Annotated in this window: 38 protein-coding genes and 6 pseudogenes; 7 read left to right on the top strand and 37 right to left on the bottom strand. The window is 39.0% G+C overall.

The genetic code is table 11. The features are described 5' to 3' along the window. Nucleotides 1–749: 749 nt before the first annotated feature. A complete protein-coding gene (locus tag BHE89_RS11125; protein ID WP_069368031.1) occupies nt 750–1280 on the bottom strand; it encodes a hypothetical protein in 531 nt (176 codons plus the stop codon). Nucleotides 1281–1517: 237 nt separating this feature from the next. Here BHE89_RS11125 and cysK point away from each other — a divergent pair, with 237 nt between their 5' ends. The 4 genes from cysK to crr all read left to right on the top strand — a co-directional run bounded on the left by cysK (nt 1518) and on the right by crr (nt 5483). Continuing rightward, nucleotides 1518–2471, top strand: coding sequence for a cysteine synthase A (cysK, locus tag BHE89_RS11120; RefSeq protein WP_069367874.1), 954 nt, complete (start codon nt 1518–1520; stop codon nt 2469–2471). A 330-nt stretch (nt 2472–2801) separates the two neighbouring features. Further along, nucleotides 2802–3059 (top strand): phosphocarrier protein Hpr, encoded by a 258-nt coding sequence (gene ptsH, locus BHE89_RS11115; protein WP_069367873.1) that lies wholly within the window; start codon nt 2802–2804, stop codon nt 3057–3059. 137 nt (nt 3060–3196) lie between these two features. Further along, a complete protein-coding gene (gene ptsI, locus BHE89_RS11110) occupies nt 3197–4924 on the top strand; it encodes a phosphoenolpyruvate-protein phosphotransferase PtsI (RefSeq protein ID WP_069367872.1) in 1728 nt (575 codons plus the stop codon). A 49-nt stretch (nt 4925–4973) separates the two neighbouring features. Then, nucleotides 4974–5483, top strand: a complete 510-nt coding sequence (gene crr / locus BHE89_RS11105; RefSeq protein ID WP_036935451.1) for a PTS glucose transporter subunit IIA — start codon at nt 4974–4976, stop codon at nt 5481–5483. A 393-nt stretch (nt 5484–5876) separates the two neighbouring features. On the opposite strand, the gene cysM is transcribed toward crr, so the two are convergent. The 8 genes and pseudogenes from cysM to BHE89_RS11065 all read right to left on the bottom strand — a co-directional run bounded on the left by cysM (nt 5877) and on the right by BHE89_RS11065 (nt 13405). Then, nucleotides 5877–6761: a cysteine synthase CysM gene (gene cysM, locus BHE89_RS11100; protein WP_069367871.1), complete on the bottom strand. Its 885-nt coding sequence runs from the start codon at nt 6759–6761 to the stop codon at nt 5877–5879. 177 nt (nt 6762–6938) lie between these two features. Then, nucleotides 6939–8027, bottom strand: a complete 1089-nt coding sequence (gene cysA / locus BHE89_RS11095) for a sulfate/thiosulfate ABC transporter ATP-binding protein CysA (RefSeq protein WP_069367870.1) — start codon at nt 8025–8027, stop codon at nt 6939–6941. A gap of 32 nt (nt 8028–8059) precedes the next feature. Then, nucleotides 8060–8902: a sulfate/thiosulfate ABC transporter permease CysW gene (cysW, locus tag BHE89_RS11090; RefSeq protein ID WP_069367869.1), complete on the bottom strand. Its 843-nt coding sequence runs from the start codon at nt 8900–8902 to the stop codon at nt 8060–8062. Beyond that, a complete protein-coding gene (gene cysT, locus BHE89_RS11085; RefSeq protein ID WP_069367868.1) occupies nt 8902–9735 on the bottom strand; it encodes a sulfate/thiosulfate ABC transporter permease CysT in 834 nt (277 codons plus the stop codon). Before cysT ends, cysW begins: the two co-directional genes overlap by 1 nt. Next, nucleotides 9735–10757 (bottom strand): annotated as a pseudogene (cysP, locus tag BHE89_RS11080) (thiosulfate ABC transporter substrate-binding protein CysP). The gene cysT and the pseudogene cysP overlap by 1 nt, the downstream one beginning before the upstream one ends. A 236-nt stretch (nt 10758–10993) precedes the next feature. After that, entirely contained in the window at nt 10994–11890 is an 897-nt protein-coding gene (locus tag BHE89_RS11075; protein ID WP_069367866.1) for a Dyp-type peroxidase, read from the bottom strand. A 141-nt stretch (nt 11891–12031) separates the two neighbouring features. Next, nucleotides 12032–12628 (bottom strand): RpoE-regulated lipoprotein, encoded by a 597-nt coding sequence (locus BHE89_RS11070; protein ID WP_248620732.1) that lies wholly within the window; start codon nt 12626–12628, stop codon nt 12032–12034. A gap of 339 nt (nt 12629–12967) precedes the next feature. Further along, on the bottom strand, nt 12968–13405 hold the full coding sequence (locus tag BHE89_RS11065; RefSeq protein WP_069368029.1) for a GNAT family acetyltransferase: 438 nt from the start codon (nt 13403–13405) through the stop codon (nt 12968–12970). A gap of 149 nt (nt 13406–13554) precedes the next feature. On the opposite strand from BHE89_RS11065, the pseudogene hemF reads away from it, so the two are divergent. Next, nucleotides 13555–14449 (top strand): annotated as a pseudogene (hemF, locus tag BHE89_RS11060) (oxygen-dependent coproporphyrinogen oxidase). A gap of 89 nt (nt 14450–14538) precedes the next feature. On the opposite strand, the gene BHE89_RS11055 reads toward hemF, so the two are convergent. From BHE89_RS11055 to trmJ, 23 genes and pseudogenes are all read right to left on the bottom strand, one after another. Next, nucleotides 14539–14880: a hypothetical protein gene (locus BHE89_RS11055; RefSeq protein ID WP_069367864.1), complete on the bottom strand. Its 342-nt coding sequence runs from the start codon at nt 14878–14880 to the stop codon at nt 14539–14541. A 184-nt stretch (nt 14881–15064) separates the two neighbouring features. Beyond that, nucleotides 15065–16555, bottom strand: a complete 1491-nt coding sequence (gene der / locus BHE89_RS11050) for a ribosome biogenesis GTPase Der (protein WP_069367863.1) — start codon at nt 16553–16555, stop codon at nt 15065–15067. A gap of 119 nt (nt 16556–16674) precedes the next feature. After that, nucleotides 16675–17847, bottom strand: coding sequence for an outer membrane protein assembly factor BamB (bamB, locus tag BHE89_RS11045; protein WP_069367862.1), 1173 nt, complete (start codon nt 17845–17847; stop codon nt 16675–16677). Between the two features lie 14 nt (nt 17848–17861). Continuing rightward, a complete protein-coding gene (locus BHE89_RS11040; RefSeq protein ID WP_069367861.1) occupies nt 17862–18482 on the bottom strand; it encodes a YfgM family protein in 621 nt (206 codons plus the stop codon). A gap of 10 nt (nt 18483–18492) precedes the next feature. Beyond that, nucleotides 18493–19776, bottom strand: a complete 1284-nt coding sequence (hisS, locus tag BHE89_RS11035) for a histidine--tRNA ligase (RefSeq protein WP_069367860.1) — start codon at nt 19774–19776, stop codon at nt 18493–18495. A 121-nt stretch (nt 19777–19897) separates the two neighbouring features. Continuing rightward, nucleotides 19898–21019, bottom strand: a complete 1122-nt coding sequence (ispG, locus tag BHE89_RS11030) for a flavodoxin-dependent (E)-4-hydroxy-3-methylbut-2-enyl-diphosphate synthase (protein ID WP_069367859.1) — start codon at nt 21017–21019, stop codon at nt 19898–19900. Nucleotides 21020–21066: 47 nt separating this feature from the next. Next, nucleotides 21067–22035: a cytoskeleton protein RodZ gene (gene rodZ, locus BHE89_RS11025; RefSeq protein ID WP_069367858.1), complete on the bottom strand. Its 969-nt coding sequence runs from the start codon at nt 22033–22035 to the stop codon at nt 21067–21069. 74 nt (nt 22036–22109) lie between these two features. Next, nucleotides 22110–22544 carry a hypothetical protein gene (locus BHE89_RS11020; protein WP_069367857.1) on the bottom strand — a complete coding sequence of 145 codons (435 nt, stop codon included), beginning with the start codon at nt 22542–22544 and terminating at the stop codon, nt 22110–22112. A gap of 88 nt (nt 22545–22632) precedes the next feature. Continuing rightward, nucleotides 22633–23814, bottom strand: coding sequence for a bifunctional tRNA (adenosine(37)-C2)-methyltransferase TrmG/ribosomal RNA large subunit methyltransferase RlmN (locus BHE89_RS11015; protein WP_069367856.1), 1182 nt, complete (start codon nt 23812–23814; stop codon nt 22633–22635). Between the two features lie 157 nt (nt 23815–23971). Further along, nucleotides 23972–24398: pseudogene (gene ndk, locus BHE89_RS11010) on the bottom strand (nucleoside-diphosphate kinase). Between the two features lie 336 nt (nt 24399–24734). Next, complete coding sequence (gene pbpC / locus BHE89_RS11005; RefSeq protein WP_069367854.1) at nt 24735–27056, bottom strand: peptidoglycan glycosyltransferase PbpC; 2322 nt, start codon at nt 27054–27056, stop codon at nt 24735–24737. 48 nt (nt 27057–27104) lie between these two features. After that, nucleotides 27105–32193 (bottom strand): annotated as a pseudogene (locus BHE89_RS11000) (alpha-2-macroglobulin family protein). A gap of 294 nt (nt 32194–32487) precedes the next feature. After that, nucleotides 32488–32913, bottom strand: coding sequence for an enhanced serine sensitivity protein SseB C-terminal domain-containing protein (locus BHE89_RS10995; protein WP_069367852.1), 426 nt, complete (start codon nt 32911–32913; stop codon nt 32488–32490). A gap of 27 nt (nt 32914–32940) precedes the next feature. Next, nucleotides 32941–34236 (bottom strand): aminopeptidase PepB, encoded by a 1296-nt coding sequence (gene pepB, locus BHE89_RS10990; RefSeq protein ID WP_069367851.1) that lies wholly within the window; start codon nt 34234–34236, stop codon nt 32941–32943. 280 nt (nt 34237–34516) lie between these two features. Then, complete coding sequence (gene iscX, locus BHE89_RS10985; protein WP_023581625.1) at nt 34517–34711, bottom strand: Fe-S cluster assembly protein IscX; 195 nt, start codon at nt 34709–34711, stop codon at nt 34517–34519. A 15-nt stretch (nt 34712–34726) separates the two neighbouring features. Further along, nucleotides 34727–35062 (bottom strand): ISC system 2Fe-2S type ferredoxin, encoded by a 336-nt coding sequence (gene fdx, locus BHE89_RS10980; RefSeq protein ID WP_006533442.1) that lies wholly within the window; start codon nt 35060–35062, stop codon nt 34727–34729. Nucleotides 35063–35064: 2 nt separating this feature from the next. Further along, nucleotides 35065–36914 (bottom strand): annotated as a pseudogene (gene hscA, locus BHE89_RS10975) (Fe-S protein assembly chaperone HscA). A gap of 11 nt (nt 36915–36925) precedes the next feature. Further along, the gene (gene hscB, locus BHE89_RS10970) at nt 36926–37447 is read right to left on the bottom strand and encodes a co-chaperone HscB (protein ID WP_069367849.1); all 522 of its coding nucleotides are present in this window, start codon (nt 37445–37447) and stop codon (nt 36926–36928) included. A 48-nt stretch (nt 37448–37495) separates the two neighbouring features. Further along, complete coding sequence (iscA, locus tag BHE89_RS10965) at nt 37496–37819, bottom strand: iron-sulfur cluster assembly protein IscA (RefSeq protein ID WP_006533446.1); 324 nt, start codon at nt 37817–37819, stop codon at nt 37496–37498. Nucleotides 37820–37908: 89 nt separating this feature from the next. Further along, nucleotides 37909–38295: a Fe-S cluster assembly scaffold IscU gene (gene iscU, locus BHE89_RS10960; RefSeq protein WP_023581622.1), complete on the bottom strand. Its 387-nt coding sequence runs from the start codon at nt 38293–38295 to the stop codon at nt 37909–37911. Between the two features lie 24 nt (nt 38296–38319). Beyond that, nucleotides 38320–39534 (bottom strand): IscS subfamily cysteine desulfurase, encoded by a 1215-nt coding sequence (locus tag BHE89_RS10955; RefSeq protein ID WP_069367848.1) that lies wholly within the window; start codon nt 39532–39534, stop codon nt 38320–38322. A 68-nt stretch (nt 39535–39602) separates the two neighbouring features. Further along, a complete protein-coding gene (gene iscR / locus BHE89_RS10950) occupies nt 39603–40097 on the bottom strand; it encodes a Fe-S cluster assembly transcriptional regulator IscR (RefSeq protein ID WP_006533450.1) in 495 nt (164 codons plus the stop codon). A 131-nt stretch (nt 40098–40228) separates the two neighbouring features. Then, nucleotides 40229–40957, bottom strand: a complete 729-nt coding sequence (gene trmJ, locus BHE89_RS10945; protein WP_069367847.1) for a tRNA (cytosine(32)/uridine(32)-2'-O)-methyltransferase TrmJ — start codon at nt 40955–40957, stop codon at nt 40229–40231. A gap of 124 nt (nt 40958–41081) precedes the next feature. Here trmJ and suhB point away from each other — a divergent pair, with 124 nt between their 5' ends. After that, the gene (gene suhB, locus BHE89_RS10940) at nt 41082–41885 is read left to right on the top strand and encodes an inositol-1-monophosphatase (protein ID WP_069367846.1); all 804 of its coding nucleotides are present in this window, start codon (nt 41082–41084) and stop codon (nt 41883–41885) included. A gap of 65 nt (nt 41886–41950) precedes the next feature. Here the strand turns inward: suhB and BHE89_RS10935 are convergent, their stop codons facing one another. From BHE89_RS10935 to glyA, 4 genes are all read right to left on the bottom strand, one after another. Continuing rightward, nucleotides 41951–42622 (bottom strand): CerR family C-terminal domain-containing protein, encoded by a 672-nt coding sequence (locus BHE89_RS10935; RefSeq protein ID WP_069367845.1) that lies wholly within the window; start codon nt 42620–42622, stop codon nt 41951–41953. A gap of 26 nt (nt 42623–42648) precedes the next feature. Further along, entirely contained in the window at nt 42649–43917 is a 1269-nt protein-coding gene (locus BHE89_RS10930; protein WP_069368028.1) for a M24 family metallopeptidase, read from the bottom strand. A gap of 164 nt (nt 43918–44081) precedes the next feature. Then, a complete protein-coding gene (locus BHE89_RS10925) occupies nt 44082–45236 on the bottom strand; it encodes a 3-phenylpropionate MFS transporter (RefSeq protein ID WP_069367844.1) in 1155 nt (384 codons plus the stop codon). A 92-nt stretch (nt 45237–45328) separates the two neighbouring features. Continuing rightward, nucleotides 45329–46582 carry a serine hydroxymethyltransferase gene (gene glyA / locus BHE89_RS10920; RefSeq protein ID WP_069367843.1) on the bottom strand — a complete coding sequence of 418 codons (1254 nt, stop codon included), beginning with the start codon at nt 46580–46582 and terminating at the stop codon, nt 45329–45331. Between the two features lie 369 nt (nt 46583–46951). Between glyA and hmpA the strand changes: the two genes are divergently transcribed. Beyond that, nucleotides 46952–48151 (top strand): NO-inducible flavohemoprotein, encoded by a 1200-nt coding sequence (gene hmpA / locus BHE89_RS10915; RefSeq protein WP_069367842.1) that lies wholly within the window; start codon nt 46952–46954, stop codon nt 48149–48151. 112 nt (nt 48152–48263) lie between these two features. Here hmpA and BHE89_RS10910 read toward each other — a convergent pair. Continuing rightward, a pseudogene (locus tag BHE89_RS10910) lies at nt 48264–48881 on the bottom strand (hypothetical protein); the annotation flags it as partial. Between the last annotated feature and the right edge of the window lie 133 nt (nt 48882–49014).

Here is a 49014-nt window from a genome sequence, read left to right as displayed (position 1 = left end):
TTGATTAGCTAATGCATTAAATGAAAATACTGACATTAATAATAAGTATTTCATCACAATTCTTAAAATAAACACGTTGAACTTTACAAACCTCTTTTTAGCGCCACTTATCCCATCCGAACTGTTTCTAAATACTTCAATAATATCATTTTTTATGAGAAAGGGTTCTACGTTGACACTTATTATCAGGAGCTGAGTAAAAATAAACTCTTTCTGATGAAGTTATTATGGCTTTTTTATATGTGAATGAAGCTGATGCCCCGCTCATTGAAGAAATATCATTACATTCTTGATTAGCTAATGCATTAAATGAAAATACTGACATTAATAATAAGTATTTCATCACAATTCTTAAAATAAACACGTTGAACTTTACAAACCTCTTTTTTAGCGAGCAGTGCAGGAATAATTTCCATAAGTCATACTCTTTATAAAGAATAACCTGATTGGAGTATTTATTATGTCCGAAAAGGCTATAGAACCCCAAAAGTGTCATTTACATTGAGCTTCTACAATAAGAATCTGTCCAAAAAGAAAGAAATAGAATATATTTTGAACGTTTTCGAAATGCTTCACCCAATAAACATTGGTTGGCAATGATAATTTTTAAATCGCAACTCTATTTTGACATAAAAAGCCCCCAGTAATTAGTTGTCCAACTATTGGGGGGCACTTCATTTTTTACTTAAGCAGGGTTTTATTTTATACTTTTTCCAAAGTGGAATTTGGCTTATTTATTATTAACCAAACTACTCAATTAATGAACGAATATAATCTTTCGTTTCTTCCCTATCCATGGGCTCACGCTCATTAATCCCCATTTCAAAGATATTTAACGCACCATCTAGTTTTTCAATGATCTCTTCGTCATCCCGAATGCAGAGAATATATGCATTTTCAAACGGTGTGAGATCGACCAATCGTAATCCTTTTTCAGTCAAAAAGTGGTTAATATATTCCAAATAAGGGAGTTCATAAGGCAACATATAAGGATCTACACTCACCTCATCCCAATCAATATTTTCAACTTGAGATAAAATTAATGCACTCGGTGATTCAGGTAACGAAATGAGCTCTAATGATTTTAGATCAGGAATATCCCCAAAATATTCTGTCCACTCCACATAATCCATTAATCCTTGAGCTGAGAGTGATTCATATAGCCAATTAAGAACATCTTCTTGGGCATCTGACTCAGGTAAATTTTCACGCAAAGCTTGCGCATCTAATTCAGGTACAGCCAGTTCAAGCGCGCTAATCAACTCTTCAATGGTTTCCATTATGACCCCTGTATTTGCAGTAAGTGTGATTAAAAATAGATTATCAGCCATCAATATACTGTACATCTCTTGATTTATTAATTTGTGAATCGTCTCACTGACTCTCAATTAGAACCTTTTGGAATAAAAAAGGTAAAAAAAGTTATAAGTATATTCATAAAGCTTATTTCCATCTTTAGCTTGATGGCGTATGGTAATTTCATCTGACCTTATAAAAATCATGTACCGAGGATAAAAATGAGCAAAATTTTCGAAGACAACTCGCAAACTATTGGACATACTCCCTTAATTCGCTTAAAGCATTTCGGAAATGGTAACATTCTGGCTAAAGTGGAATCTCGTAACCCAAGCTTCAGTGTAAAATGCCGTATCGGTGCCAACATGATTTGGGATGCAGAAAAGAAAGGCATTCTTAAAGATGGTGTTGAGCTTGTAGAGCCTACTAGTGGTAATACTGGAATTGCGTTGGCTTATGTTGCAGCTGCTCGTGGCTACAAATTAACACTGACAATGCCAGATACCATGAGTGTAGAGCGTCGTAAATTACTCAAAGCATTAGGTGCTAATTTAGTGCTAACTGAAGGCGCAAAAGGCATGAAAGGTGCCATTGATAAAGCCAATGAAATTCGCGATAGCGATCCTAAGCGTTACCTTTTGCTACAACAATTTAGTAATCCAGCTAACCCTGAAATTCATGAAAAAACTACAGGTCCTGAGATCTGGAATGATACTGATGGTGAAGTCGGTGCTGTGATTGCTGGTGTCGGTACTGGTGGTACTATTACAGGTATTGGTCGCTACTTGAAAAAGACACAAGGTAAAGCGGTAACAATGGTTGCTGTTGAACCTACTGGCTCCCCTGTTATAACTCAAGCTTTAGCTGGCGAAGAAATTAAACCGGGTCCACATAAAATCCAAGGTATTGGAGCTGGCTTTATTCCTGAAAACCTAGATCTATCGTTGCTGGATCGCGTAATTCAAATTACTAACGAAGAAGCTTTTGATACTGCTCGTGAACTTATGACTAAAGAAGGTATTCTCGCAGGTATTTCTTCAGGTGCTGCTATTGCGGCAGCAGTAAAACTGGCAAAAGAACCAGAATTTGCAAATAAAGAAATTGTGGTTATTTTACCTTCTTCAGGTGAGCGTTATTTAAGCACCCCACTTTTTGCTGACATTTCTGACAGCTAAATCGCATCATCTCAATTGTAAAATATTTATTAAAAAAGCACCTCAATGGTGCTTTTTTTGTGGTAGAGATCAAAGTTTGTCATCCAGACAGGTGATTTATTTCTTCGAGTTTAGTATTTAATCAATTAATTATTTCGAAGGTCGAAATTAATCAGAAAATAACCGAGATGACAAAACGAACTCTTTTATCTTTCTGAGTACTCTTTTTATCAGATAACGCTTTACGACTTAATATTATCTGATATTGCTACGCAAAGCAGGACAAATTCATCTACACTTACTAAGTCCTGACTTAATGTGAACAATTGAGTTATAAAAGGAAAAAATCCTATGTACCAGCAAGAAGTTACTATTACAGCACCAAACGGCTTACATACTCGTCCTGCGGCACAATTTGTAAAAGAAGCCAAAACATTCTCTTCTGATATCACGCTTATCTCTAACGGTAAATCTGCTAGCGCGAAAAGCCTTTTCAAATTACAAACTTTAGGCTTAACCCAAGGTACTGTTGTGACTATCTCTGCTGAAGGTGAAGATGAAAAACAAGCTGTTGAAGCATTAGTAAAATTAATGGCGGAATTAGAGTAATTCGCAATTAAGTCATAACGTAACATTTATTCCCCTGAAACCATTCAGGGGAGTTAATTTCAATGATGATTTTAAAACAACAGTATTTTGCAATCCTATTCTTTTAAGATTATCACCAGCAAGTCGTAGGATAAATTATGATTTCAGGAATTTTAGCGTCACCCGGTATCGCATTTGGTCAAACCCTTCTCCTCAAAGAAGAGCCAATCATCATTAGTCAACGTAAGATCCAAAGTGATGAAATTGAGAATCAAATCGAACGCTTTAAAGACGGTCGTAACAAATCTGCACAACAACTAGAAATTATTAAAGAGCGTGCTGAAAAGAACCTTGGTGCGGATAAAGCCGAAATTTTTGAAGGCCATATTATGTTGCTAGAAGATGAAGAGTTAGAACAAGAAATTGTTACTCTCATCAAAAGTGACAAAAAAACCGCTGAAGCTGCTGTTCAATCTGTTATTGAGGATCAAGCAACTGCATTAGAAGCATTAGATGACGAATATTTAAAAGAACGTGCGGCTGATGTTCGTGATATTGGTAAACGCTTAATGCGTAATATCTTAGAGATGCCAATTATTGATTTAAGTGCTATATCAGAAAAAGTTATCCTCGTTGCAACTGACCTTACCCCCTCTGAAACTGCACAATTAAGCTTAGACAACGTTTTAGGTTTTATCACTGACTTAGGTGGCAGAACATCTCACACTTCAATCATGGCGCGTTCATTAGAAATTCCAGCTATCGTTGGAACATCTAATGCGACACAGACCATTAAAAAAGACGATTATCTTGTTCTTGATGCGATTAATAACAAAATCATTATTAATCCATCAGATGAGGAACTCGAAACATTAAAAGCGATCAAAGAAGAGTACCTGCACGAAAAAGAAGAATTAGCAAAACTCAAAGACTTACCCGCAATTACACTTGATGGGCATCAAGTCGAAGTTTGCGCTAATATTGGTACAGTTCGAGATGTTGCAGGTGCTGAACGTAACGGTGCTGAGGGTGTTGGCCTGTATCGTACTGAATTCTTATTTATGGATAGAGACTCTTTACCCACAGAGGAAGAGCAATTCCAAGCCTATAAAGCGGTAGCCGAAGCGGTCGGAAGCCCTGCGGTCATTATTCGTACTATGGATATTGGTGGTGATAAAGATTTACCTTACATGAATCTTCCAAAAGAAGAGAACCCATTCCTAGGCTGGCGTGCAATTCGTATTTGTCTTGACCGTAAAGAGATCCTTCATCCACAATTACGTGCTATCTTAAGAGCATCTGCTTTTGGTAAACTACGTATTATGTTTCCAATGATTATCTCTGTTGAAGAGATCCGTGCATTGAAAGCAGAACTTGAAATACTGAAAAGCCAGCTTCGTGAAGAAAAGAAAGCCTTTGATGAATCTATTGAAGTCGGTGTGATGGTAGAAACCCCAGCCGCAGCAGTGATGGCTCGTCATATGGCAAAAGAGGTTGACTTTTTTAGTATTGGGACTAACGATCTAACACAATATACTCTGGCTGTAGACCGTGGAAATGAGCTGATATCTCATCTATACAATCCAATGTCACCTGCAGTACTCAACCTGATAAAACAGGTGATTGATGCATCACATGCTGAAGGTAAATGGACTGGAATGTGTGGTGAACTTGCTGGAGATGAACGAGCAACATTGCTCCTTCTCGGCATGGGATTAGATGAGTTTAGTATGAGTGCGATTTCAATTCCTCGCATCAAAAAAGTGATCCGTAATGCGAATTACGATGATGCAAGAGCACTGGCAGAGCAAGCACTTGCTCAACCAACTGCAAAAGAATTGATGGACTTAGTAGAAACTTTTACTAAAGAGAAGACACTGTGCTAATCACATTAGCCAGAGCCCGGTCCCAACTACAATAATTAGGAGAAGATTCATGGGTCTGTTTGATAAATTAAAATCACTGGTTTCAGAGGAAAAGAAAGGCAGTGGCACGATTGATATTGTTGCACCACTTTCTGGTGAAATCGTCAATATCGAAGATGTTCCTGATGTTGTTTTCGCTGAAAAAATCGTAGGTGACGGTATTGCTATCAAACCTGCTGGCAACAAAATTGTTGCACCAGTCGATGGTACTATCGGTAAAATTTTCGAGACTAACCATGCTTTCTCTATTGAGTCTGACAACGGTATCGAGTTATTTGTCCACTTCGGTATTGACACTGTTGAACTGAAAGGTGAAGGATTTAAACGTATCGCTGAAGAAGGTCAGCAAGTAAAAGTAGGTGATACTATTTTAGAATTTGACTTAGCTGTATTAGAAGAAAAAGCAAAATCAGTTCTAACACCGGTTGTTATCTCTAATATGGATGAAATTCAAGGTTTAACCAAAATGACAGGCCCAGTTACTGTTGGTGAAACCGTTATTATTCAGATTAAAAAATAATCTCCTGTGATGCTTTCTATTTAAACCGCCACCGATAATGTGGCGGTTTTTTATTTATTCAAAAAAATACTCTAATTCATTCAACAATGTTCTTACTCTAAATAATTCAAGGTAAAGTGAATGAGTCACTAGGAGCCTGCAAGTAAAATACTCTAAATAATTCAAGGTGTAGCTAGGCGACAAGTGAATGAGTCGCTAGGAGCATACATAAGTATGTGACTAGTGCGAATGAACGCAGTCAACAACGCTACAACTTGAAGTATGACGAGTATTGTGACTAGTGCGAATGAGCACAGTCACAACAACGCTACAACTTGAAGTATGACGAGTATTGTAACTAGTGCGAATGAACGCCATCAACAACGCTACAACTTGAAGTATGACGAGTATTAATTATGACGAAAAAACGCCCGTTGATAAATAACGATCCCCTCTATCACAAACAATCGCAACAATCACTGCACCGGGATTCTCTTTTGCAACGCGCAGAGCGCCAGCAACAGCCCCTCCAGAACTTACGCCACAGAAGATACCCTCTTGACTCGCTAAAAGGCGCATCGTTGATTCTGCTTCTGTTTGTGACATATCTATCACACTATCCACCAGCTCTTTTTTAAAGATCCCCGGTAAATAAGCTGGTGACCAACGACGAATACCTGGAATTTGACTTTTTTCCTCAGGCTGAAGGCCAATTACTTGCACATGATCAGATTGTGTTTTTAAGTAACTTCCTACCCCTGTGATTGTGCCTGTTGTTCCCATACTCGACACAAAATGTGTAATACGCCCTTGTGTTTGTTGCCAAATTTCTGGGCCAGTAGAAATAAAATGCGCTCTTGGATTATCTGGGTTATTAAATTGGTCTAATACCTTACCTTTCCCCTGCTGTTCCATTTGTTGTGCGAGATCTCGCGCACCTTCCATGCCGACTTCACGACTGACTAAAATCAATTCTGCGCCATAGGCTTGCATTGATGCTTGACGCTCTTTACTCATATTCTCAGGCATTAACAACTTTAAACGGTAACCTTTTACCGCGGCAATCATCGCTAAGGCAATTCCGGTATTCCCACTCGTTGCTTCAATCAGCGTATCACCTGGCTTTATTTCGCCACGTAATTCCGCTTGTTCGATCATCGATAATGCCGCTCTATCTTTTACTGAACCAGCAGGATTATTGCCTTCAAGCTTAACCCAGATTTCAGCGTCCACCCCTTGTGTAAGTCTTTGTAGTTTTACTAATGGTGTATTACCAATAAATTGTTCTAACCCTGCCACAATAAGTTCCTGCTCATTTGTTTGTCTGTATTAATGAAGAAATCACATTTAACTTATTAACGCAATAATATTAACGTAATTCGATAAGTCTCTTCGCTGTCTTAGAAACTAAAACACCCATGCCAGAAATAAGCATGGGTGAAAAGAGTAAAATTAAGCGATAGATTAATAATTAAATTAGGCGGTATAGGCTAATGATACCGTATTTAAGGGAGTATCTGCCGTATATAAACGGGCTTGAGCACCGCCCATATAGTAAGTATTTCCTTTTATTGGTGCTGAAGAAATATCATTCCAAACAGCAGTAATAGGTGTTTCACTCCATCCTAATGGCTGTAAAATTAACTGCCAATAATGCCCTCTTGGTGATGCCTCAATAACCTTTACGGGTAATCGACAAACACTATTGGCATTTACACTTAATGCGATCTCCCAAGGACGTAAAAACACATCTACTGAACCTTGATAAAGCGGTGTCACCGATAATGGCAAGTGATATCCCCCAATCTGTAATTGAGCGCCATTAATTTCACCTTGTAGATGATTAACATCACCTAAAAACTCTAAAACAAAGCGACTTTTTGGTGATTGCCACACTTCTTGTGGTGTCCCCACTTGCTCTATTTTACCATTCCCCATAATCACAATGCGATCAGCCACTTCCATCGCTTCTTGTTGATCATGAGTAACAAAGACACTGGTAAATTTAAGCTCTTCATGCAATTCACGTAACCAACGACGTAATTCTGTTCTGACTTTGGCATCTAAAGCACCAAAAGGCTCATCAAGCAGTAAAATTTGAGGTTCAACAGCCAAAGCTCTTGCTAAAGCGACACGCTGTTTTTGCCCACCCGATAATTGTGCTGGATAACGTTGCGCTAAATGAGGCAATTGGATCATCTCTAACAACTGCTGCACTTTTTTATGTATCACTTCTTTATTAGGACGCTCTCGTCGAGGTAATACTGTTAAACCAAAAGCGATATTCTCAAATACGGTCATATGACGAAACAGCGCATAATGCTGAAAAACAAAACCGACTTTACGATCCCTCGCGTGTAATTGACTCACATCCTGCCCTTCGAAACGAATACTTCCTTGGGTTTGATGTTCAAGGCCGGCAATAATACGCAAGAGTGTTGTTTTCCCTGATCCTGAAGGCCCTAACAGTGCAACCATTTCACCTGAAGCCACATCAAGGGTGACATCATGCAACACCTCAGTGCGATCAAAATATTTTGTGACACTATTAATTTCAATACTCATATTTTGCCTCTACTTTGTGTAAGTCATGATGTTCATTGCTGACGGGCTAAATGCCATTGCAAAGCACTTTTAAACATTAAGGTGAAAATTGCCATCATCGCGAGTAATGCAGCCGCAGTAAATGCACCAACGGTATTGTAATCTTGATGCAGTAATTCAACTTGTAACGGTAGTGAATAAGTTTCGCCGCGAATCGCGCCAGATACCACAGAAACCGCACCAAACTCACCAATCGCTCTGGCGTTGGTTAATACCACTCCATATAACAATGCCCAGCGAATATTCGGTAATGTCACTCGCCAAAACATCTTCCAACCACTCGCGCCTAACAACACGGCGGCTTCATCTTCTTGGCTACCTTGGCTCATCATCACGGGTACCAGTTCTCTCACGACAAAAGGGCAAGTGACAAATACTGTCACTAATACCATACCCGGCCATGAAAACATAAGTTGGATATCAAATTGTGATAACCATTGCCCAGCCCAACCATTGCTACCGTAAAAAAGCAGATAGAGTAATCCAGCAACGACTGGGGACACGGCAAATGGAATATCAATCAATGTCATTAATAACTGACGCCCCGGAAAACGAAAGCGCGTAACCAGCCATGCCATGCTGACACCGAACAACATATTGATAGGTACAGTAATTACCGCGATGAGTACCGTTAACCAGACAGCATGTAACATATCGCTGTCTAATAAGTTCTCAGTAAATATTTCAACGCCTTTTGAAAACGCAGTCATAAAGATCCACGCAATAGGCACAACTAAAAATAAAATGGATAACACAACGCCTGTAAGGATTAATCCCCATTTGACCCAATCAATTTGGCGACGATATACCGAGCGTTGTTGCATAATATCTGACATCAATGCCCCCTCAAACGTTGACCAAATCGGCTTTGTAATCCATTAATTGAAAACAGTAAGACTAATGAAACAAGTAAAATCACAGACGCAACGGCACTTGCCGCAGGATAATCAAATTCTTGCAATCGAATAAAAATCATTAAAGAAACGACTTCGGTTTGCCATGCAATATTACCAGCAATAAAAATAACGGCGCCAAACTCACCTAAACTGCGCGTAAAAGAAAGTGCAGTTCCTGCTATGAGTGCTGGTGATAACTCTGGTAATACAACCTTACGAAAAGCCTGCCAACGACTCGCGCCTAACGTCTCAGCCGCTTCTTCATACTCTGGGCCTAACTCTTCAAGAACGGGCTGTACCGTTCTTACGACAAAAGGTAAGCTGGTAAAAGCCATAGCAACGGCAATACCAATCCATGTATTAATGACCTTGATATCAAATTTATCCAAGACAAAACCGTACCAGCCTTGTGTTGAAAAAAGAGTTGCAAGCGTCAAGCCAGCCACAGCCGTAGGTAAAGCGAAAGGCAGATCCATTAAGCCATCAAGTAGTTGTCTACCAGGAAAGCGGTACCGAGTCATGATCCACGCAAGCAACATACCAAAAATAGCATTAAAAATACTGGCAACGGCTGCGGCTAATAGTGTGACTTTATAAGCAGCCACAATTTGAGGATGCGTTATCACCGCCCAATATTGAGACCAACTCATATCAGAAAGTTGCACAACCAGCGCACTCATTGGTAACAGTAAGATCAAGCAGGTGTAAAACAGTGTTCCACCTAAACTTAATCCAAATCCTGGTAATACCCGTTTGCTGGTTGTGATAAACATTATTGACGTCCTTGCGCTAACAATTTATCTAGCATGCCATCTGTCGTGAAATGTGTTTTCATCACGTTATTCCAGTCACCAAATACCTCTTCAATCGTAAATAGTGACGTTGCTGGGAATTGTGCTGCTTTTTTACCCATAACAGATTTATCATTTACACGATAATTAAATTGCGTGATGATCTCTTGTGCTCTGGGACTGTATAAATAAGTTAGATAGGATTTTGCCAGTGTTTCGGTGTCATTACGCTGAACATTTTTATCAATCCAAGTAACCGGAAACTCAGCTAAGATATCAACAGGTGGTACAATCACTTGATATTCATCTTCTCCATATTGTTGACGAATATTATTAACTTCAGATTCAAAACTGATCAAAACATCCCCAAGTCCACGTTCAATAAAAGAGGTTGTTGCGCCACGGCCCCCTGTATCAAACACCTCAACATTCTTGAGAAATTTTTTTCATTGCTTCTTGTGTTTTTTTCATCATTACCATACGCTTTTTTCAAAAGCCCCCCACGCCGCTAAATAGGTATAACGACCATTACCCGATGTTTTAGGATTAGGGAAAACCACTTTGACATCTTCACGCGTTAAATCTTCCCATGAAGTAATGTTCTTTGGATTTCCTTTGCGTACTAAATATGCCATGGTGGAATAATAGGGAGAGCTATTATTGGGAAGTCGTTGTTGCCAATCAGCAGGAATTAATTTGCCTTTGTCATGTAGAATTTGCACATCTGTGACTTGGTTATAGGTCACTACATCTGCGGGTAAACCTTGCAATATTGCAAGTGCCTGCTTAGAAGATCCTGCATGCGATTGTTTTATGGTGACTTTGTCGTTAGGATGTTGAGCATCCCACTGTGTTTTAAAATCGCTATTTAGCTGTGTGAATAACTCTCTTGCGATATCGTAAGAGCTATTAAGTAATTGAGCCGCTCCTGCATAACTACTCACAACCAAAGACAATGCGGTGGTTGCTTGTAATGCAAACGTTCTGATTGTATTTTTCTTCATCAAAAGTATCCATCATTGTAAGTTTTATTCTAATGGTTACTCTATCGACTTTATTTATAACAGTGTAGTTAGCTTTTGTTATTTGATATGACTATAAGTTATTAAAAGTGAACAAAACTCAAACTAATTAATTAAATTTGCATCAATTATGCTTAATGTGAAAAAAATTCAGACAAAAATGCCCGCTTTTAAAGCAGGCATTTCATTAATAAACGGTATTTAGCACTAGATCATGATTACAGTGCTTTTAATACTTCATAAGAAGGTGCGAAGTAATAACTCCCTGTTACCGGTTTGCTCATACGTAATAGGTCGTCATGTTTGCCATCTAATTCACCAAACATGCTCAAAAGTTGCTGTTCGATGTTATATAAACGACCACAATAAGCTAAGAAATATAAACCATGTTTACCACTTGCAGTACCGTAAGGCAGGCTGTGACGTAAAATCGCTAACTCTTCACCCTCTTCTTCAATCACAACACGAGAAACGTGAGATGTCACATTACGCTCAGATTCATCAAGTTCAACACTGTCTTTTTTAGTGCGACCGATCATTTTCTCTTGGTCTGATTCACTAAAACGCGCCCATTTCTTCAGGTTGTGCTCATAACGTTGGACTAAAACATAACTACCACCAGCATCTACACCATCATTAATGAGTGCAACACCATAACGCTCATCATCTTGTGGATTTTCTGTACCATCAATAAAACCACTTAAATCGCGCTCTTCGATCCACCGGAAGCCATGAATTTCTTCTTCAACATTGATTGCACTACCAAAAGCAGCAATTGCGGCTTGTGCCAGTGAGAAATTCACATCATGACGCATAGATTGAATATGAATAAGAAGATCGCGCTGTGTTGCAGGCGCTAAACCTTTACCTAAAGGGCGAAAAGGTTTGAGCTCTGGTGCACTATTTTCATCGGAAAGTTTTTTCCAAAGATCGGAACCAAATGCAACAACTGCACCTAGTGATGCATCAGGAAATTGCTTTTGTAAATCAGATAATGATTGCATGAATTGCTGACATCCTTCACGCAGCGTTTCTAATTCGCCTACGACCATTGCTTCGATAAAAAGACCAAATTTACTATGTGCGACTAAAATGCCACTTTGTGCATGAGACATATTGCTTTCCTAATCAATAATCAAAACACCCAGAATAGTGTTGATTATATCGAATATTTTTTCCTGAAGATTTGCCTTTTAACAAAAATCGGACAGTCTAATTATAAAATATTCCTTGTTTTATAAGGAATAACGTGAAGATTATTTATTCTGCCAAATAATTTGTGTTAATGTCCAATTAGCTAAGACCTCATCAGGTGGCATTAATCCATCAGGACCATCCCATTGACCACTAAAGACATAACTTACTGATTTCGCTTCTGAAGATTGGCATAAAATCGTTCTCTGTTTTTCATCTTTAGGGCCTTTGCTACACGCACCAAATGCTTTCTTATAGATATCGTTAAATGGTGTACCTATCGTTGTCCCCCAATCCGTCCTTGCCTTGGCATCAAAAACGTTTATTTTCTCAACGGTACCTTTTTCTTTGCCATAGAAAGCCACTTTAACGTCATTATCTTCAAGCGCTTGGATTACAACAATAATATCACTACCTTGCATCTCCATACCGTCACGATAATTGAAGCTACCCCCTAGCTCATTTTTTATTTCACTTTCTGTTATTTTTGTTGAACTGGTGATATTTCCTAATCCATTGGCTGAAACAGTTAACGTATCATTTGAAAACCAATTCATTGGATTTAGTGCAGAAAAAGACATTCCTCCCATGGATGAACAGCCACTTAGTAGCAAAACGCTTGTGCTTAAACACAAGGGTAACCAAAATTTAGGCATCATTTGTTTCTCCGTTAAACTTTTTCGTCACACATTAAAATAAATACTGATGTTAATAAAGCACACCTTATCTTACTCTTTATATCGCCTCAATTATCAGGATAAAAACAGTCGCGATAAGCCAGCATAATAAAATATCTACTGATTTGATATTAGATAACCACATGAAAAGAAAGCCTAGTTACGACCATTAACATAACATTTCGTTCCACAAAAAAGGCAATATCGGATTTTACGCATAAAATAAGAAGCGCAAAGGGAAGAATAGAAACAAAGAAAAAGGAGATAAAAATAAAAGATAAGATAAATAACCCCTAAATATATCAGGGGTTTTAAACACAATTAAAGATCGAAATCCTGATCAACAATTAATCGCTTAGTATAAGTTGTGCTTTCTTGATTTTGATCTTCATACAATAATTTCTCAAACATGCAAATTGTTGCATCATTCTCTTCTGGTACAACCAATGTAATTTGAGGACATCCCTTCGCAATCAGCTTTTTTTCTAATCGAGAAATCAAGGCATTCGCAATGCCTCTTCCTCGAAAGTCTGGATGAACACCTAAATAATATAAAGAGCCACGATGACCATCGTATCCCCCCATGACACTTCCCACAATCTCACCAGCCACTTCTGCTATCAGAAATAAATCGGGAGAGTGATTTAGTTTTCTTTCAATATCAATTTCAGGATCGTTATCAGGCGATATCAAATCACAACGCTCCCAAAGTGTAACAATTGCCTCAAAATCGTCTTGGCGAAATACACGTATTTCCATGGTTTTGCCCATTATCGTTCACATAAATCTGAATTTATTATCGCTTGTTTGGTTTATGAATCAACTTGAAAATGAGAACATAGACAATATGAAGTTCTATTTTTAATAAATATGATAAAAATTGTAGGTTATTATGAGTTTTACCTGATATTCATCGCGTTAAAGAATTTTTTCTTATCACTACAAGATACGATCTGTCGCTCTCTTGAAAACATAGACCAAAAAGCAACTTTTCAGCAAGATAACTGGGAAAGAAAAGAAGGGGGAGGTGGCCGTACTCGTGTTTTAACCAATGGCGCCCTTTTTGAGCAAGCTGGCGTCAATTTCTCGCATGTTTATGGCGACACATTACCAAAATCAGCCACTGCACATCGTCCTGAATTAGCAGGACGGCGTTTTCAAGCTATGGGCGTTTCATTAGTTATTCACCCTCTTAATCCTTATATTCCAACTTCTCATGCTAATGTCCGTTTTTTTATTGCTGAGAAAGAAGGTGAAGATCCCGTTTGGTGGTTTGGTGGGGGCTTTGACTTAACACCTTATTATGGGTTTGAAGAAGACGTTATTCATTGGCACAAGGTTGCTAAATCAGTTTGCACGCCTTTTAGTGAAGATTATTACTCTCGTTATAAAAAATGGTGTGATGATTACTTTTATATTAAACACCGTAATGAACCTCGTGGTGTAGGTGGCCTTTTCTTTGATGATTTAAATACCCCAGATTTTGACCACTGTTTTGAGTTTGTCCAACACGTTGGACTTGGTTATCTTGATGCCTATTTACCTATTGTTGAAAAACGCAAATCAATGCCTTGGGGAGAGCGTGAACGCCAATTCCAACTCTATCGTCGTGGTCGTTATGTTGAATTCAATTTAGTTTGGGATAGAGGTACATTATTTGGTTTGCAAAGCGGTGGAAGGACTGAGTCAATTTTAATGTCTATGCCGCCTTTAGTTCGTTTTGAGTATGATTACTCTCCCGAACCAAATACTCCGGAAGCAAAATTATACAGTGACTTTTTGATCTCAAAAGAGTGGGTATAGAGTACTTAACTGATAAATGATAAAGCCATATTTCTAATGTGGCTTTATCATAATAGAACTAGATGATTAATAATAAATATTTTCTAAAATTAATTAAACAAAAAAGCCAGTAACCCTGTGACTTTATTCTTATTTTCCCACCCTTCAGCTCTCATACAAGTATTGAAATAATCTTTACGTTCCCATTCATTCACATCAGAAGGGAAAGAAGTACCGGCATTAGGAATATCTTTGCCATTGATACGCATTGGTGAAAATGGTGTCTGATTTGAAGTCACATATCTTGCGGGATATCGCGCTTTAGCTTCTTGCATACACACATTTTTAGCGATATCTAAAGGGGACGGATCGGTGGTTTTTGCTTGCCATTTTTCAGGAGTCGCACAGGCAGAAAGCGTAAAAATTAATGCAAGAATAAACAGTTTTTTCACAGTAATAACTCATTAAAGCAAATAGGAATCAATTGCATTTTAAATTATTATTTAAAATATTAAATTAATTTTTTATGAAATACGTAAAAGCAACTAGTCGTGGTGGCATTAAAATAACGAATTGGATCATAAATAAAAAAGCCACATCAAATGTGGCTTTTCACTAATAAGAATGTTAATTCTCTTATTTCGATTTCTTCAAGTGTGACATTAAACGCTTACGTTTACGCATTTGAGAAACGGTTAATTTATTTTTCTTATCCGCATAAGGGTTTTCACCCTCTTTAAATTGAATACGAATTGGCGTCCCCATCACTTGCAGAGTACGGCGAAAATAGTTCATTAAATAACGCTTATAGCTATCTGGTAAATCAGTTACCTGATTACCATGAATAACCACAACAGGTGGGTTATAACCACCGGCGTGAGCATATTTCATTTTTACACGGCGTCCACGAACAATCGGTGGCTGATGATCATCTTCTGCCATCTTCATGATACGAGTTAGCATAGAAGTCCCTACGCGACGCGTTGCACAGACATAAGCTTCTTGAATTGATTCAAAAAGATTACCCACGCCACTTCCATGTAATGCAGAAATAAAGTGAACACGTGCAAAGTCAACAAAGCCCAGTTTAAGATCAAGCATTGCTTTTACTTGCTCGCGATCATCTTGTGTCATACCATCCCATTTATTGACAGCAATGACTAATGAACGACCTGCATTCAGAATATAACCTAATAATGAAAGATCCTGATCTGAAATACCTTCTCGAGCATCAATAACCAGCAATGCAACGTTAGCATCTTCAATAGCTTGTAATGTCTTGATAACAGAGAATTTTTCTACTGTTTCTTTTACTTTACCGCGTTTACGAACACCCGCTGTATCGATAATGATATATTCTTTCTCATCACGTTCCATTGGGATATAGATACTGTCACGCGTTGTACCTGGCATATCGTAAACAACCACACGCTCTTCACCAAGCATACGGTTTGTCAGTGTTGATTTACCAACGTTAGGACGACCAACAATCGCTAATTTTACGGGTAATGTAGAAGGGTCGAAATCATCTTCTTCCTCTTCTAATGCTTTTGCTTCTTGCTCCGCTTCTAATGCAGCCCAATAAGCTGCATTTTCTTCTTCTTCAGTCAGCTCTAATTCTTCTTCTACTACTTTACCTGTAATCGGTAATAGTGCTTGTTCAATCAATTGAGCAACACCACGACCATGAGATGCCGCGATTGGGAAGATTTCACCTAATCCTAAAGAATAAAAATCAGCTAATGCAGTATCAATATCGATACCATCAGTTTTATTCGCCACTAAATATGTTTTTTTCTCAACACCTCGAAGGTGTTTTGCAATACCTTGGTCTGCTGGCATCAAACCTGCACGAGCATCAACTAAAAACAGTACAATGTCGGCTTCTTGAATAGCCTGTAGTGATTGTGATGCCATATGGGTTTCAACCCCCTCTTCAGCACCATCAATACCACCGGTATCAATAATAATAAATTCTTCGCCTTCTAACTCTGCTCGACCATATTTACGGTCACGGGTGAGGCCTGGAAAATCGGCAACTAATGCGTCTCTTGTGCGTGTTAGTCGATTAAATAACGTGGATTTACCCACGTTAGGGCGCCCTACTAAGGCAATAACGGGTATCATTTTTTGATGCCTCATAAAAATACAATCACGAAACTGATTGTATTTTACATGTAATTACTAAAAAGACGAAACGGCTACCTTTAAAGGAGCGTAAAATAAATAGATTTGTCAGCAATTAATTACCGACTATAAAGATAAAGCTTACCATCTCGAGCTTGGATCATCAGTTTATCTTGCACGGCCTGAGGGCGGCTTAATAAGCCTGAACTATTCACTTGGTTTTGAGCAATAAATTTACCTGTGTTGGTATCAATCCAATGGAGATAACCTTCTGCATCACCAACCACTAAATAGCCATCAAAAATGGCCGGAGCAGTTAAATTGCGATGCAATAAATCATCTTGTGTCCATAATGTCACACCATCAGATTTACGAACAGATAACACTCTGTCATTTTGGTCAACAAGGTAAAGATTATCCCCCAACAGCACCATATCATTGACTGAGCCTAATTCACGTTTCCAAAGAATTTGTCCAGAACGCATATCAAGGCTAACTAAATTACCGTTATACGCCATTGCATAAACCGTATTTTCATCAATAATCGGAGTGATATCCACATCATTTAGTCGGCTAATTTCAGTAGAGCCTTTAATTTGTGAAATATTTTGTTGCCAAATCAATTGACCTTGAGAAAGAACAACGGCACTGACGCGTCCATTATCTGCACCAATAATAGCTGCACCATAAGCGACAGCGGGTGCAGACTCACCACGCAGAGATAATGATGGGGTTTCTAAGTTAATAGTCCAAGAAATCTCACCACTTAATAAGTCGAGTCCTTGCAACATACCATTACTGGTATGAATAAGAACTAAACCATCACTAACAACTGGTTTTGAAATAGCTTCACCAGCAACATCTGTTTCCCAATCAATTGAGCCATCTTCAGTGTTCAGTGCATATACTTTCGCTTTTTCAGTTCCCACAAAAACGCGAGTACCTGAAACTGTTAACCCACCAGAAAGTAATGCAGACTCATTGGATGAAAGAAAACCTGTTTTAATAGAGAGATCTTGCGACCAAAGTTCTTTACCTGTTTCTACATCTAAAGCCTTAACTAAACCATGGCGATCAGCGACATAAACAACTGCGCTATCCCATGTTGGTGACAAGTGAGAATAGTATTTACCAATACCATTTCCAACTGATTTGTCCCAAACCGCTTTAGGTGTAAATTGGTTTTGCACCTCAGGCAATGGAGACATTGTCACATTATCCTGTTCACTAGAACATCCTGCCAACAAAGCAGATGCTAGTAGACCAACCAGGAGAGTTTTACGCAGTTGCATGTCTGAAGATCCCTTTAATTGGATAAATTATTAAGTTTAAGTTCAACCAGTGAGCGAATAGCTCCCGCATTTTCATCAGTTAATGCGCTACGATAAGCGGTTGCTGCACCTGCGTTATCGCCTTTTTTCGCTAAGACATCACCACGGATATAATTTTTCATTCCATTCCATGCTTTGCTTTTCACTTGTTCTAACGAAACTAAAGCTGCATCTGTTTTATCTAATGCTAATTGTACGCGAGCTAAGCGAAGATTAAGCATATCTGCAAATGCGTCATTCTTTACTTTTGCCACAGCATTAGTGAGATGACGTTCACCACTGACTAAGTCATTAGCATCGATAGCGATTTGAGCTAGCTCTAATGAAGCTAAAGCGCCATAAATATCATTCGTTTCAGTAACAAACTTTTCAGCTAATGCAATATTTTCAGGCGTAGGTTTAGCAAGCGCCTCACTGACCGTTGCAAAAGCACCTGCACTTTCTTGCAGACGATTTGTTTGGTGTGATTGCCAATATTTCCAACCAAACACACCACCAAAACCAATAACAGCGGCTAAAACAATAGTTAAACCATAGTTTTTAAAGAACTGCTTAATTGCATCAACTTGTTCGTTTTCGGTGCTATAAACTTCCACAAGTCTCTCCTTAACCTAATAACAGAGTCAATTGCTGAGCTAACTCATTGCGAGCAACGATTGTTTGTTCCCCTGAACGCAAATCTTTTACTGCAACAGTGCCTGCATTAATTTCATCTTCGCCTAAAATCAGCGCAATTTTAGCGCCTTGTTTATCAGCACGTCCTAACTGCTTTTTAAAATTACCATTACCATGATTCGTCATTAAACGTAATGTTGGTAATTGATCACGAATTTCTTCAGCCAGTATTAATGCTGCACTTTGACTCTTTTCACCAAATGAAGCGAGGTAAACATCAGCGACATTAGTATCAGCGACAAATTCAGGGTTAACCGCTTGAACTAATAAGATCATGCGCTCCATCCCCATAGCAAAGCCAACTGCGGGTGTTGGATGTCCACCCAATTGTTTCACTAGACCATCATAACGTCCACCCGCACACACTGTTCCTTGTGAACCTAATGCGCTAGTGACCCACTCAAAGACAGTACGGTTATAATAATCTAAACCACGCACTAAACGCTGATTAACACGATATGTAATACCAACCGCGTCTAATAAGGCGCAAAGACCATCAAAGTGCGCTCTTGATTCGTCATCAAGATAATCGAAAAGTTCAGGCGCATCATTCAATAAAGTCTGAATTTCTGGATTTTTTGAGTCTAAAACACGTAATGGATTAGAATACATACGACGTTTGCAGTCTTCATCTAACTTATCTACATGCTGCTCTAAGAAAGTGACTAATGCTTCACGATATTTAGCACGCGCTTCTAATGAACCAATAGAGTTAAGTTCTAATGTGACGTGTTCTGCAATACCTAACGCTTTCCACCAGCGCGCGGTTAGCATAATTAATTCTGCATCAATATCTGGACCTTGTAGACCAAAAACCTCTGCACCTAACTGGTGGAATTGACGATAACGACCTTTTTGAGGACGTTCATAACGGAACATTGGTCCTAAATACCATAAACGTTGTTCTTGATTATAAAGCAAACCATGCTCGATACCGGCACGAACACAACCTGCTGTATTTTCTGGACGCAATGTTAGACTTTGGGCATCTTCACCACGATCGGTAAAAGTATACATTTCTTTTTCAACAACATCGGTCACTTCACCAATTGCTCGCTGAAATAGAGGGGTATGCTCTACGATAGGTGTTCTGATTTCACTAAAGCCGTAACCCGCTAAAATTTGTTTTAGCGTATTTTCAATTTTCTGCCACACACGAGTGTCAGCAGGTAGATAGTCGTTCATACCACGAATGGCTTGGATTTTTTGTGCCACTTTTCTTCTCTAATAGTTATTAATTGATTGTTAGGCTGATTATAGAAGCGAAATCAATCAGTATTCAATGTGAAATCAATAGTAAAACTGCTCATCGATTAATGAGCCAGTTTTTTGAGCATTATTTGTCCAATTGATTTATGTTTATGCGCATACTGTCATCAAGCATTGATGCTTTAGCACGAATTTTCGCTTCTAATAAATCAATCATATTAACGTTATCAAGGCGCTCTTTTTGTCTTACACCATCTTCATAAAAACCACTGCGTGTTTTAGCGCCTGTTACACCTAATGTCGAAACTTCAGCTTCACCTGGTCCATTAACAACACAGCCAATAATAGAAACATCCATAGGTGTGATGATATCTTCCAAACGTTGCTCTAATTCATTGACGGTACCAATAACATCAAATTCTTGACGAGAACATGTTGGACAAGCAATAAAGTTAATTCCGCGAGAACGAATACGTAAGGATTTGAGAATATCAAAACCGACTTTAACTTCTTCTACCGGATCAGCGGCTAATGAGATCCTTAATGTATCACCGATACCTTCTGATAATAAGATCCCAAGACCAATCGCAGATTTGACAGATCCCGCTCTCGCACCACCTGCTTCAGTGATCCCTAGATGCAATGGTTGATCTATTTTTTTTGCTAACAAACGATAAGAATCAACGGCGAGGAAAACATCAGAGGCTTTCACACTGATTTTAAATTGTTCAAAATTCAGCTTATCAAGGATATCTACATGGCGCATTGCTGATTCAACTAACGCTTCTGGTGTCGGCTCGCCGTATTTCTCTTGAATATCTTTTTCAAGTGAACCGCCGTTTACGCCAATACGAATAGGAATATTGTTGTGACGAGCACAATCAACAACTTGGCGAATACGTTCTTCACTACCAATATTACCCGGATTGATACGCAAACAATCGACACCATATTCAGCGACTTTTAATGCGATACGATAGTCAAAATGAATATCAGCGACTAAAGGTACATTAACTTGTTGCTTGATTAATTTGAATGCTTCCGCGGCATCCATTGTAGGTACAGAAACACGAACAATATCCACCCCTACACGTTCCAGCGATTTTATCTGGCGAACAGTCGCTTCTACGTCTGTCGTTCGTGTATTCGTCATCGATTGTACGGCGATAGGAGCGCCATCGCCAATAGGTACATTGCCCACATAAATTCGTGTCGATTTGCGACGAATAATCGGTGATTCTTTATGCATTGATTAATTCTCCCATGCTTCCATGCTTGCTCAAATGTATAGTCAGATTAAGCGCTCGGTACTGTTATCTTTGCTATTTTTCCAGTAAAACGGCTTAAATCAACAGATTCACCATTAAACTGTAAGCGAGTAACAGAAGGTGCGCCTATTTTTAGTTTATAAGGTTGCTCACCATCAAATTCCAAACGATCACCCGCTTTCTTAATACCATTAAATAAGACTTTATTTTGAGCATTACGAACTTCTAACCAACATTCACCATCAAACATAAGAACCAATTGATTTGCGATAGCAGGCACTTCTGATGAAGGAGATTCTTCTGTAGAATTTGCTCGAGATGTTGTTGATGTTGTTAAAGGTGATACAGGTAATGGAACCGTTCTCACTTCTTTAGGTGCTGGTGACGTTGTTTCAGTCGTTGGTGATGTAGCAACATTATCCGCCTGATTATCAACTAGTGGCGACACAGGTGCTTGTAAATTATCACCTTCAGATGTTGGCGTATTATCTAAGGTTGCTAAAGGAGAATCTATCGTGTTGGTGTTCTCTTGTGTACTATTTTGCCCTATGTCTTGAGATGCCATAGAGACCAATTCTTGTTGATCAGCCTGATGACCTTGCCACCACCAAACGCCTACCAGTGCAACCATCACAATCAAAATTACCCATGTGATTTTCATCAGCCAACCTTCACGTTTTTTATGACGTTTGCCCAATGAGTAATTTTGTGTGGATGTCATTCTAATTTGTTTCACAGGCGCTTGCTGGTCGATAAAACCAAGGATCTCTTTTTCAGGAACGCCGACTAATTTAGCGTAAGAACGCATATATCCGCGTAAAAATGTTGGTGCAATATCAGAAGAAACTGAGTCTGTTTCAATTTCGCGAACTGTCGATAACTTCAAACAAAGTCGATCAGCAACAGTTTGTTGTGTTAGCCCCACCTTTTCTCGTGCCTGGCGTAAAAGTTGACCTGCTGTTAATTTCACTTCTTCGGTTTTGTTTTCAGTATTCATTAGCAATCTAGGCACTGTGGCTATTGGATGTTTAACATTGATGAACTCGCAAAAGCACAAAGTACTTTAACGTATCACCGCGAATTTTTTGATATTTTATTATCACTTTGCTGACAGACCAAATAATCTGGCGGTATATCCTCAATTAACACACTATTATTGTTTAATAGTTTTTGTTCACAAAGGAAATTACCATAAAGCCTTAATACATTAACATTTACTGGCTTCGAGTTCATCGCTAATTTGTAATAATCTAACGCTTGAATAGAATTTCCCAATAACTGCGATGTTAACGCCATTCCTAAATTTGCATCAGGGTGATTTGGCATCACTGATAACACTTTTTGAAAATGGTATTGCGCTATTTGATATTGTCTTTCAGCGAGATAAGCCTCACCTAATTGTAAACGTGCAGACACTGCAACACGTTGTTGATTGGCTGATGATTGACAACCGAGTGTCAACAACATCAAGCCAATAGTTATAACTACTGATGATATCCTTATCATCGTTTTATTCCTCAAATAGAGTCATCCTTGCTCTCTCTACATTGTAATTATGTAATACGCATCACAAAGAAAGAGATATCCAACTGTATCAGACTGCTTTTACTGAAATTAGTTCACCCTGTTGGCGTTTTTTCAGTGTACGTTTTGTACGGTCAATAACATCACCTGCTAATTGTCCACAGGCCGCATCAATATCATCACCACGCGTTTTACGTACAATTGTCGTAAAGCCATATTCCATTAATACTTTAGAGAAACGGTCAATACGACTATTAGAACTACGTCCATATGGTGCGCCTGGGAACGGATTCCATGGAATTAAGTTAATTTTACACGGCGTGTCTTTTAAAAGCTCGGCTAATTGATGAGCTTGATCTGTGCTGTCATTAATATGATCCAGCATGACATATTCAATAGTCACTCGACCTTGATTTGCGTTTGATTTAGCAATGTAACGGCGAACACCTTCAAGAAACATTTCAATATTATATTTCTTGTTAATTGGAACGATTTCATCACGAATTTCATTCGTTGGTGCATGTAATGAAATTGCTAAAGCCACATCAACAGCGTCACCTAATTTATCTAATGCAGGTACAACACCGGATGTAGAAACCGTGACTCGACGTTTAGAGAGACCAAAACCAAAATCATCCATCATGATTTCAAGTGCTGGAATAACATTATTTAAATTCAGTAATGGCTCTCCCATTCCCATCATAACGACGTTAGTAATAGGACGACGACCGGTCTCTTTTAGTGAGCCAATAATTTTAGCGGCACGCCAAACTTGACCAATAATTTCCGATACTTTCAAGTTGCGGTTAAAACCTTGCTGTGCAGTTGAACAGAACTTGCACTCTAAAGCACAACCAACTTGTGAAGAAACACATAATGTTGCGCGGTCATCTTCTGGGATATACACAGTTTCTACTTGTTGATCGCCAACTTTAATTGCCCATTTAATCGTGCCATCAGTTGAACGTTGTTCTTCAGAAACTTCAGGTGCTTTAATTTCAGCAATTTCTTTTAATTTATTGCGTAACACCTTATTGATATCTGTCATTTGATCAAAATCGTCATAACAGTAGTGGTATATCCACTTCATAATTTGGTCAGCACGGAAAGGTTTTTCGCCCATCGAGACAAAAAGCTCACGCATCTGTTTACGATTTAAATCTAACAGATTAATTTTAGTTTTTGGATTCACAGTATTTTCTTTAGAAACAGCGACAGAAGCGCTTGGCGCTGGAGTGGTAGATTGGGTCATGACATTGCCTCGTTGTTACACTATGCGGCCTGCATTAGCATTGATGCTAATGGGATACTTATATATTTGTATAATAAAATAATAATAAAAAAACGCCCTGTTAATTATCAAACAGGGCGTCGCATTGTACTGTTTTTCGCGTAGAGATGCTAATAAATTAGCGCGCGCAAATTTCGTTTTCAGTGAAGAAGTATGCGATTTCACGGGCAGCAGAAGCTTCTGAATCTGAACCGTGTACCGCATTTTCAGTAAAGCTATCAGCGTAGTCCGCACGTAATGTACCCGCTAATGCGTTGTCTGGATTAGTTGCCCCCATCAGATCACGGTGACGTTGAATCGCATTTTCACCTTCTAACACTTGAACCATAATTGGGCCAGAAGTCATAAATTCAACTAGACCATCAAAGAAAGGACGACCTTTGTGTTCCTCATAAAAGCCTTCAGCTTGTTCGCGCGTTAAATGCAACATTTTAGCACCAATGATGCTAAAGCCTGCACTTTCAAAACGATGATAGATAGCACCGATAACATTTTTTTTTCACTGCGTTTGGTTTAATAATAGAAAATGTGCGCTGAATAGCCATGTCTTACCTCTAAATTATTTTATTAACAATAACTTTTGTTATCTCTTTTATCGCAGATCATGGAAAAACGAATCAAAAACCGCATTCCCTGCAAAAATAGGGCTCGATTATAGGAGGATAAAAATGAATTGCACAGATTGAATATCCTTTTTTTTTAAAAAACTGTGGCAAAAAAGTTATAAATTTATCGATCTAATCACATTTTTGACGTTTTCCATGTTCAAACTTTGAAAACAGGAACAAAAAAGAACCGAGATAAGGCTCAATAAATCGCCTCTTTATCTTTATTAAAAAGAACCTATTTTACTCAGTTCTCGTTTATTTCATCGCGTTAGTTTAACGAAATATAAAATTAACCATATCCGTTTGACCGCTTAAATCAAGTACTGAAAGTTGATATTTACCTCGTTTTTCTAATAAATAAGAGAATGTTTCTCCGTTTTCTGTTTTACCTATTTGCTCACCATTTAAAAACCACCATTGCATCCCACTTCCACCTTGCGTGGAAACGGTTATTTCGAGATTGGTTTCACCAGGTAATGGCCTTAATAAATCGTCCGTACGGATGCCCGAGATAAACAAAGGAATGATATCTTCTTTAATGGGCGGGCAAGTTTCAGAAATCGGCGGCAGTCGTTTTGATCTGCGCTCTTTTTCAGGCAACCATGCTTCTAATGCTATCGGCCATAAAGCAATATCTTTTAACTCTGCATTAGGGCAATTAGGTCCAGTACGCTTACCTTGATTATCTAACCAAATTTTTTCGTTGATCCCCAAAATACCTTCTTGATTGTCATTTAATAAAGTTGGCGGAATGGTGTTATCTAAAATCCAGCTTCGGCGACTGACTCTACAATTACTATCTTCTTTAGGTAATGCTTTACCTGTCGGCCAACAAATTGTTGCAGCTGTTACACTATTAGGACGTAAATCTGTCGGTGGTCTTTGTTTATTTTGATAGAAATAGCCTGTTAATAAGTTATTAACCTGATTCATAATAGGGACCGCAGTCGCAAAGCCAAATTGCCCTGCAACAGGTGTTCCATCAGGTCTGCCCACCCAAACACCAATAGTATAGCGAGCATTCACACCAATAGACCACGCATCCCGATAACCATAACTTGTCCCTGTTTTCCAAGCCAAAGGAACAACGGGTGAAATAGCACTATCTGGGCGAGGTCTGGCTTCTCCGGCTAATATGCGTCTAATAATCCATGCGGATCCTTGTGACATCAACACTCGGTTTTCTATTATTTGTTCCGGCTTAAAACGTAACGGTGCTGTTTTACCTTGCCTTGCTAATGCACTAAAGGCGGAAACAAGCTCATCCATTCGTGTTGCTGTTCCACCTAAGATCAACGCTAAATTTGGCTCTGAGCCATAAGGAAAGCGCATTTCAAGATGGTTATGACGTAATTTTGCTGCAAATTTCTTTGCACCATACACTTCAATAAGTTGTACCGCTGGCAAATTTAAAGATCGGCTTAATGCTTCACTGGCACTGACCGCACCATTAAAATCAGAATCAAAATTACCAGGACGATAATTATCAAAACGACGAGGAACATCTTGTAACAGTGATTCTGCATGAATAAGCCCTTCATCTAATGCAAGTGCATAAATAAATGGCTTTAATGTTGATCCTGGCGAGCGCCATGCACTGATCATATCGACATGACCAAAGCGCGAATTGTCATTAAAATCGGCAGAACCGACATACCCCTTCACACTCATATCTGTATGATCAACAACTAGGATGGCTAAGGATGTTTTATCCGCTAATTGATACTTCCATTGATTCGCAATATCTTCGAGTTGTCGTTGAATATTAATATCAATCGTTGTTGTAATAACAGGTTCTCGCTTTTCGTTATACATACGACGAGCCAGCAATGGTGCTAATTGCGGTGTTTGCCTTGGTGCTAATAAAATCTGCTCTTCTTTGATTTCATCAACTTTTTCTTGTGGCCATATTAGATACTCTGCCAGCCTATCTAATACTTTATCTCTGGCTGCTTGAGCTCGTTCAGGGTATCTATCTGGGCGTAAACGGCTTGGCGCTTGTGGTAATACTGCCATTAATGTCGCCTCACCAGCAGATAAATCAGCAGGTGATTTGCCTAAATAAGCCCAACTTGCTGCACCAATACCTTCTAACGTACCGCCAAAGGGTGCTCTATTGAGGTAAATCTCTAAGATTTCATCTTTTGAGTAATACCACTCTAACTGCAAGGTGCGCCAAAGCTGTTTGATTTTGCCCCCTAAAGTTCGAGAATGAGGGTCAATAAGACGAGCTACTTGCATTGATAACGTGCTTCCGCCTGAGACGATCCTCCCTGAACTTAGATCTTGCCAAGCCGCACGTAATATCGCCATCGGATTAACACCAGGATGTTGATAAAACCAGCGATCTTCATAAGTAATTAAAGCCTGTAAATATTCAGGAGAAACATCTGCAAGTTTGACATGATAACGCCACACCCCTTCTTTATCGGCAAAGCGCCAAAGAGGTGTGCCATCTTGCGCTGTAACAATAGTCGCGATTTGAGGTTCAGGATCAGGGAGTGGCCAAATTTTATCTGCAGCCCAGATTAAAATAGGCGTTGCTAACAAAAAAATAATGATAACAGCAATAAGCCGTTTATATCCTAGTTTCATTCAATCACTCAAAGGAAAAAGCCCTTTCCGAAGAAAGGGCTACAAGATTTAAGGAACAACATCAATCTTGGTTTCTGTTGAACCTATTGCACGCCAATAAGGCACATACATAGATTCAACTTGTGGTGGTGGCACTTGATAACTACCCGGTGTGACCGCTCTTGCTAAGTAGAGCAATGTCGTTGGACGATATTTATCAACAGAGATAGCGGCAACAAAGCGATCATCACGATATTCGAGATGTTTGATATTTGCTTGTCCCATATCGTCGATAAATTCCTGCAAGTCTGCCGCACTATCACTTAAGCTTGCACTACTTGATGCTAAGTTTTGATTTTCGATTTCAAGACCCGCGGGTAATAAATCAACAACTAATGCATCAGGTACGTCTCTATCCGCAGAAACTTCCAGTTTAACCACCAGCATTTCACCACTTTGTAAGCGATTAGGATGGACGCGATTTCCTTTCAAATCATAATAGCTACGATGAACATTTAGTACATTACTATAAGGAGCTGGAGCAACTTTCGGATAGCCCACGATATTCATACGAGAATAAATCGCCGCACCACCACGATTATTTAGCTCTAACCCTTCTTGTAATTGTGCGGCTGTTAATGTCTCATTGACTGCACGATCGCTACTGATTGCAGGGACTTGACGATTAACAGCAACTTCCCAAGGCTGTTCTGCCATATTAATAAAGAAGCGCCCAGCAAGGTATAACGAGTTACTTTCTTGGGTTGAGAACCATTCACGGCTCGTTAAGTTATCAGATAGTGTCATCACGCTTGCATCACGAGATTGTGTTTCAAGGTTATTTTCACTTAACAATGCAATAATTAATGCTTGGTCACGAATGGTGCTACCATAGTCACCTAATCCATAATTATATTTTCGTGTTGTTGTCACCCCTTCAGCAATCAAGCTTTCAGCACGACTACTATCACCCATCAGTTTTAACGCGATACCTAACTGGACTAACGCTAATCCACTTCCTGCTTGATTACGCTCAAGATAGAGGCGACGTAATTCACCTAAAGGTGCTTTTTGCTGATTCGCTAGGACTAATGCAGCATAAGCCCTTGCTGAGAAACGTGCCGCATCTTGATTAACTGCATATTCATAGTTAACTAAATTTTTATCTTGTAAATAACGTAATAAACGATCATTCGCACGTTTTAATGAATCTGCGGGAACTGAATAACCTTGTTGTGAAGCACGGAATAAGAAGTCAGTCGCATAAGCGGTTAACCAATATTCTTCACGCCCCCCTTGATCCCATAAAGAAAATCCACCTTCTGATTTTTGCATCGTTAGCAGATGAGCAATACCTTTATCAATAGCCGCTTTTCTATCAGCGTCAGTTTGCGTTTTAATTCCCAACTGTTTCAGCTCTTTTTCTGTTGAATACAGTGAAGGATAAAGACCACTAACTGTTTGTTCTAAGCAACCATAAGGGTAAGCAAATAGCTCTCTAACATAACGCGCCACTTGTAACGGAGGACGGCTTGTCAGTAATAATTCACCTTCAAGCGTTGAGTTATTAAAGCGGCTTAAACTTTCTGATGGCAAGCGCCAAGTGTCACCATCTTGCAATGTACTTGCATAATGAAGTGTTTCCGCCGGGAATGCAGGACGAACACCTATATTCCATGTGTTGTGGTAAGGTTTAATCTCTTCACCGGGTACTTTTATACCATAAATAGACAGTGAAAATTCACCTTGACCAAAACCATGTTTGGCTTTTACTGGAATTTGAATTTGAGTGCGTTCACCTTTCGCTAGCGAGACAGTTTTACTTTCAGCGCCATTTAATCCAACTAAACCTGAAGCGGTATAATTCAAGGTGATAGATTGCGCATCATCTGTCAGATTGGTTAAATCCAACGATAAAAGTGCATTATCACCACCAGCCATAAAGCGAGGTAATGAAAGCTGGGTGACTAAAGGTGCAGCAATAACAACCTTACCTTCTTGACTACCAAATTTATCCGCAGTCCAAGCTTGAGCCATTAAACGGACTTCACCATTAAACTCAGGAATAGGTAAAGAAACTTCACCTTCACCTTGCGCATTTAATTCTACGGGAGCCGTTTGTTGAGCGATGATTTGCACATCAGTTAATGGTTTTTTCCCTCCACGAGATAATGCAGCGGCCTCACCACCATCACCACCAAAGCGTAAGTTAGCTAAACGCCCTTGCCCTTCAATTAATTGTCCATAAACATCATATTGGTCGACACTGTAACGTTTACGACCAAAGAAGGCATCGTAAGGATCAGGGGTTTTATACTCTGTGATATTCAATACCCCAGTATCAACCGCAGAAATCAACACATTAATATTTTCAGGTAATGGCTGACCTGCAACAGGATTCGCTTTAATGCGGATTTTTAAATCTTGGTTAGGGCGAATTTTTTCAGGAGCGTCAAGTGAAATATCAATACGACGGTTTTTATCCTGTAATGGTAAATGCAAAATACCCACAGCGCGTTTTACTGTTGCTTGTTTTGAAGTATCTCCTGGCCTTACCACAACAGAAGTCAGATAGAGATCGTGTCTTGCCCACTCTTTATTAATAGGCACTTCAACATCAAGCCCTTTTTCTGGCACATCAATTTCCTGCCACCATAAAGGCCCATTACTTGACTCCAGTAATACATAACCTTTACCTGGATGAGGCGCAACAATATTTAACTTAACTTTTTCACCTGGTAAATATCCTTCTTTATCCAGTTTCAATTTAACTTGATCGGGTCGTACCGCGCCGGATCCCCCCGTGTTATCCATCCAAGAATAACCCGCCCAGAAACGTAGGCTACTGACTAATTCTGTTTTAGGATCGACAACTTCAATACGATAAGAGCCCCACTCAACAGGGAATGCCACTTTTGCGGTACCATCTTTCGCAATATTGATTGTTTGCTCATCCATTTGCAGATCTTTTTCGTTATAGCCAGATTCCCAGCCATTCGAGCTAGACCAACGCCAGTAATAATCATGACGTTCATAGATAAACTTCACTTTAAGATCATTAGCAGGTAGTTTTTTACCGTCTTGGTCTGTATAGACAATTTCAAATTCAGCCATTGAGTTTTCATCAACGCTATAACCTGACTTATATTTGTCTGCACGGTAATCGTAGACTTCTTTTTTAGGGAAGACAGGACGGATCCCCGCAAGATGAGTCGCAGGCCAAACAGCTTGTTGATAGCGACGCGTTACTGGACGTCCGCCTGCTTCAAGTAAACTTGCTTGTAGAATAATGTTGATCGGTGATTTCAGCTCTTCATAGCGTTCACTATCAACATTTACTCCCCCCTCTCCATCAGCGTCTAAATTAAGTTCAAACTCATCCAATAGACGGCTGAAGTTTTCATCTTTTACAGCACCAAATTCATAGCCGGGTAATTTACTGACCGCTTCACGAGAGGCTTTTAAGAAGATTTGCCCTTGTAAGCGATTATCGGCAGCAGGAGCACCATAAAGATAGCGACCTTTAATATCAAAATAAGCGTCATTACCGCTTAATATAATTCCTTTCTTACCCGTAATGTCTAATGCCATACGTTCTGGCATAAAATCTTCGACCTGAAACTCATAGAAACGAGGAGTACCATCCCCTACATCAAAACGTAAGGTACGCGTACCCGTATTTTCATCTTCAGGAATAACTAATTTTAATTGGTAAAGACCCTTTTCAGGTTGCCAAACAAAACTACGAGAAACTTGCCCGTCTGTTTTCAGTAGATCGACTTTAACAGGTTGTTCTTTAATGGGATTACCATCACCGTCACGTAGCAATGCATTAACGATTAATGTTTCACCAGGACGATAAAGATCACGAGGGCCGAAAACAAAAAAATTGTTTGCTATAACCTTGTGGACCACCAATATCAAATTCAGAAAGATCAAGCGCAGGTTTACGCAAGTCAATCATACTGGTTTGTCCATCACGAATAGCCATTAATAAACGTGCTTTATCACTTTTATCAAGAGTGGCATGCCCTTGACTATCTGTTTGAGCTTTAGATATTAGGCCACCTTTTTCATCTAATAGGCGAATTTCTACTTTATCTAATGCAGAACCATTTTTAAGTGATTGGGTAAAGATATCTAATGTATCAAGATAGCTGTGCATTGACAGTCCGATATCACTAAATGTAAATACCGTTGCAGGTACTGTATAAGAGTATTTACCTGCTTGTTGCATAACCGCAATGTAAGCCCCCTCTTTTTTCAGGGCATCTATTGATTTCAGCGGTAACAATACGTTTTCACGGGTATTCGTTTCTGTATTTAATTCAAAGCGACCGGTATAAACCAGATCAGCCTGAGATAAAAATTCATCTGATTCCCAATAGTTAATATTGGAACGGCTTTCCCATTGTGTTAGGAATTGAGCTAATTGCTCATCTTTAACACGGAAAAAATTTACATCAACTTGTTCCACGTTTAATGCAGTAATCGGTAAGCCTTCAGCAGCTTCAAGTGGCAGTAACGATCCTTTACTGGTGAAACCAACAGATGGGAAAATTTCTTCTGTTGTTAATTTTTGGCTAAAAGGTGTCGTTAATGTACGTTCATTAATACCTTTTATTTTTTCATCAATCGTTAAATTTAATTCTGTTGATGGTGGTAAATGACGGAAACGCAATTCCATTAAATTGTCAGATAACTCCCACGCACCTTCTAATTTCCCTTTTTTGGTATCAACAAGGTGAATAACATCATCAAAATTTTGGTCAGGATCAAGTGGTACAGAGAACGTCACAACCATTGTGCTTGCACCATCACGCTGTAATTCTGACGCATCTAATACGGTGACTTCTTTTCCAGCAAAACGCATTGCCAACGCATCACGAACTTCTTTGCTTTTTAGTGCAGTTTCGTTATTTGTTTTTGTTGTAACTGCTGATTTTTCGCTTGTTTGAGTTGCTGTATCTGATGTGCGCTGAGCAGCCCCTTTTTGCTCTGTCACTTGTGTATTTTGTGTCTTATCCGCAGATGATGTATTTTCATCCGCTTTATCATCACAGCCTGTAAGAGCCAATGCTGATGCCAATACAACCGCCAGAGAGCGCCAACGATAGCCTCTCTTTTCCGTATATTGTCTAAATTGGTTTTGGTTCATATCCATTTCCTTTAATTCAACCCCTGAATAATGCGATGTTTTATGCAGGCAGAGATAATATATGTATTTCTCTATTCTAATAAGATAAAAAATAACTCGATAAGCCATTTTTTATCGCGTAAAACGAAATCAATTACGACACGAAGTCGCCTTATTTTTATTTTAAAAATAAAGCCTATCTAAAACAAAACGTTATATAAAAATGCAAACGATTTGCTAATTGAGTCAATTTTCTATTATAGGATAAAAAAAAGCGATATCTGATGAGATACCGCCTAAATTTAGAGGGCTGAACTAATAATCCAAATTCACTATCGGGATCCCTTTTCTTAAGAATCCCCCAAGTTTGCGTTGATAAAATGGTGATACGTGGTGGATCATAAAATGAGCCACACCTTTTTCATCTTTATTTACAAAGCAAAAATCCAGAGATTGTCCTTCTTCTAAATATTCAAATGCCGATTCAGCAGCTTGTGGGAGTATCTGTGCAATCACATCTTCTTCACCCGTTATTTCTAAACCAACAAGATAAAATGACTCTTCATTATCTTGTTCCTGAGCATTAACAATAAAGGCACGGCGGATCGGTTTATGTTCACCAAAAAACTCGCTAAGTGCGGTTGTTAATTTTTCAGGTTGTGGCTCAAGAACGCTTAACGTTAGAGAAGAACCTTCAACAGAAACAATTTCTTGTGTCTCAAATTGTTCAGATACACCCATGACAAACTCCAAATCAAATAACGTTTATTATTTTGCTTTTGCTAATAACAGATTCGCGATAGAACGCACACCGTAACCCGTAGCACCTGCCGCCCATTGTTCTACAGAAGATTTTCTGTACGTTGCTGAACAGTCGATATGTACCCAACCTTTTTTGTAGTCAGTGACAAAGTGCGATAAGAATGCAGCCGCAGTACTTGCCCCCGCAGTATGGGAAGGTGCTGCAATATTATTTAAATCAGCAAAGCTAGAAGGTAATTGGCTACGATGGAAATCCGCTAATGGTAGACGCCAGAACAATTCATTTTCTTGTTCAGCACTAGTTAGTAGCTCTGCGGCTAATTTATCATCAAAGCTCAATACAGAGTGATAATCATTACCTACTGCAACTTTAGCAGCACCCGTTAATGTTGCTGCATCGATAATCAGTTCAGGTGCAATATTGCTTGCATCAATTAAACCATCCGCTAAAACTAAACGACCTTCAGCATCTGTATTCATGATTTCAACTGACTTGCCATTACGGTAACGAATGATATCACCTAATTTGAAGGCATTGCCGCTAACCATATTATCTGCGATACAAAGCAGTAGTTTTACGCGTTTATTTAAACCACGAGTAATCGCTAATGCTAAAGCGCCTGCTAATGTTGCTGCCCCCCCCATATCCGCTTTCATTGAATTCATAGATGACGAAGGTTTGATGCTATAACCACCTGAGTCAAAAGTAATACCTTTACCAACTAAACAAGCAAATACAGGAGCATTACTATCTTTTGTTGGATTAAAATCTAACGATAAGTAGACAGGATCACGAGAAGAACCTCGTCCTACGGTATAGATACCAGCATAGTTTTGATCGCGCAGATCAGTACCTTTGGTGATCTTATAGCTAATATCTTCTTTATCAAGACCACAGAAAAGATCAACCGTACGTTGTGCAAGTTGCTCAGGCCCTAATTCTTCAGCGGGTGTATTGATAGTATCTCTAACCCAATCAACGATGCGAATACGTGATTCTAATTCGTGTTTATCTGCATCCTTTAATTGTGGCCATTCGATTGAGCGAGCGCCTTTAGGTGCTCTAAAACCTAACCAGAAAGCCCAGCTACGTTCTAAATCCCAGCCGTCACCAACAAGTGCAACATTACGAACTCCTTGACCATCAACTTTACGTCCACCACGCTGAATAGCGCCTAAACGGTTTTCTTCCGTTAAGTGGATTGTCATGCCGGTGTCGCTAGTGCTAATTAGTGCTTTTTCTCCCCAACATGCAGCAGCAGGTTCATTTGACAGCATGATAGGCATAATTTGTTTATTCATTTATTGTCTCACTTATTATTACTGATGGCAGTTAACCTACTCAGACTACCAGATATTTACCGTTTCGCGTGATCAATTTACTGCAAAAACCAAGAGGTCACCATTAACATCCCGTGATCTTTTGTATTTACATAATATTCCTCGAAGAAGGTCGCACAATAAAATCTCTAGACGTCACCCTTTATGGTTATTTTTAAATCACTGATAAAGTAAAATATGAAAGGTCATAATGCAAAAAGACTGGCGGTAAGCCAGTCTCTTAAATTTACGATGTTATCACTTATTCAAATTCATCAAGCCAAACAAGTAAAATAGCCTCAAGAATTTTTTCATTTGATTTTTGTGGATCATCATCAAAATCGTCTAAATCACAAATCCACTGATGCATATCAGTAAAGCGTACTGTTTTAGGATCAGTGTCAGGGTAAAGGTCAAATAACGCTTCCCCTATTTCACGCGTATCACTCCATTTCATGCTTGGCTCCTAAAATTAATGCTCTCTTGCGTGATTAATCGAATATTTAGGGATCTCAACAACTAAATCTTCGTCAGTCACTTTTGCTTGGCAACTTAAGCGACTTTCTGGCTCTAAACCCCATGCTTTATCTAACATATCGTCTTCAAGCTCAGAGCTCTCTTCTAGAGAATCAAAACCTTCACGCACGACACAATGGCACGTTGTACATGCACAAGACATTTCACAAGCATGTTCAATCTCAATGCCATTGCGTAATGCAACATCTAGAATAGACTCACCTTCTGTCGCGTCAACAACAGCCCCTTCAGGGCACAGCGTGCTATGGGGTAAAAATACAATTTTAGGCATAGTTATATCTCATCCACAGAATGACCTGCCAACGCTTGTCGAATAGATGAATCCATACGACGCGCTGCAAAATCCTGAGTTTGCTTATCCAGTAGTTTAATCGCGTTTTCAATAGCAACAGGATCTGTTCCTTCAACGCTCTCTATTAAGGTATCTACAACTTTGTCGATAGCCATTTTCTCATCTTCATTTAACAGATGAGCATCTTCTTCTAATGCTGCAGTTAAACTTTCTAACACGCGAGCTGCTTCGACTTTTTGCTCGGCTAAACGACGAGCTTGTAAATCTTCTTGGGCATTTTCCATCGAAGATTGGATCATCTTAGCGATTTCAGTATCGCTAAGACCATAAGAAGGTTTGACCTGTACGGAAGCTTCAACACCCGTTGATTTTTCCATCGCACTGACACTAAGTAAGCCATCAGCATCAACTTGGAATGTGACACGGATATGTGCGCCACCCGCAGCCATTGGTGGAATTCCACGCAGTGTAAAACGAGCAAGAGAGCGACAATCGCCGACCATTTCACGTTCACCTTGAACAACGTGAACACTCATTGCCGTTTGACCATCTTTAAATGTCGTAAATTCTTGCGCTCTAGCAACAGGAATAGTGGTATTGCGAGGGATTACTTTTTCAACTAATCCGCCCATTGTTTCAAGACCAAGAGAAAGTGGAATAACATCCAACAATAGCATTTCACTATCTGGTTTATTACCCACCAAAATATCAGCTTGGATTGAAGCGCCAATAGCAACCACTTTGTCTGGATCGATAGAGGTTAAAGGTTCACGTTTAAAATAATCACCCACCATTTGACGAACTAATGGCACACGCGTTGAACCGCCAACCATAACCACTTCTAAAACTTCATCTATTTCAACATCCGCATCTTTTAATGCGCGACGAACAGATAATAGTGTTCGCTTCACTAATGATTGAATTAATGATTCGAACTCAGCACGCGTGATCTCACCTTTCCATCCATTAATGTTGATATCCGCAACATCATTATCACTCAATGCAATTTTGGTTTCTGATGCAATATCCAGTAGTTGACGTTGTAATACAGCATCTTTTTGATATCCAAAACCGGCGCGTTCTCTTATCCAATCTGCCAGCATCATATCAAAATCATCGCCACCTAACGCAGTATCACCGCCAGTCGCTAAAACTTCAAAAACCCCTTTAGTTAAACGAAGAACTGAGATATCAAAAGTACCACCACCTAAATCATAAACAACGATGATACCTTCTTTTCCTGAATCAAGACCATAAGCAATAGCCGCTGCTGTTGGTTCGTTTAATAAACGTAAAACATGCAAACCAGCACGACGAGCCGCTTCTTTTGTACCTTGGCGTTGAGCATCATCAAAATAAGCAGGTACAGTAACAACAACACCATCAAGTTCTCCACCTAATGATTGTGTTGCACGCTCAGCCAATGTTTTTAAAATATCAGAAGAGACTTGAATAGGATCAACAATACCCGCAGCGGTTTTGATCAGCGGTAAACCATTTTCATTTCATGAAAATGATAAGGAAGGTTTGGATAACGGCTTGTCACATCACTCAGTGATCGACCCACCATTCTTTTAATTGAGCTTATCGTGTTAGCAGGATCTTTTTCTGCTTCTTTTTTAGCATTCCAGCCAACGTTGATATTATCAACTTGATACTGCACGACAGATGGCAATAAATAGCGACCTTCGCTGTCAGAAAGCGCTTCGGCTTGCCCACTACGCACAGTGGCAACTAATGAGTGTGTCGTACCTAAATCAATCCCCGCTGCACGTCGGCGCTGATGCGGTGCGGGTGTTTGACCTGGTTCACTAATTTGTAATAATGACATAACTATTTCCCTTAAAAACCATCAAACAAGCGTTCTTCAAGTTGCTCTACTTGCTCTTTTAATTTTGCGAGAAAACGTAATTTTCTCACATTATCTGCAGCAATATCCCAAGTTTGATTATCTAGCGTTTTGACCATTTCATCATGGCGTACTAGATACATTTTTTCTAAACGCTCAGAAAAATCAGCTAACAAACTTTCAGCTTCAGCACTGTGTTCAATGTTATCCAGCTCTTCACGTAATGTGAGTTGCTCCATTAAAAAAACAGTATCGTGCATCGTTTGTTGCTCATTAGCAATATCGATACCTTGTAATGAGAGCATATATTCAGCTCTTGAGAGTGGATTCTTTAAGGTTTGGTAAGCCTGATTGATGGTTGAAGCAAGTGAGATTGCTTGAGCCTGTTCTTTTTCAGACTGACCTGCAAAACGATCGGGGTGATATTGACGCTGCAAATCTTGATAACGTGTAGCAAGTTGCTGTTTATCAATATCAAAACGATTAGGCATGCCTAATAGTGTGAAATAGTCCATACATCTACTCTTGGATTAATTAACGTTAATACTGCGTTTTAATACTAATTACACAGTGAAGCTTTCACCACAACCACACTCATTCGATACATTTGGGTTGTTAAATTTGAAGCCTTCGTTTAATCCTTCTTTGACGAAATCAAGCTCCGTTCCATCTAAATAGACCATGCTTTTACCATCAACGATAACTTTCACACCTTTGTCTTCAAAAACAGTATCTTCGTCATTGATGACATCAGCAAACTCAAGAACATAAGCCATTCCAGAACAACCCGATGTTCTTACGCCTAACCGTAAACCTTCACCTTTTCCGCGGTTAGATAGGAAAGAGCGAACACGATTAGCGGCGGATTCTGTAAGGGAAATTGACATGGCACACCTCACTCATAAAGAACGAAAGCGGATACCGAAAAAAAGTTTCAGCATCCGCCAATATTTTATTTTTTTATTATAAAAGACAATTATTTGCCTTGGCGTTTGCTTTTATAGTCTGCAATCGCTGCTTTTATTGCATCTTCTGCAAGAATTGAACAGTGAATTTTCACTGGTGGTAATTCCAATTCTTCTGCAATTGCTGTGTTTTTAATAGATTCGGCTTCATCTAATGTTTTGCCTTTCATCCATTCTGTTACCAGTGAACTCGATGCAATTGCTGAACCACAACCATAAGTTTTAAAACGCGCATCTTCAATTACGCCATTATCGTCAACTTTGATTTGCAGTTTCATAACGTCACCACAAGCTGGTGCGCCAACCATACCACTCCCCACAGTAGGGTCATTATTATCAAATGATCCCACATTACGAGGGTTTTCATAATGATCAATTACTTTATCGCTATAAGCCATGATTTAACTCCTGAAAACGTCTGATTAATGGTGAGACCATTCGATACTGTTGATATCAACACCTTGTTTATGCATTTCCCAAAGTGGTGAAAGATCACGTAAGCGACCAATTGCACTGTGGATTTGTTCAATTGCATAATCTATTTCTTCTTCTGTGGTGAAACGTCCCAGAGAGAAGCGAATAGAACTGTGTGCAAGTTCATCTGTTAAACCTAAAGCACGCAGTACATAAGAAGGTTCTAAACTTGCTGAAGTACAGGCAGAACCTGAGGATACAGCAAGATCTTTCAGTGCCATCATTAATGATTCGCCTTCAACATAGTTGAAACTCACATTAAGAATATTTGGCGCGGTGTGTTCTAAAGAACCGTTGATATAAACTTCTTCGATATCTTTAATGCCATTCCATAAACGTAAACGTAATTCGTTTAAACGTTTTGTTTCATCAGCCATTTCTTCTTTCAAAATACGGTAAGCTTCACCCATACCTACAATTTGGTGAACGGCTAATGTACCTGAACGCATACCACGCTCATGTCCACCACCATGCATTTGTGCTTCTAAACGAATGCGTGGCTTACGACGAACATAAAGTGCACCAATCCCCATAGGACCGTAAACTTTATGCGCAGAAAGAGAAAGTAAATCAACTTTTAACTTAGAAAGATCAATCGGTAATTTACCCACGCTTTGGGTGGCGTCTACATGGTAAATAATACCTTTGCTACGGCATAATTCACCGATAGCTGCAATATCTTGAACAACACCAATTTCGTTATTTACATGCATAATAGAAACTAAAATAGTGTCTTCACGCATCGCTTCTTCAAGCTCTTTCAGGTCAATCAGACCATCATGTTTTGGTGCTAAATAAGTGACTTCAAAGCCTTCACGCTCAAGTTGACGACAAGTGTCTAAAATGGCTTTATGTTCAGTTTTCGAAGTGATGATGTGCTTACCTTTTTTCTGGTAAAAGTTAGCAACACCTTTTAGTGCGAGGTTATCAGCTTCAGTTGCGCCTGATGTGAATACAATTTCACGGGGATCTGCACCAATTAAATCAGCAATCTGATTACGTGCAATATCAATAGCTTCTTCTGCTTGCCAACCAAAACGGTGTGAACGAGAGGCTGGGTTACCAAAAATGCCATCAATAGTCAGGCATTGCATCATTTTTTCAGCAACTCGTGGATCAACAGGAGTGGTTGCTGAATAATCTAGATAAATGGGTAATTTCATTGCTCACTAACTCCAAAGACGACGGATCTTCTTTAATAATTTTGTTTTTGTCTACCTAGAGATCGCCGTTAAACTCGCATATTAACAATGGTTTCTTGTAAACGACCATTGATAGCATGGCGTTTTTCATTGTCTTGACGATCGGCGACATCCATAACCTCTTCGTTATTTACTAACTCTTCAAGGCTGATACTGCTTAGGAAACTGGTTATACGATCACTTAAATCACGCCACAAAGTATGAGTCAGGCAACGATCGCCACCTTGACAACCTTCTTTGTTACCCTGACAACGGGTAGCATCGACAGATTCATCAACCGCAGAAATAACTTGAGCAACAAAAATTTGCCCTGCGTCACGACCTAATAAATAGCCACCACCAGGACCACGAACACTTGCGACTAATTCGTTTTTGCGCAAACGTGAAAAAAGCTGCTCAAGATAAGAAAGGGAAATCCCTTGACGCTCTGAAATATCAGCGAGGGGGACAGGGCCTTGCTGTGAATGCAATGCAACATCAAGCATTGCAGTAACTGCGTAACGCCCTTTTGATGTCAGTCTCATAACAAATACTCCGTGGTGAACAATAATCAAATTGTGTCATTCCCGAGTAATTTAGTCAACTATTTATCCGAGTGTTTTAGTCAAGTATTATACTCAGCCGAAAGTTGACTAAAGTTAATCAACTTTGCCCTCTATTTCTTAGCCCATTTCTCAACTGACGTCAGGATACCACGTAAGATATGAAGCTCTTGTGTTTCTGGTCGCGCACGCGTAAATAGACGGCGTAAACGGCTCATTACTTGCCCCGGATGTTTAGGGCGAATAAAGCCAGATTCATTAAGCACCTGTTCTAAATGAACATAAAAACGTTCTATATCATCTGCTGGTGGATAATCAATCTCTGATGGGTTATTTTCCTCTTGTTTTTCTTCTTGGGCAAGTGCTGCCATACGAATTTCATAACTAACAAGCTGAACTGCCATCGCTAAATTTAAAGAGCCATATTCTGGATTAGTCGGAACATACAAATGAAAATCACATTTTTGTAATTCTTCATTAGTTAAACCTGTGCGTTCACGACCAAAAATAACAGCAACAGGCTTATTTTTAGCTTCCATAACACAACGCTCACCACATTCACGAGGCGCCAGCATTGGCCAAGAAAGTGTACGACTACGGGCACTTGTTCCTATGACTAAACCACAGCCTTCAATCGCTTCATCGATACTATTAACAATATGAGCATTGCCAATAACATCACTTGCACCTGCTGATAGCGCAATAGAATGTGAATCGGGTTTTTCTTTTGGGTTAACAAAATAAAGATTGGTTAATCCCATGGTTTTCATAGCTCGAGCTGCAGAGCCCATATTGCCTGTATGCGAGGTTTCTACAAGGATGATGCGAATATTTTCTAACATTGATTTCTTGTTAATTGCTTTGTGATCTATCTATTTTATCACAATTGTAGCCAGAAACACGAATGCCTGTTATACTCTGGCACGTTTTTTATCCTCGTTCTTTAACATCTTGTGGAAGATAACCATGCATCCGATGCTGAATATTGCCATACGTGCCGCACGTAAGGCTGGTAATTTAATCGCCAAAAATTACGAAAATCCTGAATCTGTAGAGACTAATCAGAAAGGTACCAATGATTTTGTCACTAACGTTGACCGTGACGCAGAAAAAATAATCATTGAAATCATCCGTAAATCTTATCCAAAACACACCATTATTACGGAAGAAAGTGGCGAGTTACTCGGTGAAGATCACGATATACAATGGGTTATTGATCCACTTGATGGCACCACTAACTTCATTAAACGTCTTCCACACTTCTCTGTTTCTATTGCTGTACGCATTAAAGGTCGTACTGAAGTTGCTGTTGTTTACGATCCTATGCGTAACGAATTATTCTCAGCCGTTCGTGGCCAAGGCGCACAATTAAATGGTTATCGTCTACGTGGCTCTAACGCTCGCGATTTAGATGGTGCTGTTCTTGCGACCGGTTTTCCATTTAAAAGTAAACAACATTCAGCCGCTTACATGAACATGTTAGGTAAACTGTTTGTACCTTGTGCTGATTTCCGTCGCACAGGTTCAGCAGCATTAGATTTAGCTTATGTTGCTGCAGGTCGTGTTGATGGTTTCTTTGAGATTGGCTTAAAACCTTGGGATTTCTTAGGTGGCGAATTAATCGCTCGTGAAGCAGGTGCTATCGTTTCTGACTTTACAGGTAACCACGGTTACCTACAAACAGGTAATATTGTTGCTGGTAACCCTCGTGTTGTCAGAGCATTATTAGCTGAGATTCGTAGCGAATTAACAGATGCATTAAAACGTTAATTTTATTGATACGAATTAAAATATAAAAGAAAAAGACCATCATATTATGGTCTTTTTTATTTTACTTACTCATCTATCGCGAATAGTGCGCTCACTGATAATTGGCTAATTTCGTGTGTGATATTCTCTAATAATTGTGGTGTTATTTCTTGTTTATCAATACGAAATAAAAATGCTTTTTTCGCGATCACAAACCCAAGTATTTGCCCAATGATCGCATGAGCACGGATAGTTGTAGTTAATGCCTTACTATTTTTATCGATTAATTTAATCAGATGGGATAGCCGTAAATGAAAAGGCTCAATAAAATTACGGTAAATTAACTCATAATTTTCAGTAGGCTCCAATTGCTCACGTAAAATCAACTGACTGTAATAATGACGCTCTGGTGCTAATAAAGCTTGTGTTAATCTTGAGACTAATAATGAAATCAGTGAGGCAAGTGATCCCCGATCTAACTTATTTTCTTTTAATAGAGACTGAAGCTTATTATCAAATTGGTCAAAATGAATTTCTGACGCTAATTCTGTCGCAATATATTGAATTACTGCGGTATAAACCCCCAGTTTCCCACCAAAATGATAAGGAATTGCTGATTGATTAACACCAGCATCCTGCGCAAGTTGTCTCGTTCTCAACCCACTTATTCCGTGTAATGCAAAAAGCTTAATACCTTCTTGTACTAACTTTTCTTGAGTCTGTTCTGTACTTATCACAGTTTTACTGGTGTTTTTCATTATTTATTAACTATTTATTATTAGGCTTATAAATCAGCCCGCATTAATTGTGTTGAGTTTGAATTTAACTCAATCCCATTACTTTTACCAACGACAACCGTACCACCTAAGTTACATAAATGATGACCGAAGCCACAGTTAGGTTCAAATGCAAATGTCATCCCTTCTTGTAATACAATTTCTCGTCCCGGATTTGGTAATCGTTCAATTTGTTTATAACGACTAGCCAATGGCAATGATTCAATACCCGGAGCAGTACCAAAGCCAATAGGCCCGTAAGGATTAATGCTATGGATAAGTGGATGTACATGCCATCCTCCTGATTTTAATAATGGTTTTTCCATTAAATCAACGACTTCACCAAAAGTAACACCCGCCTTTAAATGTTCAACACCTATTTGATAACATTCACGAGCAACCAAAGCGGCTTTTTCTAAATTCTCATGAATTTTACCCACGGCAACGGCAGCTTGGTGTTGTGTTTCATACATGCCATATAAAGCGAAGATTTCTGATAACACAATATCCCCCATTTGAATTTCACGAGGGGCTTGTGAACGATATTGCCAAGCTGGAGGCCCCCAACCGATGTATTCAGAACCTGAACCCATGAGAATTTCAGCCGTAAACCCACCTCTGGATAAACACGTCGCAGTAATAGCAGCAGCAAGATCGGCTTCTGTCGCTCCTGGTCTGGTTGTCACGCGCATAGCTTCACTCATTGCTTCACCAATGGTTGCCGCATATCTTATGTGAGCCAGTTCTTCTTCACTTTTGATCGATGCGCGTTTAAAGAAATCACGATAAACACAACTAAATTTAGCATAAGGAAATGCATCTTTAATACCGTTTAGAGTATTAAATGGCATTGCACCATCAAAGTAGAATGGAGGATAAGGCTCTAAACCAATCACACCAATATGTGCATTTTGTTGCACTCCCATTTCTTTCAACAATCGGGCAATATTACGCCCTGTTTTTCCTACAACAAGATTATCTTCATCAATCCACTGCAAATCACCGCGTAGTTTTGCTTGCATATGATCAGCGATCATCATTGGTGCAAAAGTAACGATAAGTGGTTTTTTATCTTCATGAAAAATAACGACCGCCCCGAGTCGATCATTTGTAAAATAGTGATCAATACAAAATGGTGCGGGTGCGGCAGATTCTCTATCACCATAGACAATCAATGTATCTAGCTGATTATCTTTCATAATATCTCGAGCTAACTGCCAGCGTCTGTCTCTTTCTTGTAAAGAAAAACTCGCTGGGATCTCCAATTTATTATTCATAATAGTACCTTTTAACATTCATTCATTTGAATGAATTAAATTTACCCCTAATATTTATGATAATCAATGATTCACTTGATCAAAAAATGCGCTTTTAAAGGAGAAAAAAAAAGATCTGCAATATCAAGGGATATTACAGATCTTAATTTTTATGAAATAAAAAATTAGGTATTTTGAGGCTGTACTTTGGGTCTGATAAACATAGCAGGGATCGTTAATGCGGCCATTAACCAGAAGATCAATGATTCTTGATTAGGTAGTTTTTCATACAACCAACCAGAGACAATGGTCATGATCGCAATACTGCCGCCCATCGCTAATGCTGAATACACTGCTTGTAGACGAATAATTTCGTGCTCTTGACGTGCACTAATAAAACGCATCGCAGCTAAATGGCACACTGTAAATGTACCACTATGTAATATCTGAACAATAATAAGCGCAGGTAATGCGGTAAAACTTCCCATTAATCCCCAACGCAACAGTCCAGCAAAAGCAGAAAGTAAGAGTAGATTTCTTGCACTCCAACGGCGGAATAAACGATGGCTCAGCATAAAAACAACCACTTCTGAAACCACACCTAATGACCAAAGATAGCCAATTGTTGCGGTATCATATCCCGCTTTTTCCCAATAAAGTGCACTAAAGCCATAATAAGCTGCGTGTGCACCTTGCAATAAAGAGACACATAGCAGAAAACGCCAAACGGGACCATCTGAAATGAGTTTTATAAAGGACACATTATTGTGTTCTGCTTTTTTCACTTTACCCTGTGGCATAACTTTAGGGCGTAGCATAGATGTCAGGAATAGTGCAAATGTACTGGCAATCAATCCATAAAGAATAATGGGATGTCCAAACGCATCAATTAAAATGCCTAACAATGATGAGCTAATAATAAAAGCGATTGAGCCCCAAACTCGGATTTTTCCATAATCAAAAGGAAACTGCTTTTGCCACGTTCCGGCTAGAGAATCCCCTAAAGGCACCATTGGTGAAAAGAAAACGTTAAACCCGGTCATCACAAAGAATAACCATGCCCAATGACTCCCCATCATAAATGCAACAGTAAAAAGTAATGAAAGAAAAGCGAATAATCTCAATGCAGTGATAAGTTTTGATGGATCCTTTACCGCAGGCGTTAAAATTAGGCTACCAACAAAACGTGCGGTTAAACCTACACCCAATAATAGACCTATCATTGCAGGATCGACACCCTCTCCTTTTAGCCATATGGACCAAAAAGGCAAAAAGATACCGTATGAAAAGAAATAGGTAAAATAATCTAAGGCAAGCCACAATGTTGATGGAATAACCATCCAATCCCCCATTTTTAAGATGCAAAAAAACCCGCCAAGAACAAGTTCTCGAAGCGGGCTTGTACAACGGGTTTTATTATATCGTTACAAACTTATGCGTAAACTGGAAATTTAGCGCAGATATCCAAGACTTTTTGTTTCACTTTCTCAATGTTCGCTTCATCATTGATATTATCAAGGACATCACACATCCAACCGGCTAATTCACGAGCTTCCGCTTCTTTAAAACCACGACGTGTAATTGCTGGAGAACCAATACGAACACCAGAAGTTACAAATGGGCTACGTGGATCATTTGGTACACTGTTTTTGTTAACAGTGATATTTGCACGACCCAGTGCAGCATCTGCGTCTTTACCTGTAATATCTTTATCAACTAAATCTAATAAAAACAGGTGGTTTTCAGTTCCGCCAGATACTACTTTATAACCGCGATCTAAGAAAACTTCTACCATTGCTTTCGAGTTTTTAGCAACTTGTTGCTGATAAACTTTAAATTCTGGTTCCATCGCTTCTTTTAATGCAACCGCTTTACCTGCAATAACATGCATTAAAGGGCCACCTTGAGAGCCTGGGAATACAGCAGAGTTCAGTTTTTTATAAAACTCTTCATCACCACCTTTAGCAAGAATAAGACCACCACGTGGACCTGCTAAAGTTTTGTGGGTTGTTGTTGTAACAACATGCGCATGAGGAACAGGGTTAGGATAAACACCCGCAGCAACCATACCTGCTACGTGTGCCATATCAACAAATAAGAATGCACCAATGCTGTCTGCAATTTCACGCATTTTAGCCCAATCAACCAGACCAGAATAAGCAGAGAACCCACCAATGATCATTTTTGGTTGATGTTTTTTAGCTTGAACAGCGATATCTTCGTAATCGATTTTACCTGATTCATCAATACCATAAGGTACGATATTATACAGTTTACCCGAGAAGTTAACGGGTGAACCATGAGTTAAGTGGCCGCCTTGCGCTAGGTTCATACCTAAAACAGTATCACCTGGTTTTAATAATGCCATATAGACAGCGGCATTCGCTTGAGAGCCTGAGTGAGGCTGTACGTTAGCATAATCTGCACCAAATAATGCTTTTGCACGATCGATAGCCAGTTGCTCTACAACATCCACATACTCACAACCACCGTAGTAACGTTTACCCGGATAGCCTTCAGCATATTTATTTGTCAGCTGAGATCCCTGCGCCTGCATAACACGAGGGCTGGTATAATTTTCAGAAGCAATAAGTTCGATGTGCTCTTCTTGACGAGTCACTTCACCTTCCATTGCATTCCATAATTCTGGATCGTAATCAGCAATATTCATTTCACGTTTTAACATTCACATCTCCTGACTCAGCTAACTTCACTAAAGACAAACTCCCATTTGGGAGAAAGAATGCCATACAGTGTAAACTCTTTTTTCTTCATTGAGATACCCCTTAATGAAAAAATACGCAATCGTTTGCCATCCAATTATAACAGTACATTATTACTTTTTAACAACCTCATTTTATCCTGCGCTTATTCCTCTTTTTGAGGCACATCTCGTCTTATTTTGCAAACCCCCACATCATTCTCTAAGAATTGAGATTTTTTGTTAAAAAAATAAAAAACAGAGATTTACAAAATAATCAAAAAAGAGATAAGTTGCATATAAAATGCAATTTATAAAAATTCACAATAAACTGAAAATTTTTCAGGAGCAATTATGTTAGATGCACAAACTATCACGACAATTAAATCAACAATTCCCCTCATTGCTAGAACAGGTCCTGCATTAACTGCCCATTTTTATGAGCGAATGTTTTCTCGCCATCCAGAGTTAAAAGACATTTTCACGATGAGTCATCAAAGCAGTGGTGCGCAACGTGAAGCCTTATTTAATGCGATATGTGCTTATGCAATGAACATTGAAAACTTAGCCACCATTTTGCCTGCTGTTGAAAAAATCGCACAAAAACACGCCAGTTTAAATATTCTTCCTGAACACTATCCCATCGTTGGTGAAAATTTATTAGCCACAATTGATGAGATGTTTAGTCCTGGACAAGAAGTACTCGACGCTTGGGGTGCGGCTTATCAAGTATTGGCTGATGTCTTTATCAAACGCGAAGAGCAAATTTATCAACAAAAAGAACAAGCAAACGGAGGTTGGAGAGGACTACGAAACTTTAAAGTTAAACATAAAGTAAAACAAAGTGATGTTATTACCAGTTTTGAATTAGAGCCCGAAGATGGACTTCCTGTGACTGCTTATCAAGCAGGGCAATATTTAAGTCTTTATATCCGTAATGAACATCTTGAAAACCAAGAAATACGTCAATATTCATTAACTCAATCTTCAAATAATAAAACCTATCGCATCGCAGTAAAACGCGAAGATCAAGGCATTTTATCCAATTTTCTTCATAACCATGTTCAAGAAGGTGATACTTTACAAGTCGCAGCACCAGGGGGAGATTTTTATTTAGATGTATCACCAACCACACCAGTCACCTTAATTTCAGCTGGAGTGGGTTTAACGCCAATGCTATCTATGTTACACACACTTTCAGCTCATCAAGCTAATATTAATTGGTTACATGCGGCTGAACATGGTGGTGTTCATGCGTTTAAAGATGAAGTTAATCAAATCGGCAATCAACTTTCGCACTATCAACAAGCAATATGGTATCGCACACCACGTTCTGAAGACGTGCAAAATACAGATTATCAATTCGAAGGCTTAATGACATTAAACCAAGTGGAAGATTGGTTAGTTATTCCTGATATGCATTTCTATTTTTGTGGTCCATTGCCTTTTATGCAATCTATTGCTAAGCAACTTATTGAATTAGGTATTCATAGTGAAAAACTTCATTATGAATGTTTTGGTCCTCATGCTGTTATTACACAAGATCAACAATAGAAATACCTTTATTAACGTTCAATTTTAAATTGAAGAAAAAAGCGCTGATAAAATTATATTTACTAGCGCTTTTATTGATTATTTTACTGCTTTTTATGATTGATATTTTATTTTCAATCGCAGTAGGAATAACATGATCTTTAGCAGAAAAACCATACCAAATAACACTCGCTAAACAGAGCGTATAACCAAATAATTCACTGCCCTCTTCCACCATATTTTTAACAGCACGGTTATAATCTTCGCCTAATAATTTATGCCAAAGTATTCCCATCCCAATAAACGAGAAAACAGTAAAATACATAATAGACCCGCGACTAACATTCCATGGCTCGGATGAGTAATAAAGTGAATTAAACCTTTTAACGTTCTCTTACCTTCTCTAATTGCAACTGCAATACAAATAAACGCCACCGTTAGCGCAAACCAAACCCAAGAACCATGTGCAATCTGATCAAATACACCGTCTAACTCACGAATTAAAATACACAAGAAAAAGCCCATAATAAGCGTGAACGCCCCCCCGTTGTTCACTTTCTTGGCACGCTTTAACAAAAAAGAATAAGCAGATAATCGCGACAATAATCTCTTGACCTAATTCAGTTACCGATGTTTCAGAAATACCATTATCAAACACCAAAATATCAAGAAAGATAAATCCCGTAGTGATAGCGATTAACACTGCTGCACATAAAAATAAAGCAAGACACTTTAATAAATAATTAAACACTTTTTTTGCCCATACCTTAATGATTTTTAATATTGATGATAATAACTTTCCTTAAAAGTTATTGAATAACATTTTGTGCCTTGAAGTTAACAAAAAATAGTAAAATAAATTGTTCAGTATCATCAATAGACTT

The sequence above is a fragment of the Shigella sp. FC1967 genome (assembly GCF_001743005.1).
Lineage (GTDB): Bacteria > Pseudomonadota > Gammaproteobacteria > Enterobacterales > Enterobacteriaceae > Proteus.
This window is presented reverse-complemented; position numbering and strand designations above follow the sequence as displayed.

Bases quoted from the DNA above. Each gene is read 5' to 3' on its own strand.
- cysW (WP_069367869.1), bottom strand. From the start codon at position 8,902: ATGTCAGATATTATGCAACAACGCTCGGTATATCGTCGCCAAATTGAT.
- ptsI (WP_069367872.1), top strand. From the start codon at position 3,197: ATGATTTCAGGAATTTTAGCGTCACCCGGTATCGCATTTGGTCAAACC.
- rodZ (WP_069367858.1), bottom strand. From the start codon at position 22,035: ATGAATACTGAAAACAAAACCGAAGAAGTGAAATTAACAGCAGGTCAA.
- pepB (WP_069367851.1), bottom strand. From the start codon at position 34,236: ATGAATAAACAAATTATGCCTATCATGCTGTCAAATGAACCTGCTGCT.
- cysT (WP_069367868.1), bottom strand. From the start codon at position 9,735: ATGTTTATCACAACCAGCAAACGGGTATTACCAGGATTTGGATTAAGT.
- ptsH (WP_069367873.1), top strand. From the start codon at position 2,802: ATGTACCAGCAAGAAGTTACTATTACAGCACCAAACGGCTTACATACT.
- glyA (WP_069367843.1), bottom strand. From the start codon at position 46,582: ATGTTAAAACGTGAAATGAATATTGCTGATTACGATCCAGAATTATGG.
- hscB (WP_069367849.1), bottom strand. From the start codon at position 37,447: ATGGACTATTTCACACTATTAGGCATGCCTAATCGTTTTGATATTGAT.
- BHE89_RS10930 (WP_069368028.1), bottom strand. From the start codon at position 43,917: ATGAATAATAAATTGGAGATCCCAGCGAGTTTTTCTTTACAAGAAAGA.
- crr (WP_036935451.1), top strand. From the start codon at position 4,974: ATGGGTCTGTTTGATAAATTAAAATCACTGGTTTCAGAGGAAAAGAAA.
- BHE89_RS11125 (WP_069368031.1), bottom strand. From the start codon at position 1,280: ATGGAAACCATTGAAGAGTTGATTAGCGCGCTTGAACTGGCTGTACCT.
- BHE89_RS11015 (WP_069367856.1), bottom strand. From the start codon at position 23,814: ATGACCCAATCTACCACTCCAGCGCCAAGCGCTTCTGTCGCTGTTTCT.
- iscX (WP_023581625.1), bottom strand. From the start codon at position 34,711: ATGAAATGGAGTGATACGCGTGAAATAGGGGAAGCGTTATTTGACCTT.
- BHE89_RS11070 (WP_248620732.1), bottom strand. From the start codon at position 12,628: ATGATGCCTAAATTTTGGTTACCCTTGTGTTTAAGCACAAGCGTTTTG.
- BHE89_RS10955 (WP_069367848.1), bottom strand. From the start codon at position 39,534: ATGAAATTACCCATTTATCTAGATTATTCAGCAACCACTCCTGTTGAT.
- trmJ (WP_069367847.1), bottom strand. From the start codon at position 40,957: ATGTTAGAAAATATTCGCATCATCCTTGTAGAAACCTCGCATACAGGC.
- iscR (WP_006533450.1), bottom strand. From the start codon at position 40,097: ATGAGACTGACATCAAAAGGGCGTTACGCAGTTACTGCAATGCTTGAT.
- BHE89_RS11065 (WP_069368029.1), bottom strand. From the start codon at position 13,405: ATGGAAATACGTGTATTTCGCCAAGACGATTTTGAGGCAATTGTTACA.
- pbpC (WP_069367854.1), bottom strand. From the start codon at position 27,056: ATGAAACTAGGATATAAACGGCTTATTGCTGTTATCATTATTTTTTTG.
- BHE89_RS10995 (WP_069367852.1), bottom strand. From the start codon at position 32,913: ATGGGTGTATCTGAACAATTTGAGACACAAGAAATTGTTTCTGTTGAA.
- iscU (WP_023581622.1), bottom strand. From the start codon at position 38,295: ATGGCTTATAGCGATAAAGTAATTGATCATTATGAAAACCCTCGTAAT.
- BHE89_RS10925 (WP_069367844.1), bottom strand. From the start codon at position 45,236: ATGGTTATTCCATCAACATTGTGGCTTGCCTTAGATTATTTTACCTAT.
- cysK (WP_069367874.1), top strand. From the start codon at position 1,518: ATGAGCAAAATTTTCGAAGACAACTCGCAAACTATTGGACATACTCCC.
- BHE89_RS11075 (WP_069367866.1), bottom strand. From the start codon at position 11,890: ATGTCTCATGCACAAAGTGGCATTTTAGTCGCACATAGTAAATTTGGT.
- BHE89_RS11020 (WP_069367857.1), bottom strand. From the start codon at position 22,544: ATGATAAGGATATCATCAGTAGTTATAACTATTGGCTTGATGTTGTTG.
- ispG (WP_069367859.1), bottom strand. From the start codon at position 21,019: ATGCATAAAGAATCACCGATTATTCGTCGCAAATCGACACGAATTTAT.
- bamB (WP_069367862.1), bottom strand. From the start codon at position 17,847: ATGCAACTGCGTAAAACTCTCCTGGTTGGTCTACTAGCATCTGCTTTG.
- iscA (WP_006533446.1), bottom strand. From the start codon at position 37,819: ATGTCAATTTCCCTTACAGAATCCGCCGCTAATCGTGTTCGCTCTTTC.
- hmpA (WP_069367842.1), top strand. From the start codon at position 46,952: ATGTTAGATGCACAAACTATCACGACAATTAAATCAACAATTCCCCTC.
- fdx (WP_006533442.1), bottom strand. From the start codon at position 35,062: ATGCCTAAAATTGTATTTTTACCCCATAGCACGCTGTGCCCTGAAGGG.
- cysA (WP_069367870.1), bottom strand. From the start codon at position 8,027: ATGAGTATTGAAATTAATAGTGTCACAAAATATTTTGATCGCACTGAG.
- BHE89_RS10935 (WP_069367845.1), bottom strand. From the start codon at position 42,622: ATGAAAAACACCAGTAAAACTGTGATAAGTACAGAACAGACTCAAGAA.
- suhB (WP_069367846.1), top strand. From the start codon at position 41,082: ATGCATCCGATGCTGAATATTGCCATACGTGCCGCACGTAAGGCTGGT.
- der (WP_069367863.1), bottom strand. From the start codon at position 16,555: ATGATACCCGTTATTGCCTTAGTAGGGCGCCCTAACGTGGGTAAATCC.